This is a genomic window from Kitasatospora sp. NPDC036934 (assembly GCF_055608425.1).
Genome location: NZ_JBVJQR010000029.1, coordinates 1 through 57,671, shown reverse-complemented (window position 1 = coordinate 57,671; position 57,671 = coordinate 1). Strand labels below are relative to the sequence as shown.

The following is a 57,671-nucleotide window of genomic DNA, read 5'->3' as shown; positions in this document are numbered from 1 at the left end:
GATGGTCACCGTCCCCGCCCAACTGCCCAACGTGCTGGACCGGGCGATGCGCATCGCGGCCACGCGGCGCACCGTCACCGCGGTGATCATCCCGGCCGACGTGCAGGAACTCGACTACGAGCCCCCGGCCCACACGTTCAAGCAGGTCCCCTCCAGCCTCGGCCTCCCCCACTACGCGCCCGTCCCCGCCGAGGACGATCTCGCGAGGGCGGCGGAGGTCCTCAACGCGGGCGAGAAGGTGGCCGTGCTGATCGGCCAGGGCGCCCGGCACGCCCGCGCCGAGGTCGAGCAGATCGCCGACCTGCTAGGCGCCGGGGTGGCGAAGGCGCTGCTCGGCAAGGACGCTCTGCCCGACACCCTGCCGTACGTCACCGGCTCGATCGGGCTCCTCGGCACCCGCGCGTCGTACGAGATGATGCGCGACTGCGACACCCTGCTGGTGGTGGGCTCCAGCTTCCCGTACACCCAGTTCCTGCCCGAGTTCGGCCAGGCGCGGGCGGTGCAGGTCGACCTGGACCCGTCCATGGTGGGCTTGCGCTACCCGTTCGAGGTCAACCTCGTCGGGGACGCCGTCGAGACGCTGCGGCGGCTGATCCCGCTGCTGGAGCCGAAGTCGGACGGCACCTGGCGCAAGACCGTCGAGGACAACAGTGCCCGCTGGTGGGAGGTGATGCAGCGCCGCGCCGAGGTGTCCGCGGATCCGATCAACCCGGAGTACGTCGTCCACGCCCTGGACTCGCTGCTGCCCGAGAACGCGATCGTGGCCGCGGACTCCGGCTCGGCGGCCAACTGGTACGCCCGCCACCTGCGGTTCCGCGACGGGATGCGCGGCTCGCTGTCGGGGACGCTGGCCACCATGGGGCCCGGGGTGCCGTACGTGATCGGCGCGAAGTTCGCCCACCCGGACCGGCCCGCGATCGCGATCGTCGGCGACGGCGCGATGCAGATGAACGGCCTGGCCGAGCTGATCACCGCCGCGAAGTACTACCGGGAGTGGTCCGATCCGCGCCTGGTGGTGGCGGTGCTGAACAACCACGACCTGAACCAGGTGACCTGGGAGATGCGGGCGATGCAGGGCGCCCCGCAGTTCGAGCCGTCCCAGAGCCTGCCGGATGTGCGCTACGCCGACGTCGCCCAGCTGTTCGGGCTGCACGGACGCCGGGTGGAGCGCCCGGAGGACGTGGGGCCGGCCTGGAGCCAGGCGCTCGCGGCGGACCGACCGTTCGTCATCGACTTCCGTACCGACCCCGCGGTGCCGCCGATCCCGCCGCACGCCACCTGGGACCAGATCAAGGCCGCCGCCCTGTCCGTCCTCAAGGGCGACAGCGACCGGGGCTCCGTCCTCCGGCAAGGGGTGAAGGCCAAGGTCCAGGAGTTCCTGCCCGGCAGCGGCGGGAACTGACCGATGACCGGCCATCAGGACGTCGATCTGGCCGCGCTGGAGCGGGCGCTCCGGACCGAGGTGGACGGCGAGGTCCGCTTCGACGCGGGCAGCCGCGGCGCGTACGCGACCGACGGCTCGAACTACCGGCAGGTCCCGCTCGGCGTGGTCGTCCCGCGCACCGTCGAGGCCGGCGCGGCGGCGGTCGCCGTGTGCTCCCGGTTCGGCGCGCCGCTGCTGTCCCGGGGCGGTGGCACCAGCCTCGGGGGGCAGTGCACGAACGAGGCCGTGGTCATCGACTGGACCAAGTACTGCAACCGCCTGCTCTCGGTCGACACCGAGGCGCGGACCTGCGTGGTCGAGCCGGGCATCGTCCTGGATCAGCTCAACCGGCAACTCGCCCCGCACAAGCTGAAGTTCGGGCCCAAACCGTCCACGCACACGCACTGCGCGCTGGGCGGGATGATCGGCAACAACAGCTGCGGGGCGTCCGCGCAGGCCTACGGCAAGACCGCCGACAACGTCCGCCGCCTGGAAGTCCTCACCTACGAGGGCATCCGGTTCTGGGCCGGACCGACCGGCGAGGAGGAGTTCGGGCGGATCGTGGCCGACGGCGGCCCCACCGCAAGGCTCTACCAGGGGCTGCGGCACATCGTGGCCCGCCACCTGGCCGAGATCCGCACGGGCTATCCGAAGATCCCGCGCCGGGTCTCGGGCTACAACCTGGACTCCCTGCTGCCGGAGAACGGCTTCGACGTCGCCCGGGCCCTGGTCGGCAGCGAGGGCACCCTGGTCACGGTCCTGCGAGCCGAGCTGGAGCTGGTCCAGGTGCCGGCCGCCGAGGCGCTGCTGGTCCTCGGGTTCGACGACATCTACACCGCCGCCGACGCCGTGCCCCGGCTCCTGGAGCACAGCCGGCCCTCCCAGTTGGAGGCCATCGACGGGCGGATGGCCCAGCTGATGCGCGAGGAGCACGCCTACCTCGACTCCCTGGAACGGCTGCCCGAGGGCGACAGTTGGCTGCTGCTCCAGTTCACCGGTGACACGAAGGAGGCGGCGGACGCGCAGGGGTACGCGCTGTTGCGGGCGATCGGCCGCGACGAGGACGACCCGCGGGTGGCGCTCTCGGACGACCCCGCGCGCGAGCAGGAGATGCTGAAGGCCCGCGAGGCGGGCCTGGGCGTGACCGCCCGCCCGCCGGACGGCTCCGAGACCTGGGAGGGCTGGGAGGACTCCGCGGTCGCCCCGGAGAAGCTCGGCTCCTACCTGCGCGACCTTGAGCGCCTGTTCGGCCGGTACGGCTACCAACAGGCCTCCCTGTACGGGCACTTCGGGCAGGGCTGTGTGCACACCCGGATCCCGTTCGAACTGCGCGACGGCAAGGGCGTCGCGGCGTTCCGGTCATTCCTCTTCGACGCCGCCGACCTGGTCGCCTCCTACGGCGGCTCGCTGTCCGGCGAGCACGGCGACGGGCAGGCCCGCGGCGAACTGCTGCCCCGCATGTTCACCCCCGCACTCGTCGAGGCGATGGGCGAGGTGAAGGCGCTGTTCGACCCCGGCGACCGGATGAACCCCGGCAAGGTCGTCCACCCCCACCGCGTCGACGACAACCTGCGCCTGGGGGCCGACTGGCGGCCCCAGCCGCAGCAGACGCACTTCGCGTATCCCGACGACGACCACGACTTCGGCCAGGCGGTGCTGCGCTGCGTCGGCATCGGCAACTGCCGCACCCACCAAGGCGGCGTGATGTGCCCCTCGTACCGGGCCACGCAGGAGGAGGAGCACTCCACCCGCGGCCGGGCCCGGCTGCTGTTCGAGATGCTGAGCGGCCACGACGACTCCCCGGTCACCGGCGGGTGGCGTTCCACCGAGGTCCGCGACGCGCTCGACCTGTGCCTGGCCTGCAAGGGCTGCAAGTCCGACTGCCCGGTCGGCGTCGACATGGCCACCTACAAGGCCGAGTTCCTCGCCCACCACTACCAGGGCCGGCTCCGGCCGGCCGCCCACTACGCGATGGGCTGGCTCCCGCTCTGGGCCGGACTCGCCCAGGCCGCACCCCGACTGGCGAACTCCGCCCTGCACGCCCCGGTCATCGGCCGGATCGGGAAGACGCTGGCCGGGATCGACCCGCGCCGCGCCGCACCGCTCTTCGCGCCGGAGTCGTTCCAGGAGGGCCGGCGCCGCGCCGGTCGGCCGCAACCCGACCCGGGTGATCCGCGCACCGTACTGCTGTGGCCGGACACCTTCACCAACCGCTTCCACCCCCACATCGCCCGAGCGGCCGTCCAGGTGCTGGAGGACGCCGGCTTCCGCGTCGCCGTCCCCGAGGAGCCGGTGTGCTGCGGTCTGACCTGGATCTCCACCGGGCAGCTCGCCACCGCCCGCCGCGTCCTGCACCGCACCACGCGGGTCCTGCGTCCGTGGCTGGAAGCCGGAACCCCGATCATCGGCCTCGAACCCTCGTGCACCGCGGTCTTCCGGGACGACGCCCCGAACCTGCTCGCCGGCGACCTGGACATCGCCCGGCTCGCGGCCCGGACGCGCACCTTCGCCGAACAACTCGTCCACCACGCCCCGGACGGATGGCAGCCACCTCGGCTCGACCGGGCGGCGACCGTGCAGACCCACTGCCACCAGCACGCCGCCCTCGGCACCGGGGCGGACCGCCAACTGATGGACCGCGCGGGCCTGGACGCGAAGATCCTCGACGAGGGCTGCTGCGGCCTGGCCGGCAACTTCGGCTTCGAACAGGGCCACTACGACCTGTCACAGGCCATCGCCGAGCAGGGCGTCCTGCCCGCCGTTCGCGACACCCCGTCGAGTTCCCTCGTGCTGGCCGACGGATTCAGCTGCCGCACCCAGATCGACCAGGCCGACACCGGCCGCACCGCCGTGCACCTGGCCGAAGCCCTCGCCCTGGCCCTGGCCGGGCCGCTGCCCGCCTCCCACCCGGAGTCGGCGGTCGCCCGCCCGCGACCGCGCCCGGCGGCGGCCAGGCTGCTCACCACCGGCCTGGCCGGTGCGGCGGCGGGGCTGGCGGCAGGAGCGGTCCTCGCCGCACGGCACCGCCACCGGTCCCGTAGGAGCCACCCTTCCCGCAGGAGGTAGACATGTGGACATCGCTGCACGAGCGGCTGCACCGCGAGGCCCGCGCCTACGCCGGCGACGAAGACCGCCCGCTGGCCGGCTACTCGGGCTTGATGGCCCTCTACGCCGCCACGGCGGGCGCCGTCACGGCCGTGGCCGCGGCCACGGCCGACCGCCGCGCGCTGCCCGACCCGACCCCGTGGGACGTCGCCCTGAGCGCGCTGGCCACTCACCAACTGGCCCGCCTGCTCGCCAAGGATCCCGTCACCAGCCCGCTGCGCGCCCCGTTCACCCGCTTCGAAGGCACCTCCGGCCCGGCCGAACTCGAGGAGGAGGTGCGCGGCACCGGAGGCCGCAAGGCCATCGGCGAACTGGTCACCTGCCCGTTCTGCATAGGCCTGTGGGCGGCCACCGGCCTCACCGCCGGAGCCGTCTTCGCCCCGCGGGCCACCCGGCTCGCCGCCGCCACCCTGGCGGCACTCGCCGGAGCCGACTTCCTGCAGTTCGCCCGCGCGGCCGCCCAGCACGCGGCTGAGCAGACGTCATGACCTCCGCCGACCACTCCACCATCGCCGACCTGCGGGTACGGGTCCTCGACATCCCCACCGACGGCCCGGAGGCGGACGGGACCCTCGCCTGGGACCACACCACCATGATCCTGGTCCAGGCCCGCAGCGGGGACACGAGCGGCCTGGGCTGGACCTACGGCGACCCGGCCACCGCCGACGTGATCACCGGCCGGCTCTCCGGCATCGTGACCGGCCGACCGGCACTCGACGTACCCGCCGCCAACGAGGCGATGAGCCGCGCGGTGCGCAACGCCGGCCGCCCCGGCCTGGTCTCCGGCGCCGTCTCCGCGATCGACATCGCCCTGTGGGACCTCAAGGCCCGCCTCCTCGGCCTGCCGCTGGCCGACCTCCTCGGCCGGGCCCGCACCGAGGTGCCCGTCTACGGCAGCGGCGGCTTCACCACCTACACCGACCACCGGCTGGCCGAGCAGCTCGACGGCTGGGCAGCACAGGGCATCCGCCGCTTCAAGATCAAGATCGGTGAGGGGTGGGGCACCAACGAACGCCGCGACCTGCGACGCACCGGCCGAGCCCGCACCCTGGTGGGCGACGACGCCGAGCTCTACGTCGACGCCAACGGGGCCTACACCCGCAAACAGGCGGCCCGGATCGGCCGGGCCCTGACCGACCTGGGCGTGTCCTGGTTCGAGGAGCCCGTCTCCTCCGACGACCTCACCGGCCTCGCCCACCTGCGGGACGCCGTCACCGCCGACGTCGCCGCCGGTGAGTACGGCTACGACCTGCCCTACTTCGCCCGCATGATCCCGGCCGTCGACTGCCTCCAGGCCGACGCCACCCGCTGCGGCGGCCTCACCGTCTGGCTGCGAGCCGCCGCCCTCGCCGAGGCCCACGGCCTCCAACTGTCCGGCCACTGCGCCCCGCACGCCCACGCCCACGCCGCTGCCGCCGTGCCGAACCTGCGCCACCTGGAGTGGTTCCACGACCACGTCCGCATCGAGAACCTCGTCTTCGACGGCGCCCTCGACCCGGCCGGCGGACACCTGCACCCGGGCCGCGACGGCGAGCCCGGGCTCGGCCTGACGGTCCGGGCCGACGTGGCGGAGCAGTACCGTGCACGCACCTGACGCCGACGGTCGGGCCGAGTCGGCGCCCCCAGCCGCCACCACCGGCGCTCCGGCCCCGCACGCCCTGCGGGACTACGCGCTGCTCGCCGACGGCGAGCGCGGCGCCCTGGTGGGACCGCGCGGCGACATCGTGTGGATGTGCGCACCCGCCTGGGACAGCGACGCCGTGTTCACCGCCCTGATCGGCGGCCGCGGCTGGTACAGCGTCACCCCCACCGGCTCGTTCGTCTGGGGCGGCTACTACGAACCGGGCACCCTGATCTGGCGCTCCCGCTGGGTCACCACCAGCGGGATCACGGAGTGCCGCGAGGCCCTCGCCCACCCCGGCGACCCGCACCGCGCCGTGGTACTGCGCCGGCTCCTGGCCGTCGACGGGGACGCCCGACTGGACGTGGAACTGAACCTGGCGGCCGGCTTCGGCACCGACCCGCTGCGGGAGCTGCACCGCGACGAGCGAGGCCGGTGGACGGGCCGCGCCGGCAGCCTCCACGTGCGATGGAGCGGGGCACCCGACGCCCACCCGGACGGCACGGTGCTGCGCAGCGCGCTGGCCCTGCCGGCCGGAGCCCACCATGACCTCGTACTGGAGGTCTCCGACCGCCCGCTGCCCCGCAGCGAGCCGGCCGACCACCTGTGGCGGGCGACGCAGGAGAGCTGGTCCGCCTGCGTGCCGGGCCTCGCGCACACCCTGGGCAGCCGCGACGCCCGGCACGCGTACGCCGTGATGGCCGGCCTGACCACCTCGACCGGGGGCGCGGTGGCCGCGGCCACCACCAGCCTGCCGGAGCGGGCCGAGCAGGGCCGCAACTACGACTACCGGTACGTGTGGATCCGTGACCAGGCCTACATCGGCCAGGCCGACGCCGCAGCCGGCGGCCACCGGCTGCTGGACGACTCGGTGCGGTTCATCACCGCCCGCCTCCTCGAACACGGCTCCGACCTCGCCCCGGCCTACACCGCCACCGGGCACCCCGTGCCCGACCGGCGCACCCTGGACCTGCCCGGCTACCCGGGCGGCTTCGACGTCGTCGGCAACCGGGCCAACCGCCAGTTCCAGCTCGACGCGTTCGGCGAAAGCCTGCTGGTGCTCGCCGCAGCCGCCCGCCACGACCGCCTCGACGCGGGCGGCTGGCAGGCGGCACTGACCGCCGCCCAGGCCATCGCCGCCCGCCACCGGGAGCCGGACGCCGGCATCTGGGAACTCCACGACGACCGCTGGGCCCACAGCCGCCTCACCTGCGCAGCGGGCCTGCGGGCGATCGCCCAGGCCGCTCCGCGCGCCTCCACCGCACGGGCGGGGTCATGGGAAGCACTGGCGGACCGGATCATCGCCGAGACGTCCGCAGAGTGCCTCCACCCCTCCGGCCGCTGGCAACGCTCCGCGACCGACAGCGGCGTGGACTCGGCCCTGCTGATGCCCGCCCTGCGCGGCGCCCTGCCCGCCGAGGACCCCCGCACCATCGCCACCCTGCACGCGGTACGCGCCGACCTCGCCCAGGACCACTACGTCTACCGGTTCCGCCACGACCAGCGACCCCTCGAAGACGCCGAAGGCGCCTTCCTGCTGTGCGGCTTCGCCATGGCCCTGGCCGAGCACCAACAGCACGACGACATCGAGGCGGTGCGCTGGTTCGAGCGCAACCGCGCCGCCTGCGGACCACCGGGCCTTTACGCGGAGGAGTTCGACGTCGCCCAGCGCCAGCTGCGCGGAAACCTTCCCCAGACCTTCGTCCACGCGATGATGCTCGAAACCGCCGCCCGACTCGCCTCCGGTGATCCGACGACCTGACGCCGCGGCCCCGTCGGTGTCATGCGCCGGGGCGGCGTGCGGCCATGAGGTCGGAGCTGGGGGCCCGCACGAGGTGCAGGCCCTGGGCGTGGAGTTCTTCGGCGAGTTGCTCGGGTGGGGCGGGCCACATGTCGAACGTCTCCCGGGCCTCGCGCAGCAGTTCCGCCTCCCGTTCGACGCGGTAGGTGAAGACCATGCGCAGGATGCCGCGGAAGGGCCGGCGGGTGACCTCTGCGCTGTACAGGTCCGGGCCCACCCGCACCGGCCCCAGCCGGCCCACCGCCTCGCACCCGGCAGGCAGGTGGGCGGGCGGAGGATCGAACAGGAGCAGGCCGCCCGGCAGGAGGGCTGCCGAGATCGCCCGCCAGGTGGAGCGCCTCGTGGCGGGGTCCAGGCATCCGATCACGTTGGAGGCGACAGCCAGGTCCGCCACGGCGGCCAGCCCCGCCGCCGCGACGGCTTCGGGGTGCACGGTGACGCGAGCGCGCTGGTCCGCGCCCAGGTGGGCCAGGCGCGACAGCAGGGCGGCGCGCATGGCGGGGGCCGGCTCCACGGCGTGGACGGGCACGCTCGATCTCCGCAGCAGGACGTCGGTGACGATTCCCGTGCCCGCGCCGACGTCCAGGATCGCGTGCCGGGCGCGGGCGGCGGCCTCGGTGAAGCGGCGCTCGGCCAGACGGCGGTCGGTCTCGGCCTGAAGGAGGTCGAAGAACTCCGCGGTGACCGCGTAGCCGCCGGTGCCGCACACGCCCGGGCTACCGGCCTCGACCCGTGAAGCGGCTCGGTTCCGCGAGTGCGCTGCCATCGAGGCCGGCCAGGAGGTCGGCGACGTCCCGGTGGACTTCGAGTGCACCCGCCGAGCGCAGGGCCCGCTCGCCGAAGCCCCCCGAGAGCACCGCCACGCACACCACCTCCGCCTGGCCCGCGGCCTGCACGTCCCAGGGGGTGTCGCCGACGAACAGCGCCTGCCCCGGTTCGGCTCCGGACTTGGCGAGGGCGGCGCGGACCAGGTCGGGGGCGGGCTTGCTGGCCTCCACGTCGTCGGCGCTGGTGGCGTGGTCGATCGCGTCGTCCGCGTCCAGTGCGCGGCGCATCACCTCCAGGTCCCGCCGGGAGGCGGAGGAGGCGAGGGTGATCGTCCAGCCACGCCCCTTCAGCGCCCGCAGCAGCTCTGCCGCGCCGTCGAAGGCCCGCAACGAGGGCCAGAAGCGGGCGAACAGCGCCTGGTGCGCCGCGCTGATCGCCTCGTCCTCGCCGCGGTCGCGGTCCTCGCCCAGCAGATGGTCCAGGAGCTGACCGCCGCCCATCCCGATCGCCCCGTGGATACGGGCCATCGCCGGGGTGTGACCGAACTGCGCGAGCGCCTCGCTCCACGCGATGGTGTGCCGGTAACTGGTGTCGAGCAACGTGCCGTCGACATCGAACAGCGCTGCGGCCGACATCGAACACCTCCTTGGCTTCCGCCCCGGACCGGCCGGCCCGTCCTTCGACGCTACGTCCCACCGATCGGCACCGCACGGCACCCGCCCCGTTTACCGCGCCGCGTTGGGGAAACCCGCAGCAGCATGGAAGCTGTGGAACCCGCACGCCGAACCGTCGTGATCACCGGGGCCAGCGCGGGCATCGGACGTGCCTGCGCGGTGGCGTTCGCCGCCCGCGGGGACCGGCTCGCGCTGATCGCCCGCGGCCGGGCAGGCCTGGACGGCGCGGTGCGCGAAGCCGAGGAGGCAGGTGCCGACAGGGTCATCGCCATCGAGGCGGACGTCGCCGACGCCCGCGCGGTGGAGGCCGCCGCCGAACGGGCCGAGGCCGAACTCGGGCCGATCGACGTGTGGGTCAACGATGCGTTCGCCTCCGTCTTCGCGCCCTTCACCGAGATCGACACCGAGGAGTTCCGGCGCGTCACCGAGGTCACCTACCTCGGATACGTGTATGCCACCCGCGCCGCGCTGGCGCGAATGCTGCCGCGCGACCGCGGGTCGATCGTGCAGGTCGGATCGGCCATCGCCTACCGGGGCATCCCCCTGCAGAGCGCCTACAGCGGAGCCAAGCACGCCATCCAGGGCTTCAACGAGGCCCTGCGGTGCGAACTCCTCGCCTCCGGCACCCGGGTGCGCACCACGATGGTGCAGATGCCGGCCGTGAACACCCCGCAGTTCGACTGGGTCCGCTCCCGGCTGCCCAACCGGGCCCAGCCGGTGCCGCCGATCTACCAGAGCGAGGTCGCCGCCCGCGCCGTCCTGTTCGCGGCCGATCACCCCGGGCGGCGCGAGTACTGGGTCGGCGGCAGCACGGTGGCCACCCTGGTGGCGAACGCGATCGTGCCCGGGCTGCTGGACCGCTACCTGGCCAGAACGGGGTTCGGCTCCCAGCAGGAAGACCGCAGCCGGCGGGCCGCGGACCCGGACAACCTGTTCGAACCGGTCGACACGAAGCGCGATTTCGGCGCGCACGGCCGGTTCGACGACCGGGCCCGCGGGCGCAGTCGGCAGCAGCAGGCGGCGCACGCCCTCGGCGGCCTCGCCGACGCGGTGCGGCACGCAGCCACACGGGTGCAAGCGGGTTTGCCCGCCGCCGGCAAAGGGTTCCTCTCACGGATGCGGGGAGCACGCGCCCCGCAGCGATCGGACAGGAGTTTCTGACCATGCCCCGCGGATCGAGCCCCAAACGGGAGCGGCAGTACGAGCACATCAAGGACAGCGCGTTGGAGCGCGGCGAGAGCGAGAGGCGCGCCGAGGAGATCGCCGCCCGCACGGTGAACAAGGAACGCGCGCGACACGGGGAGTCGAAGACCGCGAGTCGCAGCTCGTTGAAGGACATGTCCTCCTCCCGCCGGGGCGGGCTGCGCTCGCACAGCGGTGCGCAGGGCCCCACGAAGGAGCAGCTGTACAACGAGGCCAAGCAACGCAACATCCACGGCCGCTCGAAGATGAACAAGAAGCAGCTCGAACACGCCCTGGGCCGTTAGGAGTTGGTGACCGTGGATACCGTTCCCGTGCCGCCCGACCCCGACATCACCCCCACTCCCCCGCCCCGGCCCCCGCAGCCGCCGGGCCCGCCCCAACCCGTGGAGCCGCCCGGTCCGCCGGAGCCGGTCAGGCCTCCGGTGCCACCGGATCCGCCGCAGCCCGGGCAGCCCCGCCCGCCGGAGCCTCCCGACTGACCCGAGGCCGCGGGGCACGGCCGGTCCGTGGACCCGCCGGGTGCCGCCAAGCGGACGGCCATGGCCAACGCCCGAGGACGACAGGAGGTCCGGTGCTCGCCCGGCTGACGGAGATCGTGGTGTGGGGTGCTGTGCTGACCGGACTGACGGTTGTCCTCATCAGCTCGGTGTCACCCGTCGAGATGGCGGTGGCAGGCGCCGCCGCCCTGGGCGGGGGACTCGCCGCACAGCAGATGCGCCGGGCCGCCGGCGTCCGCATCGCGGGCGGCCGGGGCGCGGGGCGGGCACTCCTCGTCCTGCCACGCGCCGTCCTGCGGGGGCTCGCCGTACTGGTGGCGGACCTGGTCACCACGCCGACCGCCGGAGTGCGGCGCGTGAGGCTGCGCCCCGGTGCGGCGGCCGCCTGGGCCGGCGCGCTGATCGCCGCGTCGCCGGACACCTGCGTGATCGACGTCCCGAACGACGACGAGGTCGTCGTGCACGCCCTGCGCCCCGGTGCCGGACCGGTCGAGGAGGCCGTGGCCCGCCCGGAAGCGGCGCCGTGAACGCCTGGAGCGCGGCCGCGCTGGTCCTGCTGGGAGGCCCGGCACCGGTGTGCCTGTGGGTGGCGGCGCGCGGCACCGCGATTCGCCGGCTGCTCGGGGCGTCGCTGCTGTCGACGTCGGTCGGCGCGGTGTTCCTGCTGCTGCCGATGGCGTACGACCGTTCCTCCTACCAGGACCTCGCGCTGATGCTGGCCGTCCTGGCCCCCGCCGGCACCCTGGTTTTCACCCGCTTCGTCGCGGGCCACCGGCACCACACCCGCTCGCACGATTCCACGCCCGAGACCTGACAAGACCGCGCGCCGCTCGCCACGGGCGCGGGAGGGAGTCCGGATTGACGCCGCGCCATGTGATCGTGCTGGTCCTGCTGTGGGCCGGTGTGGGGTGCGTGCTGCTGTCGGCGGCTGCGGTGCTGCGGCTGCGCGGCACGCTGATGCGCCTGCACGCCCTGGCCCCCGCGTCCTGCGCCGGATTGCCGCTGATCGCCGCGGCCGTCGCCCTCGACCAGGGGATCGGCCGGGGAGCCGCCAAGACGCTGTTCATCGGCCTGGTCTTCGCCGTCGGAGGGACGGTCACCACGATGGCCATCGGACGCGCCGCCCGCCAGGCCGGGGCCGACGACGGGAGCGGGGTGTGAACCAGTGGCTCATCGGCGTCGCCGTCGCCTTCGTCGTCATCGCCGCCACGGTCGCGGTCCTCACGCGTGACCCGGCCCGCCAGGCCGTCGTCCTGTCCGTGCTGGGCCTGGGCCTGGCGGTACTGTTCACGGTCCTCCAGGCCCCCGACGTGGCCCTGTCCCAGCTGGCCGTGGGCACCGCGCTGACCCCGCTGCTGATCCTGCTGACCGTCCGCAAGGCCACCCGCCGTTCCACCCGCACCGACGACCCCGGCGCCACCGGCGACGACGGGGAGCAGAAGTGACGGCCCGCACCCGGTTGCTGGTGTTCCTGGCGGCCGCTGCCGTGATCGCCGCGTTCTTCACCGCCGCGTGCACCCAGCTCCCACCGTTCGGAACGGACAGCCACCCCTACGGGCAGCGGGCGGTGGCGGCGGCCCTCGACCGGCGCACCGCCAACGTCGTCTCCTCCGTCAACTTCGACGTCCGTGCCTTCGACACCCTCGGCGAGGAGTCCATCCTCTTCGGTACCGTCCTGGGTGCCACCCTGCTGCTGCGCCGGGCCCGCGACGAACGCCACCGCCGCGCCGAAGCCGAACGGGTCATGCCCACCACCCGCCTGTTCGGCAGCCTGCTGCTGCCCGTCGCCCTGGTCGTGGGCGTGTACGTCGTCGCGCACGGCCAGCTCAGCCCCGGCGGCGGCTTCCAGGGCGGCGTCGTCCTCGCCACCGCCCTGCATCTGGCCTACGTCGCCGCCGACTACCGCGCCTTGAAGAGGCTTCGCCCGCTGGCCGTCCTGGACGTCGCGGACTCGCTCGCCGCCGCGTCCTACAGCCTGGTCGGCCTGGCCGGGCTGATCGCCGGCGGCGCGTTCCTCAAGAACGTGCTGCCGCTGGGCACCTTCAACACCATCACCTCCGGCGGCACCGTTCCGGTCCTGAACGCGGCCGTGGGCATCGAGGTCGCCTGCGGCCTGATCGCCCTGCTCGCGCACTTCCTCGACCAAGCCGTCGAACTCACCGACCCCGACCAGCACGAGATCGGAGACAGCTGATGGGGACGTGGGTCTTCCTGGCCGCCGGATGGGTCCTGCTCATCGCGCTGTACGGCCTGGTCACCAGCCGCAACCTCATCCACGCCATCGGCTGCCTGGCCGTCGCCCAGTCCTCCACCTACCTCCTGCTCCTCGCCGTCGGCTACCGCACGGGCGCCACCGCCCCCGTCTACTCGGACCTCACCCCCGGCACCCGCCCGGTCGTCGACCCCGTCGTCCAGGCCCTGGCCCTGACCGACGTCGTCGTCGGTGCCACCGTCACCGCACTGCTCCTCGCCCTGACCATCCAGCTGCGCAAACGCCACCACACCGTCGACCCCCAGGCCCTCACCGGTCTCAAGGGCTGATCGCATGACCGAAGCCGCCCTGCTGCCCCTCGCCGTGGCCGTCCCGCTGCTCGGCGCGGTCCTGCTCGCCATCACCGGCCGCACCCTGCCCCGGACCGGCTGCGACATCCTCGCCACCACCTGCGCCGGCGCCGAGGTCGTCTGCCTCGCCCTGCTGTGGACCCGCGCCGACGGGCAGGTGGCGACCGCGGATCTGGGCGGCTGGCCCGCCCGTGTGGGCATCGTGCTCGCCGCCGACCCCATCGGCGCGGGACTCGCGCTCCTCGTCGCGGTCCTGGTGCTCGCCGTCGTGGTCTACTCCTGGCGGTACTTCGAGGAACCCACCGGCCGACACGCCGGCGCCTTCCCCGCCCTGATCCTGCTGTTCGAAGCCGGCATGGTCGGTTTCGCGCTCACCGGCGACCTCTTCAACGCCTTCGTCTTCTTCGAACTCATGGGCGCCGCCGCCTACGCCCTGACCGGCTACCAGATCGAAGACCCCCGTCCCCTGCACGGCGCCCTCACCTTCGGCATCGTCACCTCCTTCGCCGCCTACTGCTCCCTCCTCGGCATCGGCCTCCTCTACGCCCGCACCGGCGAACTCAACCTCGCCCGCCTCGGCCGGCAGCTGGCCAGCCACCACGCCGACGCGCTCACCGTCATCGCGTTCGTCCTGATCTGCGCCGCCCTCCTGGTCAAGGCCGCCGCCGTGCCCTTCCACTTCTGGTTGCCCGACGCCCACGCGGTGGCGCCCACGCCGGTGTGCATGCTGATGTCCGGCGCCATGGTCGAACTCGGCGTCTACGGCATCGCCCGGATCTACTGGACGGTCTTCGCCGGCCCCGGCGGCATCCCCCAACCGGTCTTCCGCACCACCTTCGCGACCCTCGGCGTGCTCACCGCCCTGGTCGGCGCATTGATGTGCTGGCAGCAGCGCCATCTCAAACGCCTGCTCGCGTTCTCCACCATCAGCCACGTCGGACTCTTCCTCATCGGCGTCGCCCTGCTCACCCCCGACGGCGCCACCGGCACGGCGGTGTACGTCGGCGCGCACGGCCTGGTGAAGGCCGCGCTGTTCGCGCTCACCGGGGTCCTGCTGGACCGCTACGGCTCCGTCGACGAACACGGCCTGCACGGCAGAGCACGGGAGCTGCGCGCCGTGGGTGTGCTGTTCATCGTGGGCGCCCTGGCGCTGGCCGGGCTGCCCCTGTTCGGCACCGGCCTCGGCAAGGCCCTGACCGAGGACGCCGCCGGGCACTGGCAGCCCTGGCTGCCCGCCGTGTTCGTCATCGCCTCCGCCGTCACCGGCGCCGCCGCCCTCCGGGCGGGCCTGCGGATCTTCTTCGGCACCGGCCCAGCTCCGCGCACCCGGCCGGACCAGGACGAGACCACCGGCGAGGGCGAGGAGCCCGAGATCCGCACGCCGCAGCGCACCCTGCCACCCATGATGGTCGTCGTCCCGGCCGTCCTGATCGGCCTCGCCGCGCTCGTCGGCGCGCTGCCTGCCGTCGCCGCCTCGCTCGCCCGCGGCGCGGCCCTCTTCACCGACCCCGCCCGCTACGCCGCGACCGTCCTCGCCCAGCCCAGCGCGGCCCCCGGCGCACCGCCGGCGGCCGACTGGACCACGACCGGTGTGCTGCTCGGCCTGCTGTCCGCCGGCATCGCCGCCGCCCTGGCCACCGGCGCGGTCCGCCGGAGCACTCCCCTACTGGCGGCCCGGCATCCCGCGGCCCGGGCCGTGCGGGCGCTGCGCCGCCTGCACTCCGGGCACCTGGGCGACTACCTCGCCTGGCTCGCCCTCGGCGTCGGGGTGCTGTGCGCCGCGATCGCCGCCCAGATCTGAACCCTCCGTGCCGTCCGTCCCAGCGCGATCGCCGCCGCCCGGGGCCGACTCACCGGACACGACACGGCGGGGCACCGGGATTCACCGTGAACGGTGGTGACAGCACGGCCCCTGCCTCCTGAAGGCCCACTGACACGGCCCCGTGGCCACCCGCGGGCGCCTGCTGCGCCAGTGGGCTCCCTGCGGCGACGTCGACCGCCCGCTCGTTCGCGGTTCGCCGGGCACGCGGCGGCCCCGGCCGCGCGGACCGGGGCCGCCGACGGCGCGCGGCCGCGACGGGGCCGTCAGCCAGGAGTGATCCGGCCGCGCCAGCCGCCCGCCTCCCGCCCCTCGTGCTCGATGAAGTCCTTGAAGCGGTGCAGGTCCCCCTTGACCCTGCGGTCGACCATGCCCAGCACGTCGCCGGTCTTCTCGGCGACCCCCTCGGGCTCGAAGTCGATGGCCAGGTTGACCCGGGTGTGCCGGTCGTCCAGCCGCTGGAAGGTGACGACGCCCTTCTGGCTGACGTCGCCGTCCGTCGTCCTCCAGGCGATCCGTTCGTCGGGCAACTGATCGACGATCTCGGTGTCGAACTCGCGGGAGACGCCGCCGATGCTGGTCCGCCAGTGGTTGTGCCGGTCGTCCAGCTGGGTCACCGCCTCGACACCCTCCATGAAGCGCGGGAACTCCTCGAACAGGGTCCACTGGTTGTACGCGGTGTGCAGCGGCACCTCGACGTCGACCGTCTCCTTCACCATGCTCATGTGGGGCCTCCTTGCGGGCTTGGCGGTCGGGGCTCTCCCGGCCGCCCACGCGCCTGCCCGCTCGGCGGCGCCTCAACCGCTCTCACGAAACCGCGTTCGGCCACGGAGCCGCCGCGCCGCGATCGACGCAGCCGGGCCTGACGGTTCTAAGGTCCGCGGCGGGCTTCGACCACGGCGCGACCCGCCAGTGCGCCGGCGTAGACGGTGTAGCCCACGCCGATCAGCCAGGACTGGACGATCAGCACCGTGCCGACCGTCCCGTAGGAGACGGCGTTGGACACCAGGAGGGGCGCGAAGACCAGCCGGGAGAAGAGGCGGAGTCCGGCGAGAGCCACCATGGTCGCGACTGCTCCCGGCAGCAGGTCCCTGGTTGGGACGCGTCCGGCGAGCAGTAGACGCTGGAGCCACCAGAACAGCAGGATGCCGCCGATGGTCGTCGCGGCGATGCGGACGGTGGGCTGCAGGGTCGAGTGGCGCCACGGCGTGCCGCTCAAAGCGGCGAGCACGATGTACCCGACCAGTGCGGCCAGGCCGAGGGCCTGGCGCCAGACCGTGTGCCACGGACCGCGGTCCAGCTCCCAGATGCGTTCGTAGACTCCCTGGATCGCGGCCATGAGGGAGACCCCGAAGACGGCCAGCGCGGCCAGGCCGAAGCCCGTGGTGGTGCTGAGCACCTGGCCCCGGGAGACGAAGAGCCGGTGGACGGCTACGGCGCCCTGGCCGCTCAGGCCGAGGCCGTCGGTGATCCACTCGGCGATCCCGGTGCCGCGCGAGGGGAAGGCCGCGGCGATGACGATGAGCAGCGGGACGAGGGTCACGAAGAACAGCGCGGCGAACGCCATCGACCGCTGGAGCAGTTCGATCGTGCGGCCCTGCTCCCATGCTCTGCGAGCAGCCTCTCGCAGGACCCGCCACGAGGCACGAGTGGGCGGCGTGGGCCGGCTGCGGCGAGGCACGTCAGGCGCTCGGGGCGGCGGACGACGGCGGGCGGTTCAGGGGCACTGGATCCTCGCTGTTCTCGGCGCCCGTTGGCACATCCCGTCAGGATGCCATCCGGCGGTGTGCATCGGCGATCCGCCGTTCCGGCCTGTGCCCCGGGGGTGGCGGAAACCCGCTTCAGGTCTGGTCCTCCAACCGGATCGCCTCTTCCAGCGATTCGACCGCCTTGTCGGTGTGTCCACTGCGCTGTTCGAGCGGAGCGGCGGCGATCGAGTCGAGTTTGCGCTGGATGGCGTGCTCGGCGCGCCGTTCCGAATTCTTGAGCAGGGCAAGGAGCAGCAGCGTCACGGCGGTCATCAGATCGCCGATCAGCAGCTCCCAGCCGAGGGCGAGGCCGGCAGCGTGGACGGCGACGAAGGCGGCCACCAGCAGCAGGCACACGAGGAAGAACACGGGCGAGCTGGTGAAGTTCGAGGCGCGTTCGGCCACCCGCCCGAAGCGGTTGTGGCCGCCGCCTCCGCGCTCAGCGGGATGCCGGAATGACATGGGTCCTGCCTCCCTGTCATGGGGCCCGGGTGTCGGATCGCGGCGGGTTCGGCTCGTCGTGCTCCTCCGGGTCCCCGCCCTTGGCACGGACGTCCGCCGGGGTGGGAGCCACGATGTCGCGCGTGCGCGCGGACCGCTCCCGCTCGTGCTCTCCGTCCCGGGCGGTGTCCTGGTCGGAGGAGGTGTGCTTGTCGGGCGCGTTCACGATGGTGTCCTCTCGCCTGGTGTCCGCTCCGGCTGGAGGGGACACCAGGCGGCTGCCCTGCTTCCCCGGTTCCACACCAGGCGCCCCGGGGTTCACCGCTCGTCGGCGCGTCACCGGGAGGAGGAGTCACGCGCCCGGGAGCGGCGGCCACGGCGTTCCCCGCCCTGCGCTCTGCTGCCGGCCGGACCGGTTCACCCCGTTCCCCGTCGCGGGCGCGGAGCGGCCCTGCGGACCCGGCCCGCAGGTGGTTCAGGAGACGGCCGGGCTGCGGCGCTCAAGAAGGATGACGTCGCGCCACCGGTCCTGGTGGCGGCCAAGGCGTTCGCGCGTGCCGACAACCCGGAAACCTGCCTTGGTGTGCAGGGCGAGGCTGGCGGTGCTCTCCGGGAAGACGCCGGACCGCACGGTCCAGATCCCCGCGGCGTCGGTGGAGTCCAGCAGCGCCCGCAGCAGGGTCAGGCCGAGCGCGGCCGGCAGGCTGGTGCCCTCGGCCGTGTCGGACGGACGCGGGTCACCGCCCGGTGGTCACGGCTTGGCGGTCACGGCTTGGCGATCACCGCCCGGTGGTCACGGCTTGGCGGTCACCGCCTCCGCCGTGGGCGCCTTCCCCTCCTCCGGTTCGGCCGCCGGCACCACCGGCTCCGGCAGGCCGCGGAACAGCGCCCAGCTGAGCAGCGGCATCGCCACCAGCGGCACCAGCGCCGTCCGCAGCGAGGTCGCGTCCGCCAGCTCCCCGATCAGCGGGCTGGCCAGGCCGCCGACGCTCACCGTCAGCCCGAGGGTGATCCCACTCGCCGTGCCGATCCGCGACGGCAGGTAGTCCTGCCCGAGCGTGACCTGCAGCGAGAACGGCACGTACAGGCCCGCCGAGGTCAGCGCCACGCACCCGTACAGCCCCGGGCCGGGCACCACCAGCACCCCGGCCACCGCCACCGTCGCGACCAGGTACGACCAGCGCGCCACCGCGACCCGCCCCCACCGCTCGGCCAGCGCCCCGCCCAGCAGCGAGCCCACCGCGCCGCCCGCGTACAGCACCACCAGCGCCGCCGTACCCGCGGCCGGGCCACCGCCGAGGCGCTGGGCGGCGTACAGCGACAGGAAGGTGCTCAGCCCGGTGAAGACGATCGAGCGGCACACCACGGCCAGCGACAGCTTGACGAAGGAGGCCCGGTCGTCCCGCCCCGGCCGGCTCGCCGTGCCCACCCCGGCGGCCCGCCGCCGGGCCAGCTCGCGCAGCACCGGCAGGCACAGCGCCGCCCCCGCCAGGGCCGGCAGCACCAGCAGCGGGGTCTGCCGCAGCCCTCCGAGGCCGACCACGGCGGCGACCACCAGCGGGGCCGCCGCGAAGCCCAGATTGCCGCCCAACGTGAACCAGGCCATCCCCAGGTGCCCGTCACCGCCCGAGCCGGCCACCGCTCGGGCCACCCGGGCCGACTCCGGGTGGTACGCCGCCACCCCGACGCCCGACAGCGCGACCCAGGCGAGCGTCAGCCCGTACGAGCCGCCCGGCCCGCTGAGCGCGATGCCCGCGCCGCCCAGCAGCGTGCTCACCGGCAGCAGCCAGGGCCTTGGCCGCCGGTCGGTCAGCGCCCCGAACAGCGGCTGCGCCACCGAGGACAGCAGCGAGGCGGCCAGCACCACGCCCGAGACGGCGGCGTAGCCGTAGCCGCGCTCGGCGACCAGGAAGGGCACCAGGGCCGCCACCGCGCCCTGGTAGACGTCCACGCAGGAGTGCCCGACGGACAGCAGGGCGATCGCGGTGTTCCGCGACAGTCGTTTCGTCGTTCCGGAGGTACGACCCGTTTGCGTGCTCACCCGGACATGCTCGAACCGGCGCCCCCTGTCAGACTTCCGATAATCTGCCAGGTAATGTCGAGAATCCGCCACGATCCCGTCGCCCCCACCCGGGCCCGACTCCTCGCCCACGGCACCGGGATCGACGCCCACCGCCACGACGACCACCAGATCGCCTACGCCGCCCGGGGCGTGGTCGCCATCACCACCGACGCCGGCTCCTGGGTCGCCCCCGGCAACCGCGCGCTCTGGATCCCGGCCGGCACCGTGCACGCCCACCAGGCGCACGGCGAACTCGAACTCCGCCTCGTCGGCCTGCCCGCCACCGAGAACCCGCTCGGCCTCGACCGGCCCACCGTGCTCGCCGTCGGCCCGCTGCTGCGCGAACTGATCGTGGCCCACACCCGCGCCCCGGACCGGGACGGCCCGGAGGGCTCCCGGCTGCGCGCCGTCCTGCTGGACCAACTGCGCGCCTCGCCCCAGCAGCCGCTGCACGTACCCACGCCCACCACCCCGCTGCTCCAGGCCCTGTGCGCCCTGCTGTACGCCGACCCCGCCGACCGCCGGACCCTCGCCGAACTCGGCCGGGCCGTCGGCCCCAGCGACCGGACCCTCTCCCGGCTCTTCCGCGCCGACCTCGGCATGACCTTCCCCCGGTGGCGCACCCAGCTGCGGCTGCACCGCGCCCTGGTGCTGCTCGCCGAGGGGCAGCCGGTCACCGCCGTCGCCCACCGCTGCGGCTGGTCCTCCGCCAGCGCCTTCATCGACGTCTTCCGCCGCACCTTCGGCCACACCCCTGGTCACGCCCCCGGTCACCTCCCCGAGCGCCGCCCGGCGCGCTGACGGCCCCGGCTGTCGGCGCCGGGTGGCAGGCTGGGGGCATGTGCGGCCGCTTCGTCTCCACCACCACGCCCCAGGACCTCGTCTCACTGCTCGGAGAGCTCCGGTGGGACCCTGCCGAGACCTTCGCCCCGAGCTGGAACGTCGCCCCGACCGACCCGGTCCCGGCCGTCCTGGAGCGCGTGGACCGGGAGACCGGCGAGCTGCTGCGCCGACTCCGCCCACTGCGCTGGGGCCTCGTCCCCTCCTGGTCCAAGGACCCGTCCGGCGGCGCCCGGATGATCAACGCCCGCTCGGAGACCGTCGACACCAAGCCCGCCTTCCGCAAGGCCTTCACCGCCCGGCGCTGCGTCATCCCCGCCGACGGCTACTACGAGTGGCGCGAAGTCCCCGCCGAGGGCGACCGCAAGAAGTACAAGCAGCCCTACTTCCTCAGCACCGGCGGCGTGATGCTGATGGCCGGCCTGTACGAGTTCTGGCGCGACCGCAACCGCGCCGACGACGACCCGCTCGCCTGGCTCGCCACCGCCACCGTCATCACCACCGACGCCACCGACTCGGCCGGCCGCGTCCACGACCGGATGCCGCTCACGATCGCCCCCGACGACCTGCCCGCCTGGCTCTCCCCCACCCACACCGACCCGGCCGAACTCCACCACCTGCTGCGCCGCCCCGCCGACGGCGCCCTGCGGGTCCGCGCCGTCCCACCGACCGTCAACAGCGTGCGCAACAACGGGCCCGAGCTGCTCGCCACCGCCCCGGACCCGCTGGGGCTCGCCGACTGACGCTCTGTGAGGATTCCGCTGACAGTGCGTCCGACCGGCACTACGGTAGGCGGGCAGAGCAGGTCACGGGGGCGGGGGCGGCGCAGTGTTGATGTCCATGACGGCATACGTCCGCCCCGAGAGCGGCATGCCCGACCCGGAGCCCTACGAGCAGCGCCGCCGCCCCGGCTCGCCCTCGGCCGCCGGCGGCGACCCGCACGCCGCCGTCCTCCCGCCCGAGGCCGCCCGCGCCGCGCAGACCGTCGACGCCACCACCCCGGCGCCCAACCTGCCGCCCCGCGCCGCCGGCCGACTCATCGGCCGGGAAGCCGAGTTGCGCGCCGTCGCCGAGGCCCTGGCACACGAGGACGGCGGCGGACTCGTCACCCAGGCCACCACCCTGCACGGCCTCGGCGGCGTCGGAAAGACCAGCCTCGCCCTGCACCACGCCTACGCCCGGGCCGACCACTACCGGCTGATCTGGTGGCTCACCGCCGAGTCCGCCGAGCAACTCGCCGAGGCCTTCGCCGGGCTCGCCGTCCACCTCCACCCCACCTGGGCCCTCACCGCCCCGCCCGGCCAGCAGGTCGAGTGGGCCATCGCCTGGCTGCGCGCCCACGACCGCTGGCTGCTGGTCTACGACAACGCCGAGGACCCCGCCCACCTCACCCCGTACGTCGGCCGACTCCTTGGCTGCGGGCACCAGTTGGTCACCAGTCGGCGCGCCGGCGGCTGGCACCCGGGCATCCGCCCGGTGCGCATCGACGTCCTCGACGCCCCCGAGGCCGCCCGGCTGCTCTGCGGGGCGGCCTACGGCGGCTCGACGGTCGAGCCGGCCGAACAGGACCAGGCCCGAGCCCTCGCCGACGAACTCGGCCACCTGCCGATCGCCCTCGCCCAGGCCGGCGCCTACGTCCAGCAGACCGGCACCGGCTTCGCCGCCTACCGCGAACTGCTGCGCGCCACCGGCCCGGTGGGGCCCGGCGCCGAGTCCACCGTCGCCCGGCTCTGGCGGACCACCCTGCGCACCGTCCAGCACACCGCGCCCTTCGCCGTCGAACTGCTGCGCACCCTCGCCTGGTACGCCCCCGAGGCCCTGCCGCGCGAACTGCTCACCCCCTTCGGGTCCCGCCGGCCGGAGGAGGTGGACCGGGCGCTGCGGCTGCTCGCCGACTACCACCTGATCACCCTCGGCGACACCGTCACCGTGCACCGGCTGCTCCAGGCGGTGCTGCGCAGTTCCGACTTCCGCGGACGCGCCGAACAGCACCTGGCCGGGGCGGCGGCCCGGCTCTGGCCGGACGCCCGGCCCGAGCTGCGGCGGGCGCTGCTGCCGCACGTCCGGGAGCTGGCCGACAGCGGACCGTCCCAGGAACCGACCACCGAATCCATCGCGCTGTACGGACTGGCCGCGGGCGAACTCACCGACCGGGCCCAGCGGGTGTACGCCGTCCGGCTGGTAAGGGCGATGGCGGACGGGCAGCGCCGGCTCCTCGGCGCGGACCATCCGGACACCCTCACCACCCTCGGACAGCTCGGCCGGCTGCAGGCCAAGACCGGCGACCCGGCACGGGCCGTGGAGCTGTGCCAGGACGTGGTCGCCCGGCGGACCAGGATCCAGGGCGCCGACCACCCGGCCACCCTCGCCGACCGCCACACCCTCGCCCAGAGCTACCGCCGGGCAGGCCAACACGCCCGGTCCGTCGAGGGGTTCCGAGGTGTCGTCGCCGACCGGGCGCGAGTACTGGGGCCGGACCACCCCGACACGATGCACAGCCGGGCGAGCCTGGCCTACGCCCTGCAAGTGGCGGGGCAGCACCGGGAGTCGGTGGCCGAGTACGAGCGACTGGTGGCCGACGCCGAGCGGGTGCTCGGCCCCGACCACCCGCAGGTGGTGACCCGCCGCAGCGGTCTCGCGTTCGCCCAACTCGCGGCCGGACAGCACCGATTGGCGATCGGCCGGTACGAGCAGGTGGTGGCCGACCGAGCCCGCATCCTGGGCGCCGACCACCCCGACACCCTGAACGCCCGCAGCTGGCTCGCCGCCGCCCACTCCGACGCGGGCGACCACCTCGCCGCCATCGCCGCCTTCGAGGCCCTCGTCACGGACCGCACCCGGGTCCAGGGCCCGGACCACCCGCAGACCCTCTACACCCGCAAGCGACTGGCCTCCCTCCACCGCAAGTCCGGCCGAGCCGCCCTCGCCGTCACCGAGTTCGGCGAACTCGTCCCCGACTACACCCGGGTGCTCGGCCCCGACCACCCGCACACCCTCGACGCCCGCAGCGGCCTGGCCCGCGCCCACCGGGAGGCGGGCACGCCCGTCGTCGCCGTCGAGCAGCACCGGGCGCTGGTCCGGGACCGCACCCGCATCCAGGGCACGGGCCACCCCGACACCCTGGAGGAGCGCAGCTTCCTCGGGTTCGCGCTGCGCGTCGCGGGACTGCCCGCCCTCGAAGTCGAGGAGCTGGAGCGCCTGGTGGCCGACCGGGTCCGGATCCAGGGCCCCGACCACCCCGACACCCTGGAAGAGCGCTCCGGCCTCGCCCGCGCCCTGCACGCCGCCGGCCGCCCGCGCGAGGCGCTCGCCGTACGGGAGCAGCTGGCTGCCGACCGGCTGCGCATCCACGGCACCGAGCACTTCGAGACCTTCGACTCCCGGCTGCGGCTGGTCCGCTCCGTCGACGAGGCAGGAGAGCACCGGCGCGCGGCGGAGCTGTGCGACCGGCTGGTGGCCGACCGGCGGCGGGTCCTGGGACCGGACCATCCGGACGTCCTCACCACCCGGTGGTGGCAGGCCTCGATCCACTCCAACGCCTGCGACTACCGCGAGGCCCTGACGCTCTTCGAGGCGCTGCTCGCCGACCGCACCCGCATCCAGGGCCCCGACCACCCGGCGGTGCTCAACACCCGGTGGTGGCTGGCGACGACCCACCGCAACCTCGGGCGGCACCGCGAAGCCCTGGCGCGCTACGAGGCGCTGCTCGCGGACCGTACGCGGATCCAGGGGCCCGACCACCCGGACGTCCTCAACACCCGCTTCTGGATCGCCAACAGCCACGAGCTCCTGGGGGACCACCGCCGTGCCCTGGAGCTGCACGAGCCCCTGGTGGCCGACCACGTCCGAATCTACGGACCGGATCATCCCGCCACTCTCCTCGCCCGTTTCAGTCACTTCGCGCTCTGCCTGCACACCGTTGACCACCGCCGGTCGATCGAGCTGGGCGAGGCTCTGGTAGCCGACCGGATCCGACTGCAGGGTGCCGACCATCCCGGAGCGCTTACCGCCCGCCACTGGCTGGCGACCGCACATATGAACGCGGGCAACCACCGGCAGGCGGTCCTGCTGTTCGAAGGCGTCATCGCGGACCGGACCCGCGTCCAGGGCGCTGACCACCCCGAGACGCTCATGACCCGCTACTCCCATGCAACCGCCTGCGAGGCTGCCAGCGACCAGCAGCGGGCATTGTCCCTGCTCGAAGCGCTCGTCGACGACCACGTCCGGGTCTTGGGAGCCGACCACCCCGAGACCCTCAACCTCCGCATCCGGCACGCGGTCCGTTGCCAGTACAACGGTGACCATCGCCGGGCGGCCGCACTGTTCGAAGAGCTCGTCACCGACCACACCCGGGTGCTCGGCCCCGACCACCCGAGCACGCTGCGGAGCCGTCGCGAGCGTGCCTCCGCGTGGCGGGGATCCGGCGAGCACGCCCGCGCCCTCGCCGAATTCGCGGCCTTGGCAGCCGCTCACACCCGGGCCGACGGCCCGGACCATCCTCGAACCCTCGACATCCGCCAAGAACAGGCCCGTTCGCTCTCGCTGGCCGGCGCCCCCCATCGCGCCTCGGAGTCGTTCGCCGCCCTGATCGCCGACCATATTCGGATCCACGGCCCGGACCACCGGTACACCCTCGAAGCGCGCTGGTGGCACGCCCTGTCCCACAACGACACCAGGGACTACCACCGGGCAGGCGAACTGTTCGCCGGCCTGGCCGCCGACCGCAGGCGCATCTTCGGAGCCGACCACCAGGAGACGCTGAACATCCGCTGGTGGGAGGCGGCCTCGAGGCACTCGGAGGGCGACCTCGATGGCGCCCGACGGCTCTGCGAGAGCCTGGTCGCCGACCGGCTGCGGATCTCCGGTCCGGACCACGCGGAAACCCTCGATGCCCGTCTCCTGCTCGCCTGGGTCCATCGTTCCTCCGGTGACCACCTGCTCAGCATCCGGTTCAACCAGGCGCTGTTGAACGACCGGATCCGAATCCATGGTCCCGATCACCCGACTGTGCTGGCAGCCAGGGGCTTCCTGGCCACCGCGTTGGGGACCGCCGGGCTGCTCCACCGAGCCGTCGCCGACCGGGAGCTGCTGATCGCGGAGCACCACCGAGTCCACGGACCGGAGCACTCCGGCCGCTTGCTCATGCGCTCGCTGCTGGCCCAAGAGGTTCGCAGCATCGGCGAGCTGGACCGTGCCGTCGGCCTGTTCACCGAGCTGATCGCCGACCGGACCAGGATCCAGGGCCCGGACCACGCGGACACCCTCAACGACCGGGCAGAACTCGCCCGTACCCACCGCTACGCCGGGCGCCACCGTCAGGAGATCGCCGAAGTACGGGTACTTGTCGCCGACCACCAGCGTGTCCACGGCCCCGGGCACCCTGCCACGCTGGCCGCCCGGGACCACCTGGCCCACGCCCTGCGCCACGGTTGGCAGCACGACCGCGCCGACGCGCTCTACCGGGCCGTCCTGGCCGACCGCCGCCGGGTCCTGGGCGCCGACCACCCGGACACCCTCGACGTCCGTGACAGCATCGCCCGGAACCTCTTCACGGCCGGCCGCCACACCGAGTCCGCCGCCCGCTACCGCGACGCGCTCGCCGCCGCCCTCACTGTGCACAGCCCCTCGCACTCCGCCGTGCGGGACCTTCGCTGCGACCTCGCCAAGGCCCTGGTCCTCGACGGCCGACCCGACACCGCAATCGCCGAACTCTCCCCGCTGGCGGAGGACTGGACCAGGCTCACCGGCCCCGGCCTGCCCGAGCTGGTCCAGGCCGGCTGCGTCCTCGCCTTCGCCCACCACCGGAACGGACAGCCCGGGGCCGCCCTCCACCTGGCCGGCGATCTGGTCGCCGTCGCCACCGCGGCCCTCGGCGGCCCGGACGACGCGACGATCACCGCCCGGCTGACCCAGGCGCTCATGCTCGCCGACGGCGCCCGCCCGCTGCGGGCCGTCGTCCGGCTGGAGGAGCTCGCCGAGGCCTGCGCCGCCAGCCGGGGCCCGCGCAGCGCCCTGACCCTGGAGGTCCGCCAGGTCCTCGCCCACGCCCGACTGCGGGCCGGAGACGCCGAGGGGGCTCTCCGGGTCCACGAGCGGATCATCGCCGACCGGATCCCGGTGGGCGACGCCTCACCGGTCGCTGTTCTCCTCGCCGGCCACCGAGACGCCGACGACGTCGCCGTCAGCGTCGGCGCCGCACGCCCCGGGCCGCTGCCGCTGTTCCCCTCCCTGGCCGTAGGCCTGGCGCAGACCCTCGCCGCAGACGGGCGCCGCGACACCGCCCGTGAGCTGCTGGTGGCAGTTCGCGCCGGGCGTGAGGCCCTGATGGACCCCGGCCAGCCGCTGGCGGCCGAGGCCCGTGCTGCGCTGGCCCGGCTCGACCACGTGGAGCCGACGCCGACCCCCACTCGCGCCGAGCTCAGTCGGCCCGCGCCCGCTGCCCTGCTCCCCCGCCGCTCGCGCGGCTCCATGCACCGCGTCGCCGAGTCGCCGAGTCGCCGCCCAGCCTGGCGCCCCCGGCTCTCCCTCACCGAGGACCCCGCCGTGGGCGCCACCACCCACCTGGAGCTGCGCCTGGAGTCCGCCGACGGCGCCGCCGACCCGGCCGCCCTGCCGGAGCTGCGCCTGGTCGCCGCCGTCTCCCCGGACGCGCGGCTCGACCCGCCGGTGGCCGACCACAGCCCGGCCGGCGGGCCCGCCCGGTTCGCGCTCACCCCGGCCGCACCCGGCCCCCACACCGTCCGGATCACCGTCTTCGACCGGGGCCACGGCGCCGTCCTCCAGGACCTCGCCGCCGTCGTGGACGTCCCAGCCGATCCGCGAGTTCAGGAGCAGGAGTAGATCGACGTGCCCCGGGACCTCCAAGTCGTCGTCCGGCAGAATCCCTCCGCCGACTACACCCGGCTGCCCCGACCAGCGGGCCCCGCCAACGGGATGCCTCCCAAAGGCCCGGCACCCCTCGATCTGGTGGTCTCGCTCCGCCGCCACGGCGACGAACTGCACATCAGCGCCTTCCGCCCGGGCGAGCGTGCCCCCAGCACCCGTATGCACCGGGCGCAACTCGCCGTCCCCGCGACCGTTCTCCTCGCCAATGCCGCCCGGCTGCGAGGCATCTGGCGGGACCGGCTGATCGGCTACGACCCCGACCCGCTGAACCCCTACCCGTTCGCGACCGCCGTCGACTTCTCCCCGTACGCCGCCGTCGCCGAGCGCAAGGTGGCCGAACTCGCCGAGGAGGGACGGTACTTCCTGGAGACGATGTTCGACGGGGCCGACCGCGGCCTGGTGCGCTTCCGGGAGTACCTGAGCCGCACCCTCATCGAGCACGGCTCGCTGCGGATCAGCTTCGACTCCGACCTCCACCTCCCCTGGCCGATGCTCGCCGTGGACGGCGACCAGCCGGACCCGTGGGCGGACTTCCTCGGCCACCGGCACCAGCTCGAGCAGACCGGCGCCGCCTACCCGCCGATCCAGCCGCCCAACTCGGCCCGCGCCAAGCCCGTCACCAGCCTCAACACCGACGACCAGCTGACCGGCATCGGCCGGGCGCCCGAGGTCCGCAAGCTGCTGGAGGACCGCTCCCAGCTGACCGTGCGGACCGAGTCCGACCTCCTTCTGGAGGCGCTGTCCACGGCCGTGCTGGACGAGGACGTCATGTACTTCTGGTGCCACGGCCAGTTCGTCGCCAACGACTCCCCGTACGAGCAGCTCGCCGTCCGGCTCTCCGACGACCGGCACATCGACGCCGAGCTGGTCCGCCGGCACCGCCGCCGCCACCTGGACCGGCCGGACGCCGTCTTCCGGCCGTTCGTGCTGCTGAACGCCTGCCACACCGGGCAGTCGGCGGCCGGCGAACTCGACCACCTGGGGCGGGCGTTGGTCGACCTCGGCGCGGACGGCGTACTCGGTCCGCAGTTGCAGATCCCGCAGGAGTTCGCCGCCGAGTACGCCTTCGCCTTCCTCGACCACTATCTGACCGGCGAGTTCACGGCCGGCGAGATCACCCAGCAGCTGGTGCGCTGGTTCGCCCGCGAGTACCGCAATCCGCTGGCACTGGCCTACTCCCTGCACTGCGGCATCGACAGCATCCTGGAGCTCAACCCGTGACCACCACCACCGCACCGACCACCGGACCGACCGCCGTACGACCCGCTGTACGATCCGCCGCGGTGGACCTGGACGAGACCGGTCGGCTGCTCGTGCCCGGGACGGCGACGCCCGTCCCCGACTCCCGGGTCGCCGAGCACCTGGCCCGGCACCTGCGGATACCCGAGTGGGCGACCGACCTGTTCGTCTACGTCCACGGCTGGCAGACCGGCCCCGACGCCGCCCACCGGACGGCCGCCGCCCTGATCGACCGGGCCGCCGCCCTGCACCGCGCCGCCCCGGCCGCCTACCCCGGGCTCGCCGCCGGGTTCCGGCCCTGGTGCGTGGTCGTGCGCTGGCCCTCCTCCAGCCTGCCATCCCTGTCCGGCTACCGGCGTATCCGGGACCGGGCGCACGCGATGAGCGCACGCGGCCAGGCCGGGCGCATCCTCGGCCACCTGCTCGGCTACCTGGACTCCGGCCGGGGCCGCACGGACGCCCCGCGCGTCCTGGCCAACCGCCACGGCCAGTACCTCCACCTGCTCGGGCACTCCTTCGGCGGCCGGTTCCTCTGCGAGGCCGTCCAGTACGCGGCGGACCGCCCGGCCGGTCCGCCGGTGCTGGGCTGGTCGTCCCGGCCCCGCGACCCGATCCGCCCGTTCACCGTCGACAGCGCCCTGGTCTTCCAGATGGCCGCGCCGCGCGACGCCTTCACCCGGCTGTTTCCCCGACTGTTCCTCGGCCCGGGCCGGGCCGGTGCCCCGCTGCGCGGTCCGCTGGTGCTCACCCACTCCCGCTGGGACCGCGCCACCGGCTTCTGGCACCTGCGCGCCGAGGGCCTCCCGGGCATCGGCCACTCCGGCACCGGCTCCGCCCCGGTGGCCCAGTTCAGCACCCGGCTCCGCCCGGCCGCCTCGCCGTACCCGCACGCCGAACTCGACCACCCGATCGTCAACATCGACGCCGGCCACGTCTACCGGGGCGGCCTCGCCACCCGGCTGAACCCCTCCGGCGCCCACTCCGACTTCCAGCACCCGGAGTCCGCGCACCTGCTCCTCAGCCTGGCCGCCCACTCCCGCTGACCCGGGCGCCACGGCCTCGCCGGGCGCCACGGCCTCGGGTCCGCTACGGCCTCGGGTCCGCGAGGCTGCTACGGGGTCTACGCCCGGGTGAACCCGTGGCTGCGCTCCACCTTGGCCACGTGAAGCGTGTAGCTCTGGTACCACTCCGCCCGCCCGCGCCGCTGCGCCGCCCGGTGCTCCGCGTCGCGCTGCCACGCGCCGAGCGCCTCCGCGTCGCGGAAGTAGCCGACGGTGATGGCGAGACCCCCGGGTGACTGCGCGTGGTCCATGCCCAGGTAGCCGGGAACGTCCTTCACCAGGTCCTCCATCCGCGCGTTGGTCTCCCGGTAGCCGGTCTGGTCGGGCGTCCGCACGGCGCTGAACACGGCCACGTAGTAGGGAGGTTCGAAGGCCTGGATGGGCGTGACGGCTGCTTCCTGGTGATCGCTCATGGCGCCACCGTAGGGTGCGGCGCGCCCGGCGATCCAGCTGTCCCGCCCGATCGGGGACGCTTCAGGGACGCCCCGTCCCGGTGACGCGCGAAGGGCACCGGCCGGAGTGCCGCAACACCCCGGCCCTGGCCGTTCAGACCGCCGGTGTCAGCGCTGGCGGACGGCCGTGAAGCCGCACACCGGCGTGCAGAGCGTGACGATGCCGCTGTAGCGGTAGTTGGTCCGCCCCCGCGAGATGGTGTGCACCGTCAACTTCTCCCGCAGGGTGGGCTGGTGGCATCGCGGACAGACGGCCTGGACCGGCTTGCCCCAGGGCCGCTGCGGGTTGAGCTTGGTGATCGACACGCCCATCAGCAGCACGGCCAGGCCGGTGCCGCCGAAGCCGACCGCCTGCCACACGCCCTTGCCGGACTCCCGGCGGTCGATCATCTCGTCGTAGCCGAAGGTGCCGCCGCCACCGTGGTTGGACCAGATCCGGCACTCGTCGGACCGGGTCATGGTCTTGCCGTCGCAGTCCGGGGGGCTGGTCGGGTCGGACTTGCCGACGACCAGTGCCAGGAAGAGGCCGAGGCCTGCCAGGAGGACCAGGAACACCAGCGCCGTCGCCCGGCTGCGGCCGGTCTGCAGGCGCGTGCGCTCTTTCACCGCCGTATCTATCACGGCGTGCGCCATGTTGCTGCCGTCGACCGCCACCACGTGTCTCCTGTTGTTCGCATTCGGTACCTCGACGTCCCCCGGCTGACCGGGGTCGACACGAACCCACCATCATCAGGGCGTTCCCGCGCTGGACTTGGTGAGATCTTGACCTCACCGTGACGTGTCCGACGCTCAACTCCGTTGCGTGAGCGACGCGAGGTAGCCGGCCGCCTTCTCGGGGTCGAGGAGCCACTCCTCGACGTCGGCCGGATCGTCGAAGGAGTTGGCGAACCGGTCGGCCACGGCCGCCAGTCGACCGGCCGCATCGAACAGCTCCACCGCGTGCGGGGGCGCCGGCCGGAGCATCGCGTTCGTCCAGGTGGTGACGGGCCGGGCGACGTCGCTCCAGAAGCGGTCGAAGGCGGCCTGCTGGAAGTCCCGGTCGAAGGGCTTGTCACCGTGCGCGAGGATCGCCTCCAGGTAGCGGGCGGCGCACTTGGCGGCGCTGTTGGCACCCTGCCCGGTGACCGGGTCATTGGTGACGACGACGTCGGCGACGCCCAGCACGGAGCCGCCGCCCGGCAGTTCACCGACCGGACGGCGCACCACCGGGGTGAAGCGCCCGGCCAGGACGCCCCCGGCATCGGTGAGTTCGACGCCGGCCCGGGTGCGGTCGTACTCCCAAGGGGTGAACGTCCTCATCAACTCCAGCATCACCCGCAGGTGTTCGGTCGGGTCGCGGAGCCCGTCGAAGGCGTCGGCCGGTCCGCCCGGGAGGGCCTCCCAGAGCAGGATGTCGCACGGCCCGTCGGCGGTCAGCGCCGGCATGGTGAAGAACTCGCCGACGCCGGGCACCAGGTTGCAGCGCACCGCCGGGAACTCGTGCTCGGGGCGCGGCCCGAGCCCGTACACATAGCTCGCGGCCAGCGCCCGCTGCGGCCGCTGGTACGGGGAGCGCTCCTCGTCGCGCTCGAACAGCGAGGCCAGCCTGCCCTTGCCGGAGGCTACCAGCACCAAGTCGTAGGAGCCGGCGTGGTGTTCCAGGTCGGCGGCGCTCACCTGCCGCAGCTCCACCCGGCCGCCGCGCCCGGCGAAGGTCTCCAGCCAGGTGGACATCTTCAGCCGCTGGTCGACGGACTGGGCGTAGGCGTTCAGCCGCCCGACCCAGTCGATCACCCTGGTCCCGTCCGGGGTGCCGACCGAGACTCCCAAACCCTCGATCCGCGGCGCCCGTTCGGCCCACAGGTCCAGGCCGAGGGCGCGTTCGGTGCGCAGCGCCGAGTCGAACATGCACTGACTGGACAGCACCCGCCCGCCCAGCACCTCCTGGGCGTCACGGTCCGTCAGCAGCGTGACGTCGTAGCCGTGGGACTGCAGCCCGAGGGCCAGCTGGAGGCCGGCCTGCCCGGCACCGACGATCAGAATCCTGCGCATCGCCCCTGCTCTCCTGGTGGTCCGCTCGACCCGGGCCGCCCGCTCCGGGCCGGTTGCCAGTGGCCTGGATATCAGTCCGGAGCGCGCGCGTCCACGGCGCGGACGGGGGCTCGCGCGCGCCGGGGCGGAGCCGTGCTGCGCCCGGGCGGGTTCCGGGGCCGATCCCGGCGCGGATGCCGGGCGGATCCCGGCGCGGAAGCCGGGCGGATCCCGGCGCGATCGGATGTCGATTTGAAAAGTTCTTCAAGTTCATACAGGCTTGCGTGCCGCCGACCCCCGTGCCGCCCGGACAGAACAGGACAGTCAGAGACCATGAGCGACACCCTCCCGCCGTGCCCCTCGTGCTCCAGCGAGTACACCTACGAGATGAACGCCCTGATGGTCTGCCCGGAGTGCGGCCACGAGTGGGTGCCCGCCGAGGGCGGTGCCGGTGCCGAGGGCGCGGGCGCGGGCGCGGGTGAGCGGGTCATCCGGGACTCGGTCGGCAATGTGCTGAGCGACGGCGACACCGTCACCGTGGTCAAGGCCCTCAAGGTCAAGGGCAGCGTCTCGGGCATCAAGGCAGGCACCAAGGTCCGCAACATCCGCCTGGTCGACGGCGTGGACGGCCACGACATCGACTGCCGGATCGAGGGCTTCGGCGCGATGCAGCTCAAGTCCAGCGTGGTGAAGAAGGCCTGAGGCCCGCATGGCGCAGCGGTCCGGATGAGCACAGCGCTCGTCCGGACCGTCGCCGTCACGGCCTGCCGGCCGGCCCGGCGGGACCGTACCCGACCGGCAGCGCGTGGCCAACCCACGCCGGACCCCGCAAGCTGATGTGGTCAGCGTGCGCGGGCGCGCCCCGCGCCGGTCCCCCGTGACGAAGGATCCCCATGGCTGCCACCACCCCCACCCCCGCCGACGGCGTCGTGCGCGCCGTTCAGGTCGCCGCTCCCGGAGGGGAGCCGAAGCTGGTCGAGGTCCCGCTGCGCGAGCCCGGACCCGGCACGGTCCGCATCGCCGTCGAGGCGTGCGGCGTCTGCCACTCCGACCTGCTGATCGCCGGCGGCATGCTGCCCGGCACCTCTTTCCCGGTCACCCCCGGTCACGAGATCGCGGGCCGGATCGACGCCCTCGGCGAGGGCGTCCAGGACTGGAAGGTCGGCGACCGGGTCGCGGTGGGCTGGTTCGGCGGCAGCTGCGGGCGCTGCGAGGCCTGCCGCCACGGCGACGCCGTCCTCTGCCCCCAGCTGAAGGTGCCCGGCGCCGCCTACCCCGGCGGCTACGCCGACTCCGTGATCGTGCCCGCCGACGCGCTCGCGGCCGTTCCCGACGAGCTGACGGCCGCCGAGGCCGCGCCGCTGGCCTGCGCCGGGATCACGGTGTTCAACGGCCTGCGCCGCTCCTCGGCCCGCCCGGGCGACACCGTGGCGATCCTCGGCCTCGGCGGGCTCGGCCATCTGGGGGTCCAGTTCGCCCGTGCGATGGGCTTCCGCACCGTCGCGATCGCCCGTGGTGCGGAGAAGGAGCCGCTGGCGTACCAGCTGGGTGCGGACCACTACATCGACAGCACCGCCGGCGACGTCGCGGAGGCCCTGCAGGCGCTCGGCGGCGCCAAGGTCGTCCTGGCCACCGTCACCAACTCCGACGCGATGTCCGCCACCGTGGACGGCCTGGGCCGCCGCGGCGAACTCGTCGTCGTCGGCGCCTCCGTCGATCAACTCGCCATCAACCCGCTCCAGTTGATCGCCCGCGACCGTACCATCCACGGACACTCCTCCGGCTCCGCGCTCGACACCGAGGACACCCTGCGGTTCGCCGCCCGGACCGGCGTGCGCGCCTGGATCGAGGAGGTACCGCTGGAGGAGAGCGCGGCGGCCGTCGCGAAGATGAGCAGCGGACGGGCCCGCTTCCGGATGGTCGTCACCACCGGCCGCTGAGCCGTTCCGTTCCCGGCCCCCTTCCCTTCCCGGTCCCTTCCCGGTCCCTTCCCGGTCCCTTCCCGGTCCCTTCCGTTTTGCCCGCTCCGTCCGCCCCGCCTCCTTCGAGCGCAGGTCAAGCATTGGCAAAGACCCCGCCGTCCGGCGGCCGATCGGCAACGCTTAGGCTGATCGCGCCCGAACGATCAGCCGGGCGGCCGCACTCACCGGCCCGGGGCGGGCGCGAGGACAACCGGAATACCCAGGGGGACGCAGCGCCATGCGCGAAGAGCACGAAGGCCGTGCCACGGAGCAGTACGACGAGTACGACCACCTCGTGCACGCCGACCACCAGGAGGACCCGGCCCGCCCGCGGTCCCACCGCGTGTGGCTGGTGGCCGTCGGCGGGGTGTTCACCGCGCTGATGGTCGTGGCCGGGTACGGCGCCTACACCATGATGAACGCGGTGTCCGGCGGCCCTTCCGCCGTCGGGAGCAGCGCCGACCCGACGGCCGCGAAGGAGTCGCGGACGCCGCCGACCACCGAACAGGCCGACGCGGTCGCCAAGGACTTCCTGGCAGCCTGGGGCCGTGGGGACCTCACCGTCGCCGCCGGCCTCACCGACCGTCCGGAGGCCGCCCGGATGGCGCTGACCTCGTTCCACGACGGCGTGTCGGCCCGCTCCCTCACCCTGACCGGCACCGGCCCCGCAGCCACCGGGACGGCGGGCGAGCCCACCGTCGGCTACCGGGTGCGGGCGGAGTTCGACGGCACCACCGAGGCCTGGGAGTACGAGAGCGCGCTGGGCGTCGTACGGGCCTCGGACGGCCGCGTACTGGTGCGCTGGGCACCGACCGTGGTCCACCCCAAGCTCGCCGCGGGCCGCACCGTCACCGTGAAAGCCATGCCCAACCCGGTGTCGAAGCCCACCGACCGCAAGGGGCGGCCGCTGGACGCCTACCCCTCGTTGCGCTCCGTGCTGCCGCAGATCGCCCCGCCCGACGGTGCCGAGGTCGTCACCGGGCGGGCCGTGGTGCTCACCGGCGGGGGCCAGGACGCGGAGGAGCTGTTCGTGCTCACCCCGCCGAGCGCACCGCAGGTCAAGCTCACCATCGACGCCGACCTCCAGCAGGTCGCCGAGGAGGCGGTGAAGCAGCAGTCCGCGAACGGCAAGCCCGCCTCGCTGGTGGCAGTCCAGCCGAGCACCGGCAACATCCTCGCGATGGCATACGCCCCGCAGCGCGACTTCAACCGCGCGGTCGGCGGCGGGCAGCCGCCCGGTTCGACCATGAAGGTGATCACCGCGGCGGCGCTGCTGGAGTCCGGGATGACCCCGGACACCGCCGCGCCCTGCAAGGAGACCACCAACTCCCCCAGGAGCTGGCACAACGACGAGCCCGGCAACCACCTCGACTACACGCTCAGCGACGACTTCATCCACTCCTGCAACACCGGCTTCATCGACAAGGGCCTGGAGAAGCTCCAGCCCGGCACCCTGGGCACGGTCGCCCGCGACCAGTTCGGTCTGGGCCTGCAGTGGCGGATCGGCATCCCCAGCCGGGACGCCACCATCCCGCTCCCGGGGAACAAGGACGAGGCGGCGGCCGCGTACATCGGCCAGGGCCAGATCCAGGTGAACTCGCTGCTGATGGCCTCGGTCGCCGCCACCGTGCAGAGCGGAACGTTTCGCCAGCCCGTCCTGCGCACGGACGTCAAGCGCGTGACGGCCGCCGGAAAACTGCCCGCCGAGGTCGCCCAGGGCCTGCGCTCGATGATGGCCCGGACCGCCAGCCAGGGCACCGCCCGCACCCCGATGTCCGGACTGAGCGGCCAGATCGGCGCCAAGACCGGCACCGTCGAGGCCGGCTCAGACCAGGCCACCAACAGCTGGTTCATCGCCTACCGCAACGACCTCGCCGTCGCGGCCGAGGTCGAGGGCGGCGGCCACGGCAACAGCGCGGCGGGCGTGGCGGCCGCCCAGGTGCTGAAGGCGGGCGGCCGGGACTGACCGCGCCCACCGCGGTTCGACCCGCTCAGGGGTGTTCCCCCACCACAGCCCGGTCCCCCCCACCGCCGTCACCTGGCCGAGGGTGGCGTGGGGGGGGTACGCCGTGACGGCGGTGTGGCCGTCGGGCATCATGGCGCAATGCCCGAACTGATCAACCCGACCGTACAGCTGCGGAGTTCGTTCCTGGCGGCGGTGGCCGAGTTCCGCGCCGAGCCCGGCGGTGCCGTCCCGTGGTTCGTCTCCGACGTCGAGCCGGCCGCCCTGGCCGATCCCGACGCGTTCGCCGGCTACGTCGCGCGCGTCCTCGCCGAGCGTACGGAGGCGGGAATGCGGACGGACGCGGGCGTGCCGATGACGACGCTGTGGTGGGCCGACCAGGGCGAGTTGCTGGGCCGGCTGGCGATCCGGCACCGGCTGACGCCGAACCTGGAGCGGGTCGGCGGGCACATCGGTTACGACGTGCGGCCCGGCGCCCGGCAGCGGGGGCATGCGACGGCGATGCTCGCCGCCGCGCTGCCGGTGGCCGCCGCGCTGGGCATCACCGGGGCACTGCTGACCTGCGACGAGTCGAACACCGCGTCCCGGCGGGTGATCGAGGCCAACGGCGGCCGTCTCGTCGCGGCGGACGGCGGCAAGCTCCGCTACCTCGTACCGACCAATGCCTGACGCCCCGAGGCCCCGATCACTTCCGCAGCCCCGTTCCCCCGCCCCACCCACCATGATCGACTCTGGAAGCCTCTCACATCCGCAGCACCCCGACCCGATGGCCGCGGGCGCGGCCCGGCTCCCAGGGATCGGCATGGCGTCGTCCTGGCCTGAAGGACCGCCCCCCACCAGCGAATTACCCACCGGGCTCCACCGGGCTGACTGAGCTCACCGGGCCCGCCGACCTCGCCTTGCGCCATCGGCGGGCCCCGGGGGCCGGGCCCCGGGGGCCGGGGTGGGTCAGTTGAACCGGTCCGGGTCCGGGCCGGTCCGCAGACCGCGGTCGCCTGCGGCGATGGCGGCCAGGTCCTGCGCGGTGAGCTCGAAGTCGAGGACGCCGAGGTTCTCACGGATCCGGGCCGGGGTGACGGACTTGGGGATGACGATGTTGCCCAGCTGGAGATGCCAGCGCAGGACCACCTGGGCGGGCGACTTGCCGGTGCGCCCGGCGATGGCGGTGACGGCCGGGTCGCCGAGGACGGCGCCCTGGGCTAGCGGGCTCCAGGCCTCGGTGGCGATTCCGTGGGCGGTGTGGAAGGCGCGCAGTTCGCCCTGCTGGAGGCCGGGGTGGAGTTCGATCTGGTTGACGGCGGGGACGAGGTCGGTGGTGTCGAGCAGCCGCTTCAGGTGCGCGGGCTGGAAGTTGGAGACGCCGGCGGCGCGGATCCGGCCCTCGGCCGCGATCCGCTCGATGGCGCGCCAGGTGTCGGGGTAGAGGTCGCGGGCGGGGGTGGGCCAGTGGATCAGGTAGAGGTCGACCTGGTCGAGCCCGAGTTTGGCGAGGCTGGTGTCGAAGGCGCGCAGGGTGGCGTCGTAACCCTGGTCGGCGTTCCACACCTTGGTCGTGACGAAGAGGTCCTGCCGGGCCAGGCCGGAGGCGGCCAGGGCACGGCCGACGCCGGTCTCGTTGCCGTAGACGGCGGCGGTGTCGATGCTGCGGTACCCGGCTTCGAGGGCGGAGGTGACGGCGGCGGCGGTCTCGTCGTCGGGGATCTGGAAGACCCCGAAGCCGAGTTGGGGGATCTCGACGCCGTTGTTCAGCCGGACGGTCGGGACGTTGCGGGTGCTCATGGTGGTTCCGGTTCTCAGGAGGTGCGTTGGACGGGGGCGGAGTGGAGCGGCGGTCGACGGCCGCTCAGTGGTGGACGGGGATCCGCGGCGCGGGGGCCACGTCCACGGCCGGGCGGTGGCCGCGGCGCTCCAGGGCGGCGGACCAGACGGCCAGGACCAGCGCCGCCGCCGCGAGCAGGGCGCCGACCCAGTTGGGGGCGGTGTAGCCGAGGCCGGCGGAGATGACCAGGCCGCCGAGCCAGGCCGCGAGGGCGTTGCCGAGGTTGAACGCGCCGATGTTGACGGCCGAGGCGAGGGTCGGGGCGCCGTGGGCCTGGTCGAGGACGCGCTTCTGCAGCGGGGGGACGGTGGCGAAGCCGAGGGCGCCGACCAGCAGGACCGTCACGGCGGCGGCGATCTTGTCGTGCGCGGTGAGGGTGAACAGGGCCAGCACCACCGCCAGGCCGCCCAGCGTCCCGTACAGCAGGGGCATCAGCTTGCGGTCGGCGAACTTCCCGCCGAGCAGGTTGCCGAGGAACATCCCGGCGCCGAACAGGACCAGCAGCCAGGTGACGGCGCCGTCGGAGTAGCCGGCGACGTGGGTCATCATCGGGGCGATGTAGGTGATCGCGGCGAAGACCCCGCCGAAGCCGAGGACGGTCATCGCCATCGCCAGCAGCACCTGGGGGTTGCGGAACGCCGTCAACTCGCCGCGCAGGTGGGTGCCTTCGGGGCGGGGCATGGCCGGGACGAGCTTGGCGATGCCGAGCAGGCCGAGCAGGCCCAGTGCCGCGACGCCGACGAACGTGGTGCGCCAGCCGACGGCCTGGCCGATGTAGGTGCCCAGCGGGACGCCGACGATGTTGGCGACGGTCAGCCCGGTGAACATGGTGGCGATGGCGCCGGCCTTCTTGTCCGGGGCGACGAGTTCGGCGGCCACCACCGAGCCGATGCCGAAGAACGCTCCGTGGGCCAGTGAGGTCACGATCCGCCCGACGAGCATCAGCGGGAGGCTCGGCGCGACGGCGGACAGCAGGTTGCCGACCACGAACAGGCCCATCAGCAGCATGAGCATCGTCTTGCGGCTGATCCTGGTGCCCAGCACGGTCATCAGCGGGGCGCCGATGACCACGCCGAGCGCGTAGCCGGTGACCAGCAGGCCGGCGGTGGGGACGGACACACCGTAGTCACCCGCGATCTGGGGCAGCAGACCCATGATCACGAACTCGGTGGTCCCGATCCCGAAGGCCCCGATGGCCAGGGCGAGGAGTGCGAGAGGCATGGCGCGACCCTTCATAGGATGACTTCAGCGGCTTACAGGCCTCCACAATAGTTGCAGTCGCCTCATACTTGCAAACGCAATGTTTGCAGTCGCCAGAGACCCGCGCCCGCGCAATTGCCCGCGCCACTGCCACTGCCCCTGCTGCCACCACCATCGCCGTTCAAGATCGTCGATGTTCACCCCGGCAGCACGGGACCCGCCACGGACAGCAAAAAGCGAGGAGTCCAGGGACTCCTCGCCACTGCCAAGGTACCGCGCGCGGGGGGCCTTGCGGCAAGGCCCCCCTCAGGGCGCACAATCGTCGCCCGAGGCCGGAACCTGGCGATTTGCGCCGTTCACACCGTACGCGCGCCGGTGTCCGATGTAGCGGCCTCGTCCGACACTCTCGTTCGACACCCACCGGGGGATGTTCCGATGATCGATGTGATCGTGGTCGGCGGCGGGCCGACCGGCCTGATGCTGGCGATCGAACTGCGGCTCCAGGGCGTGGAGGTGGTGGTCCTGGAGCGGCTGACCGAGCCGACCCGGGAGTCCCGCGGCCAGGGCCTGCACGTGCGCAGCGTGGAGATGATGGACCAGCGGGGACTGCTGGAGCGGTTCCTCGAAGTGGGCGGCCGGTTCCGGATCGGCGGCTTCTTCGGCCACATCCACAAGCCGTGGCCGGAGACCATGGACACCGCCCACGACTACGGCCTGAGCATCGAGCAGCCGGTCACCGAGCGGCTGCTCCAGGAGTACGCGCTGGAACTCGGCGCCGAGATCCGGCGCGGCCGGGAGGTGACCGGGCTCGACCAGGACGAGGACGGGGTGAGCGTCGAGCTGGCCGACGGCAGCCGGCTGCGCTCGCGCTACCTGGTGGGCTGCGACGGCGGCCGGAGCACGGTGCGCCGGCAGCTCGGCATCGACTTCCCCGGCGAGCCCTCCCGGGTCGACACCCTGCTCGGCGAACTGTCGCTGGCCGCGGAACCGGAGGTGATCGAGGCCGTGGTCACCGAGGTCCGCCGGGGCGAGCTGCGCTTCGGGGCCGTCCCCCGCGGCGAGGGGGTCTACCGCATGGTCGTGCCCGCCGCGGACGTCCGCGAGGAGCGCGGCGACGCGCCCACCCTGGAGGAGTTCCGGCAGCAGCTGCGCGCCACGGCCGGCACCGACTTCGGCGCCCACTCGCCCAGCTGGCTGTCCCGCTTCGGCGACGCCACCCGGCAGGCCGAGCGCTACCGGGCCGGCCGGGCGTTCCTGGCCGGCGATGCGGCGCACATCCATCCGCCCACCGGCGGCCAGGGCCTCAACATCGGCATCCAGGACGCCTACAACCTCGGCTGGAAGCTCGCCGCCGCCGTTCAAGGCCGGTCCCCCGAAGGCCTGTTGGACAGCTACCACGCCGAACGCCACCCGATCGGCGCGCAGGTGCTGGCCAACACCCGGGCCCAGATGACGTTGCTGGGCTCCGAGCCCGGCGCCGTCGCACTGCGGGAGCTGCTCTCCACCCTGATGGACTTCGAGGAGGTGAACCGGTACGTCACGGAGATGGTCTTCGGGGTCGGGGTCCGCTACGACCTGGGCGAGGGCCCCGAGCTGCTCGGCCGGCGGTTGCGGGACGTCCGACTGAAGCAGGGGCGCCTGTACGAACTGATGCGCGGTGGCAGGGCGTTGCTGCTCGACTCCACCGGCGGCCTCTCGGTGGCGGGCTGGGCCGACCGCGTCGACCATGTCGCCGACCCCGTCGAGGAGTTGGACGCGCCGGCGGTGCTGCTGCGGCCCGACGGCTACGCCGCCTGGGTCGGCGAGGACCAGGCGAGCCTGGACGACGCGCTCACCCGGTGGTTCGGCCCCGCCACGGCCTGAGCCGCTCAACTCCCCTGCGGCGGGCCCGAGTCGATCCGCAGCAGGGTGTGCTGCACCGTACCGTCCGGCTGGTACACGGTGCGGTACAGGTATGGATGGTCCGAGCCGGGGAGCAGCACGACGCCCTCCTCGACCAGCGGCCGCTGGTCGGCGATGGCCCGGAGCCTGCGGTCGGCGTCGTCGGGGAACTCCGGTTCCCGGGGGCGTCGGTGGCGTCCGGTCACGGCCTGTCCACCCGTCCTTCCGGTGGGTCTGGGCGCCGACGTGCCCCGCCCGCCCGGGTGTCCGGGCGGGCGGGGCGTTCGGCGGCTGGTGCCGGGGGTCGCCGGGCTCTACGCCGAGGCGACCTGGATCATCGCGAACGGGGCGCCCTGCGGGTCGGCGACCACCGCCATCCGGCCGGCCATCATGTCGAAGGGCGGGGCGAGGACGGTGCCGCCGCTGCGGACCACGACGTCGACGGAGGAGTCCGCGTCGTCGACCGCGAAGTAGGTGAGCCAGTGCGCGGGGGTGCCGGGCGGGTCGTTGCTGAGCAGCGTGGCCCCGCCGACCGGGCGGCCGCCGATCTTCAGCTCCCAGTACTCGATGTCGCCCTCCACCCGCTCGACCTCGATGCCGAAGGCCTCCCCGTAGAAGGCGGTGGCGCCCTTGATGTCGCTGGTGTGCAGCTCGTTCCAGGTCAGCGCGGCGGGCTCGTTGACCACCTGGGCCCCGGAGAAGTCCACTGCCTGCCAGACGCCGAAGACCGCGCCCTGCGGGTCCGCGGCGATCAGCATCCGACCGAGGCTGCCGACGTCCATCACCGGGACGAGCAGGGTGCCGCCCGCCGCGACGACGGCGTCCTGGGTGGCCTGGGCGTCGGTGCTGGCCAGGTAGCTGGTCCACACGGTGGGCGGCTCCGGCATGCCCTCCGGGGCCATCGCCGGGCCGATGCCGGCCGCGGCCTTTCCGTCGAGCTGGCAGACGGCGTAGCCGCCGAACTCGGCCGGGCCGGGCTGTCCCTGCCAGCCGAACAGGTCGCGGTAGAAGTCCAGCGCGGCCTGCTGGTCCTTCGCCATCAGATCGACCCAGCACGGGGTGCCGGTCACGTACGGGGTGGTGACTTCGGGCATGGTCGCTCTTTCGCTCGTGCGGTCCCCCGCCAGTCACCCTCCCGTCCCGCCCAGGGATCCGCCACCCGACACGCCGACCGCCAGGCCTCACCCGTCCGGCTCAACGGAGCCGTCGGGCAGCCCCACAGGGGCCTCCGACCACGGGGTTTGACCGCGGCCGCTCATTGTTGTGACGCTAGGTCAATCAGCGTGCACCGTTTGGCTCCCGAGGGGGGACCGTGGACGAACTGCTCCGTATCCAGGTGACCGACGCCGACCGGGGCGCCACCGCCTCCCTGCTGGCCTGGCTCCGGGCGGAGGACGGGCTTCGCGGCCGCGTCGAACTGACGGCCGAGCCGCCTCTGCCCGGTTCGCTGGGCACCCTCACCGACGTGCTCACCGTCGCCGTCGGGGCGGGCGGGGCCCTGTCCGGCCTGACCAGCGCGCTGATCGCGTGGATCCGGCGGCGGGCCGGAGAGACGGTGGTCCGGGTGACCCGCGCGGACGGCAGCTCGATCGAACTGCGGGCGACCGCCGTGCACGGCCTCGATCCGGACGGCGTCGCGGCGCTCGTCCGCGAGGTGGGCGAGTCGCTCGCCGACCGCCCCGGTCCCGCCGCCGTCCTGCCGTCGGACGGCGATGAGTGACCCCGGGTCGATGACTGACGCCCGGTTGCCGAGTGACACCGGGTTGACGGCTGCCCCCGGGCCGATGACCGACCCCGGCTCACCGCTGCGGCTCCCCGGTGCCCGGGCGCTGATCATCGGCACCGGCCGACACGTCGCCGGTTCCGTACTGCCCGAGGTCCCGGCCGCCGCCGCGACGGTCCGCGCGCTCGCACGCGAGCTGGTCGACCGCTGCGGCCTCGCCCCCGACCGGGTCCGCACCGTGATCGACCCGGAGGACCCGGTCGCACTCGGGGAGGAGCTGACCACCGCCGCCGAGTCGGCGGACTCCGTCCTGCTGGTGTACTACGTCGGCCACGGCCTGGTCGGCGAGGACAACGAGCTGTACCTGGCGACCCGCGTCACCGACCACCTCACCCGCGGCCTCGCCTACAAGGGCCTGCGCTACGCCACCCTGCGCGAGACCCTGGCCCGCTCCCGGGCCCGCTCGGTGGTCCTGGTGCTGGACTGCTGCTTCTCCGGCCGGGCCGTGCCGGTCGGCGGCGCCGGCCGCACCTTCGAGTCCGCCTGTCCGGGCGGCGGCTTCGTCCTGGCCTCGGCCGCCCCGGAGGAGCTCGCCCTGGCCCCGCCCGGCGCGCCGTACACCGCCTTCAGCGGGGAGCTGCTGCGCCTGCTCCGCGAGGGTGACCCGGTCGGGCCGCCGCAGCTGACCCTGGACGACGCGCACCGGGCGCTGTCCCGAACGCTGCGGGAGCGCGGCTTCCCGCAGCCGCGCCGCCAGGCCGAGGGGCGGGTCGGCGAGCTGGTGCTGGCCCCCAACCCTGCCTACCAGCCGCCGGACGTGCCGGGTGCGGGCCCCGGGGCGGGCCCCTGCCCGTACCGGGGCCTGGACCCGTACGGCGCGGAGGACGCCCAGTACTTCTTCGGCCGCGAGGAGCTGACCGCCGCGCTGGTCGCCCGGGTGACCACGCGGCTCACCGAGGGCGGGCCGCTCGTGGTCGTCGGCCCCTCCGGCGCCGGCAAGTCCTCGCTGCTGCGAGCCGGACTGCTGCCCGCCCTGGACCACGCGCTGCCCGAGGCGCTGCGGCCCGCGCGCTGGCCGCGCCTGGTGGTCACTCCGGGCGAGAGTCCGGTCGCCCGGCTTGCCCGTGCGCTGGCCGAGCTGGACGGCGGCGTTCCCGACGACATCCGGGACGACCTCGCGGCGGAGCCCGGGTCGATCGTCGACCGCCTGCCCGCCGACGGTTCGCGCCTGGTCCTGGTGGTGGACCAGTTCGAGGAGCTGTTCACCTCCTGCAGCGACGAGCGGGAGCGGGAGGTCTTCGTCGCGGCCCTCGCCGCCGCCTGCGCCCGGGGACCGGCGGACGCCGACCCTCGCGCGGTGGTGCTGCTGGGGCTGCGCGCCGACTTCTACGGGCACTGCGCGGCCCACCCGGCGCTGGCCGAGGCGCTGCAGAAGGGTCAGCTGCTGGTCGGCCCGATGCGGACCGGGGAGCTGCGGGACGCCGTCGAGAAACCGGCCGTGCTGGCCGGGCTGCGCCTGGAGCCGGGGTTGGTCGACCTGCTGCTGCGCGACCTGCGCACCGGCGGCAGGGACGGCACCGGCGGCAGCGACGGCACCAGCGGCAGGGACGGCACCAGCGGCACCGACGCCACCGGCGGCAGCGACGGAGGCAGCAGACCGCGCAGCGCCGGGGCCGCCCTGCCACTGCTGTCGTACGCGCTGCTGGCGACCTGGCAGAAGCGCTCGGGCCGACTGCTCACCATGGCCGGCTACCAGGCCTCGGGCGGCATCTGGGGCGCCGTCGCGCAGACCGCCCAGGCCACCTACGACGGCCTCGACGCCGAGGCGCAGCGGGCCGCCCGGCAGCTCCTGCTGCGGATGGTGCACGTGGTCGACGGCGCGGAGGACACCCGCCGCAGCGTCCCCCGGGAGGAACTGGGCCTCGACCGGGACCCGGCCGCCCGGACGGCGCTGGACGCGCTGGTCGCCGCCCGGCTGGTCGTCATCGACGACCACCACGCCGAACTGGCCCACGAGGCGGTGCTGCGCGCCTGGCAGCAGCTGCGCGACTGGATCGAGCACGACCGGGCCGGTCTACTGGTCCGCCAGCGGCTGCACGACGCGGCGGAGGCCTGGGAGCGGGACGAGCGCGACGAGGGGGCGCTGTACCGGGGCGTCCGGCTGGCCGCCGCGCTCCAGTGGATCGAGGAGTCCGCCGAACGGCACGGGACCACTGCGGTGGCACGGGAGTTCGTGGCCGCCGGCCAGGCCCGGCAGGCCGCCGAACGGCGCGCCGACCGGCGGCGCACCACCCGGCTGCGGGCCCTGTCCGGCACCCTGGCGGTGCTGCTGGTGGTGGCGGTCGCCGGGGTCGGCGCGGCGGTCCGGCAGAACCGGATCGCCGACGAGCAGCGCGACACCCTCGCCTCCAAGGTCGGCGCCCAGGCGGCCGCCAAGGTCCGGTCCGTCGATCCGACCCTGGCGCTGAAGATCGCCCTGGCGGCGCGGCAGCTCGCGGACACCCCGGAGGCGCGCAGCAGCCTGCTGGACTCGGGGTTGGCGCCGTACTACACGCCGGTCGACGAACAGGCCGGGCCCGTCAAGCGGCTCGCCCACAGTGCCGAACGGCACTTGCTGGCCGGCGCGACCGCCGATCACGGCGTCCGGATCTGGGACGTCTCGGACCCACGCCGGGTGACGCTCCGGTCCGAGATCCGGCCGGGCGGCGACGGTACCGGTCTGGCGCTCAGCCGGGACGGCCGGCTGCTCGCGGCCCAGGACTCGCCCGACTCGGTACGGCTCTGGAACCTCACCGACCCCGCCCACCCGGAGGGCCTCGCCACCCTGCCCGGCGCCTCCGGCACCCTGGTCCTCAGCCCGGACGGGCACACGCTGGCCGCTCTCGACCGGGCCGGGTCCACGCTCTGGGACGTCACCGACCCCCGGCACCCGGTCCGCACCGCCGCCTTGCCCACCAATACCGCCACCCCGCAGTCCGGCGCGATCAGTTCGGACGGCCGCCTGCTCGCCCTGGTGCACGAGGAGTCCGAGAATTCCACCTCGGTCCAGCTCTGGAACGTCACGGACCTGTCCGAACCGTCGCTCAGCGCCACGATCGCCGACAGTCACGCACTCGCCGTGGCCTTCCGCCCGGGCGAGTCCCAGCTTGCGATCGGGACCAACGGCAGTGGCGTGGGGCTGTGGGACACCGGTGATCCGGCCAAGCCCGCACCGGTCACCGCACCCGGCTCCGACAGCCCAGTCGCGGTGAGGATCGCCGAGTCCCAGACCGTGGCGGCCCTCGGCTTCTCACCGAACGGCCGGACCCTGGCGCTCGGGGCCTCGGTCGACAACGGCCCCCGGCGCAGCCACCTGGAGGCCGTGGACATCGGCGATCCGCGTCACCCGGTCCGAACCTCCAGCTACCCCACCCCCGGGGCCGTGTACGCCGTCGTGGTCAGCGACGGCGCTTCCTCCCTGCTCAGCACGGGCGCCGAAGCGCAGCTCCGGAGCTGGCACCCGGCACCGGCCGCGATCCTCTCCGGCACCGGCTACGACGGGAACTTCACCCGGGACGGCCGTACCCTCGCCTGGGCCCTGGAACCGCGCTCCGACCCGCGCGACCCGGCCTCCCAGGAGTACCGGCTCTGGCGCACCGGCGGGCCCTACGACCCGCACCCCGCAGGGACGTTCACCGTCCTGAACGGCGGAGTCGTCCGCCCGGTCAACGGTCGCACCCTGCTCGCGTTCAGCGACGTCGGTGCCCCGCAGCTCTGGGACGTCACAGACCCGGACCACCCCCGGCGCGGCGGCACCCTCGACGAACTCGCCGATTACGTCGAGCACACCGGCGCCCTCGTCACCTTCACCGGCGACCTGGCCATCGGCGACGGGCTGGTGGTGACCAACGGGCGGGACGGCCGGATCCACGTCTGGGACGTCGGCGATCCGAGCGCCCCCAAGGAGCTCTCCACCGTCGACTCCCCGCAACCGCCCGGGGAACTGCACCTCGTCAACCGCAAGTTGGTGTCGCTGGACCGGCTGAGCACCCACCGGATGAGCATCTGGAGCCTCGCCGACCCCCGGCACCCGGCCACCCTCCCGCCGGTCGGCCTCGGCACCAACGCCGTACTGGAGGCGAACGCCGATGACCTGCTCGTACTCGGCCTGGCCAAGGTCCCGGACACCAACCCGAAGACCGTCCAGCTGTGGGACCTCCACGACCCCGCCCACCCCGACCACGGCACGCTCCCCGAGGACATCGTCAACGACATCGCGCTCAGCCACGACGGGCGCACCCTCGCGCTGTCCACCGACCGGACCGTCAACCTGTGGGACATCAGCGACATCCACCACCCGGTGCCGACCGGTTCCGTCGCCGCCGAGCGACAGTACGGCCTCCAGTTCAGCCGCGACGACCGGCGGCTCGTCGGCAAGACCAGGACTCCGGACACCTCCGACCCCGACGCCGGGCAGATCCACCTCTGGCAGGTGGCGGATCCCCACGCGCCGAGCGAGCTCGGCGTGCTGACCGCCCCACACAGCGTCTACACGATCGGCTTCAGCCCCGACGGGAGCAGCCTGATCGCCGGCCTGGCCGGCGGGAGCGCCGACCCGAGCAGGGTCCTGCTCATCGACCCCGACATCGACCGCCTCACCCGGCGCCTCTGCGACGCGGTCGGCGCCCCCATCACCCCCGACCAGTGGCGCCAGTACTTCCCCGGCACCCCGTACGACCCGCCCTGCCGCTGACCACCCGCCGACCGGCCACCGGCCCCACTCCGCGCATCCGAACACCCCCCGGGCTCGTTGGTCCTGACGCGGCGCGGGCCGGTGTGCGCTCCGGCCCGCCCGGGCGAACGGGATCCGAGCGAGGAGTGCGACATGGGGCGAATCACCCGGCGGGGCTTCGTGACGGGCGCCGCGGGAGCGCTCAGCGGGCTGGTCCCGCCCGGCCCGGCGTTCGGGGCCGGCCCGGGCGGGCCACGGCGGCAGGCCGTCCCGTCCGGGGCCGAACACCGCGACGGGGAACGAGACGGGGCACGGGACTTCCGCGGTGTGTGGCTGGCGACCGTGGCCAACCGGGACTGGCCCTCCCGGCCCGGGCTCTCCGCCGGCGCCCAGCGCGCCGAACTCCTCGCCCGTCTCGACCAGGCGGTGGAACGGCGGCTCACCGCGGTGCTGTTCCAGGTCCGCCCGACCGCGGACGCGCTGTGGCCCTCCCCGTACGAGCCCTGGTCGGCCTGGCTCACCGGGGTGCAGGGTCAGGACCCCGGCTGGGACCCCTTGGGCACCGCCGTCAGCGAGGCGCACCGGCGGGGTCTGGAACTGCACGCCTGGTTCAACCCGTACCGGGTCGCCACCCACGCGGATCCGTCCCGGCTGGTCCCGACCCACCCCGCCCGCGTCCACCCCGACTGGGTGGTGACCTACGGCGGGAAGCTCCACTACGACCCGGGCCTGCCCGAGGTCCGCCGCTTCGTCCAGGACGCCATGCTCGACGCCGTACACCGCTACGACCTCGACGGCGTCCACTTCGACGACTACTTCTACCCGTACCCGGTGGCCACCGAGCGCTTCGACGACGACGCGGCGTACGCCCGGTACGGGACCGGATTCCCGGACCGCGACGCGTGGCGGCGCGACAACATCGACCTCCTGGTGCGGGAGACGGCCGAGCGGATCAAGGAGATCGACGGCCGGGTGCGGTTCGGGATCAGCCCGTTCGGGGTGTGGCGCAACCAGGCTGCCGACGGACGCGGCTCGGCGACCACGGCGGGCGTGCAGGCCTACGACGACCTGCACGCCGACACCCGCAGGTGGGTGCGCGAGGGCTGGCTCGACTACCTCTGCCCGCAGCTGTACTGGCACATCGGCTTCGCCGCCGCCGACTACGCCGTCCTGGTGCCCTGGTGGGACGAGGTGGCCCGGGGCACCGGCGTCGACCTGTACCTCGGCGAGGCGGTGTACAAGGCCGGCGATCCGGCCCAGCCCGCCGCCTGGCAGGACCCGGCCGAACTGTCCCGCCACCTGACACTGGCCCGGCGCTCGCCCTCCGTCCGCGGCCACTGCTTCTTCGCGGCGAGGGACGTCGCCGAGGACCGCATCGGTGCGATGGCACGGGTCGTCGCCGACCACTACCGGCCGGAAGCCCGCTGAGCCTGTCCGGCTCCCGCATTCCGGCGCAGGGCGCCGAGTTCGCAGGGTCCACGGTGCGCAGCAGGACCGATGAGAGGACGTGGGTGCGATGGAACCGACCATCCTGGCGGTCCCCGACTGCCCGAACGCGCCGCTGCCTTGGAAGCGGCTCGACGAACACGCCCTGAACCGGGTGCCGGCCCCGGCCCGTTTCATCAACGGCCCGGCCGGGTGCCGCCCCGGCGTTGATCCTGTGTTGATCGGGATGTGGGAGCGTACGGGCACCACCGGGGGCCGGTGGACAACTTGCAGAGAGGCGCATTCGGATGGCCGAGCACCGCAGCAGCACCCGCATCGCGACCCGACTCGCCTCGGTGGCGGTGGCCGTGGGGCTGGTCCTCCTGCCGCAGGTCGGCGCGTCGGCGCAGGCCGCGCAGCCGCAGGCGGGTACGCACCAGGCCGCCGGGAGCGCGACCGGATCGGGTGGCAAGCCGCGGATCGACGAGTGGAACGGCACCGGTGCCTGGTGCGTCAGCTGCGTGAAGCCCAAGCAGCGGTAGCCGTGGGGCTCACTCCTCGGCGGGCAGGGTGACCAGCTCGCCGAGGAGGGTGGCGACATCGGCGGCGTCCGGGAGGCCGAGGCCTTCGAGGATGGCGTGCGCCTCGTGCAGGCGCTCCCGGGAGGCGGCCGGGCGTCCGAGTTCGGCGAGGGAGCGGCCGAGGACGACCAGTGCGTACCCCTCGTCCCGGCGGGCACCGATCTCCACGGTGATCGCCAGGGCCGCCTCCGCCTCCTCGGCCGCCTGCTCCGGTCGGCTCAGCGCCAGCAGGGATTCGGCGAGGCGCACGCCCGCCAGTGCCTCCCGATCGCGGCGGCCCGCGGCGGCGGCCACCGCCCGGCACTCCCGGCAGCGGTCGGCGGCCTCCTGGTAGCGGCCGAGGCCGTGCAGGGCGAGGCCGAGGACGTAGAGGGTGTACGCGGTGCCGACGGTGTCGCCGAGCGCCCGGACCTCGGGCAGGACCAGCTCGCAGGTGTCGGCGGCCTCCTCGGCCCGGCCGTGCCGGACCTTGGCGAGCGCGGCGTTGACGGTGCTGGTCACCGCGCCCGAGCGGTGGCCCAGTGCGCGGGCGAGTTCGACCGACTCCTCGAAGCGGCGGATCGCCTCCTCGTTGCGGCGCAGCGTCTGGGCGATCAGGCCGAGGTCGTTGAGCACCTGGCGCAGGATGACGGTGTCCCCGGCCGCGCGGCTGGCCCGCTCGGCGAGTTCCGCCTCGGCGCGGGCCTCGTCCAGCCGGGTGGCGGCGAGGGCGAGTCCGCAGCGCAGGAACCGGGCCCGGCCTTCGGCGAAGCGGTCGCCGCCGGTGGTGGCGGCGCCGACCAGGGCGGTCACCGCCGCTTCCAGTCGGTCGCCGAGCTCGCCGGAGCCGAAGGGACTGAGGGCGATCAACAGGTCGATCACCGGACGGAGTTCGGTGTCCGGGCCGGCCTCGTCGGCGATCCGCCCGGCCAGCGCGATGGCGCCGGGGCTCTCCGCCCGGACCCACTCCCGGGCGGCCGCGAGGTCCCGCAGCACCGGGCCGGTGTCCTGCCGCCCCTCGGCGGCGGGGCCGCCGAGCGCGCCGGCCACCGGGTCGCCGGGCACCGCGAGCTGGAACGCCGTACGGGCGCCGGCCAGCAGGTGGCCGAGCAGCCGGGCGCGGGCCGCCCGCTCCTCCTCGGGGCCGTCGGAGCCATCGGAACCTCCGGGGCCGTCAAGGCTACCCACGCCCGCGGTTCGGGAGCTGCGGGAGCTGCGGGAGCTGCGGGAGGTGGAACGGGCGAAGCCGCGGAGCAGGTCGTGGAAGCGGTACCGCCCGGCGCTGAGCGAGTCCAGCATCGCGGCGTCGACCAGGGATTCCAGCAGCTCCTCGGCCTGCTCCGCCGGGCGGTCGAGCAGTGCCGCGGCGGTGTCCAGGCCGAGGTCGGGGCCCTCGCCCCAGGCGGCCAGCCGGAAGGCCCGGGCCTGGTCGGGGGTCAGCTGCCGGTAGCCGAGTTCGAAGGCCGCGCCGACGGCCAGGTCCCCCGTCCGCAGCTCGTCGATCCGGCGCTGTTCGTCGGCGAGCCGCTCGGCGAGGCTGGCGATGGTCCAGCGCGGGCGCGCGGCCAGCCGGGCGGCGGTGATGCGGACGGCGAGCGGCAGGTAGCCGCAGGCGGCGGCGAGGTCCAGGGCGGCCTGCGGCTCGGCGTCCAGGCGGGGCCGGCCGATCACCCGGCCGAGCAGCTCGACGGCTTCCTCGGGGGTGAAGACCTCCAGGTCCAGGTGGACGACGGCGGGCAGGCTGCTGGGGCGGGTGCGGCTGGTGACCAGCGCGGCGCAATCGGGCGAGCCGGGCAGCAGGGGGCGGATCTGCGCGGTGTCCCGGGCGTTGTCCAGGACGACCAGCAGGCGCCGACCGTCGGTGAGCGAGCGGAACAGCGCCGTGCGGTCGGCGGTGCTGTCGGGGACGGCCTCGGGCCGGGTACCGAGCGCGGCCAGGAAGGCGGCGAGTACGTCGGCGGGACTGGCCGGGAGGGCGTCGGCTCCGCGAAGGTCGGCGTACAGCTCGCCGTCGGGGAAGGCGCTGCGGGCGCCGTGGGCGGCGCGCACGGCCAGCGCCGTCTTGCCGACGCCGCCCATACCGACCACCGACACCACCGGCAGGGCGTCCCGGGCGGGGGCGGTGAGGGCGGCCCGGATGGTCTCCACCTGGACCGATCGGCCGATGAAGTCTCCTGGTGCGGGCGGGAGTTGGGCCGGTCGCGGCGCACCGGAGACAGCGGCCGCGGGTGGCGCGGGCGGACCGGGGGCCTCGTCGGCCGCCACCACGGCCACCTGCGGCTCCACGGAGGCCTCCACGGAGGCCTCCACGGACTCCTCCCCGCTCAGGATCCGCCGGTGCAGTTCGGTGAGCTCCGGCCCCGGCTCGACACCCAGTTGCTCCACCAACACGTCGCGCACCCGCCGGAACGCCGCCAGCGCGTCGGCCAGCCGGCCGCTGCGGCTCAGCGCCCGCATCAGCAGGCCGTGCGGTCGCTCGCGCAGCGGGTGCTCGGTGGTCAGCGCGGTCAGCTCGGGGACGCAGCGCGCCGCCCGGCCGAGCATCAGGTCCAGGGCGAGGCGTTCCTCCAGCAGGGTGAGCCGTAGCTCCCCGAGCCGGTCGCGCTGACGCTGGGCGTACGGGCCGGGGATCCCGGCGAGTGGCTCGCCCTGCCACAACTCCAGTGCCTCGTTGAGCAGTTCACGCGCCCGTGCGGGCCGACCGGCCGCCACCTCGGCCTCGGCGTAGGCCGCCAGCCGTTCGGCCCGCTGGGCGTCCACCGCCCCGGGGGGCAGCACCAGCCGATAGCCGTCGCCGAGCGAGACCAGGACGGCCGGCGTGCCGTGGCCCGGTTCCAGCAGTTTGCGCAGCCGCCAGGCGTAGGTGCGCACGGTGGTGGTCGCGGCCTGTGGCGGTTCGTCGCCCCAGAGCGCCTCGATCAAGTCTGCCGCACCGGCGGCCCCGCCCGGGCGCAGCAACAGGACCGCGAGCATCGCCTGCTGCTGCGGGCTGCCGAGCCGCAGCGCCTCGCCGTCGCGCCGCCCGCGCATCGGCCCCAGCAGCGAGAAGCCGAGCCCCGCGAGTCCCTCGACCACGCCGTGTCCCCCCGTTCGGCCGCGGGTCACGCGGCCGTTGATCTTCATTCGTTCGGTGCACAGAGTAGGCGCTGAAAAAGCCCGGTGCCGAGCCCCGGGCGGTGGCCACGGGCACACGGCACGGCCGCGTTGATCGGTCGTCGATCGAAGCCGGGCGCGCGTTGACCTTCGGTCGATCGGGTGTTGATCGGTCGCGCCTAGTGTTCCTGGCGTCAGGAGGCCATTGAGCCTGCGGAACAACGGCCGGCGGCCCGGCTGCTTCTTCTGACGACAACACACTGGATCCCGTTGAAACGATGGTTGGCCATGAACGACATCCTCGAGCTCGATGTCCTGGAGATCAGCGCCCCGGCCCAGGAGGAGACCGAGGCGCAGCACGCGGCCGCCAGCGGCTCCTGGCCGTTCTCCTGCAACTCGACCCGCAACTCGCGCTGCTGCGAGTGACCCCGAGTACCCGGTGCGGCGGCCCATTCCCCCCGGCCGCCGCACCGGCCCCCACCGCTTCCCCTCCGCCCCCGTAGGAGCCCGCCGTGCCGGACACGCCGATCTTCGCCTGCAGCGAGGTCGCCCTGCTGCGGGCCGCCGTCCGACCGGCCCGCTCCCTGCCCGAACACCCCTCCCCGCAGGACACCGACCCCGCCGCACAGGACAGCGACCCCGCCCCGCAGGACACCGACCTCGACCAGCTGCGCGCCGCACTCCGCGACGGGCTCCTGCGCGAGGCCGTCGCCGTTTCCAGCCCCTCGCTCAGTCGGGTGCTCGACCTGGTCGAGGCGGGGATGCCGATCCGTCCCAAGCAACAGCGCAAGGCGGCCCGGGCGCTCACCCGCTACCGGTTGCGGATGTCCGACCGGGCCACCCCGTTCGGCCTGATGGCCGGGGTCGCCACCGCCCGCTTCGCCGACCGGCCCGCCGTGCGCTGGGGCGGGCGGCCGCGCAAGTCCGCCCGGCCCGACCAGCAGTGGCTGACCGGGCTGGTCACTGCGCTGGAGCACGAGTTGCCGGTGCTGCGCGGGCTGCGGGTGACCGCCAACGACCTGTGCCGGGTGCGCGACGACCGGCTGGTGCTGCCCTACCTCCCGGTGCCGGGCGCCGAGCAGCGCACGGCCGGGCGGGAGCTGTCGATCCGCCACACCGCGGCGATCCGCACCGTGCTGGCGCACGCCGCCGAGCCGCTGCCCTGGACGGAGCTGCACCGCGCCGTGCTGGCCGCCCACCCGCAGGTCGAGGCCGCGGCGGTGGACTGGCTGCTCGGCGAACTGGTCCGCACCCAGATCCTGCTGACCGACCTGCTGCCGCCGGCCGCCGAGCCGGATCCGGTCGGGCACCTGCTGGCCCGGCTGCCCGACCTCCCGGCCAAGGCCGAACTGCGCGCAGTGCAGGCCGACTTGGCCGCGTACCAGGGCACCGCCCCCGGTGCTGGACTGACCCGCTGGCGGGCCCTGACCGAGCGGATGCACCGGCTGCACCCGGCCGAGCGGCTGGTGCAGGTCGACCTCGGTCTCGACGTCGAGGTGCGGCTGCCGTCCGCCGTCCGCCGGGAGGTCGAGCGGGCCGCGGAGGCCCTGTGGGCGGTCTCGGCGGGGCGGCCGGGCCCGGCGCACCTGCGGCAGTACCACGAGGACTTCCTGGAGCGGTACGGCCTGGGCCGCGCCGTGCCGCTGCTCGAACTGCTCGACCCCGAACGCGGCCTGGGCGCGCCCGCCGGCTACCGGCTGCCGCGCAGCACCCGGGCACTGCGGCCCGGCGAGCCCGCCGACCCGCGCGACCAACTGCTGCTGGCCCTCGCCCAGCGCGCCGCGGCCGACGGTGAGCGCGAACTGGTGCTCGACGCCGCGCTGCTGGCCCGGCTCAGCGGCAGCACCGGCACCGCGCCGCCCTCCCTGGACCTGCTGGCCGAGCTGCGGGCAGCCTCTCAGGAGGCGCTCGCGGCAGGCGAGTTCACCCTGGTGGTGAGCGGCATCGGCGCCACCGCCGGGGCGATGGCGGGCCGCTTCGCCGCGGTCCTGGGCGAGGCCGGCCGACCGCTGACCGAGACGGTGCGCACCCTGCCCACCGACAACCCTGAGGCCGTCCGCGCCCAGCTGGCCTTCCGCACCCCGCGCGCCCACACCGGCAACGTGGCCCGGGTACCGCAGCTGGTGCCGTACGCCATCACGCTCGCCCAGTTCGCCGACCGGACGGACCCGGCCGTCCTCGGCATCGACGACCTCGCGGTGGTCGCCGACCACGACCGGCTCGCGGTCGTCTCCCGCCGACTCGGCCGGGAGGTGGTGCCGACGCTGCCGCACATGCTGGCCACCGACGTCCACGCGCCCAACGCCGCCCGGCTGCTGGACGAGCTCTCCCGCAGCGGCGCCGGCAGCTGGCCGCGCTGGCGCTGGGGCGCCGCCGACACGCTGCCCTTCCTGCCCCGGGTGCGGTACGGGCGCACCGTACTCAGCCCGGCCCGCTGGCTCCCCGAGGAGCCCGCGCTGCGCGACGCCGCCGTGCCGTACCGGCAGTGGTGCGCGCGGCTGGCGGAGTGGCGGCGGCGCTGGCGGGTGCCGCGCGTGGTGCGGAGCGTCAGCGAGGACCAGCGGATCACCCTCGACCTGGCGGACGACCGCCACCGGGAACTGCTGCACCACGCCTGGACCACCTCCGCCGACGGCCACCTCCAGGAGGTGCCGCCGGAGCCGACCGGCTGGCTCGGCGAGGACGGCCGCAGCAACGAGCTGGCGTTCCCGCTGATCCGCCGCTCCCCCGGGACGGCCCGCACCCCGGCCGTGGCCCCGCCCCGACGCCGCACGGTGCACGGCCCCGGCTCCTCACCCTGGCTGTACGCCAAGCTGTACTGCTCCACCGCCCGGCAGGACGAACTGCTCGACCGGCAGCTGCCCCAACTGCTGGCGGAGCTACCGGCGGCGGTCGACCGCTGGTTCTTCATCCGCTACCTCGACCCCCGGCCGCACCTGCGGCTGCGCTTCCACGGCGACCCGACCGCGCTCTGCGCCGAACTGCTGCCCGCCCTCGGCGCCTGGGCCGACCGACTGGCCACCGCCGGCCTCGCCGAGCGACTCGTCCTGGACGGCTACGAACCCGAACTGGAACGCTACGGCGGCCCGGCGGCGATGGCGGCCGCCGAGCGGGTCTTCGCGGCGGACAGCCGCTCCTGCCTGGTCCAGCTGCGACTGCTGCGCGAACGCCGCCTGGATATCGATCCGTTGACCCTGGTGGCGGCCAACTACGTCGACGTGGCCCACCACTTCGGCGACCTCGGACTGCTGACCCGGCTCCACCGAGCCACCGAACGGCACCAACTGCTGTCGGCCGTACGGGAACAGGCGCGCGCCCTGATCGACCCCAGCGGCCTCTGGACCACACTCGGCCGACTGCCCGGCGGCAGCGAGCTGCTCGCTTCCTGGGACGAACGGGCGGCCGCCGTGGCCGCCTACCGCACCCGCCTCGACGAACGCTGGAGCAGCACCGACACCGCACTCGGCGCGCTGCTGCACATGCACCACAACCGGCTGATCGGGGTGGACCGCACCGGCGAGGAACGCTCGCTCGCGCTGGCCCGGCGCACCGTCCGGGCGTACCACGGGCGGCTGGCCGCGCTCGGCGAGGCCGGACCGGCACCCGGCCCGGCCGAAGCGGTACTCGGCGCGGCCGAGGCGATCGGATGAGCCCGTCCACCGACCGGGCCGCCACTGCCGCCACCGCCACCGCCACCGCCACCGCCACCGCCGAGCGAACCGCCGAGCGAACCGCCGACCCCGCAGGAGCGGCCGCATGAGCCCGCCCACCCACCACGCCGACACCATCACCCCGCTGCGCGAACGCGCCGCCACCGCCGTCGCTGCCACTGCCTCCCGGCTCGCCGACCCCGACCGGGTGGCCGCCGCGCTCGCCGCCACCGGCCGCCGGTGGGAGCCGAACGGCCTGGCCGGCGGCGCCCCCGGCATCGCCCTGCTCTACGCCGAACTCGCCCGCTACGACGACACGTTCCGCAACACGGCGCACACCTGGCTCGCCCTCGCCGCCCGCTCGGCCCGGACCGCCGCACCCGGTACCGGGCTGTACGACGCGGTGCCCGCGCTCTGCTTCGCCCTGCGGCGAGCGGCCTCCGGCCCGCAGGACTACCGGGCGGCCCGAGCCCACCTGCGCGGCGAGACCGCCGTCCTGGCCGGCCGGCTGGCCCGGCGCGAGCGGCAGCGGATCGCCGACGGCACGGACCACCCCGCGCTGGAGTCCTACGACCTGATCTCCGGCCTGGCCGGGCTCGGCGCCGTCCTGCTCGACCAGGACCGCCCGGCCACGGAGGAGGCCCTGCGCGGCCTGGTGGCGCTCACCGAACCGCGGGCCGGACTGCCCGGCTGGTGGGTCGCCCAGGACGTCCACCGCCACCGCGCCGTCACCCCCGGACTGGGCCACGCCAACGTCGGGCTCGCACACGGCGCCCCGGGCCCGTTGGCGCTGCTCGTCCTGGCCTGGCGGCAGGGGGTGCGGGTGCCGGGGCAGGCCGAGGCGATCACCCGGCTGGCCGAGTGGCTGCTCGGCGAGGTCCGGACGGACCGGGCCGGGCCCTGGTGGCCGTCCACCGTGGAGCTGACGCCCGGAACAGCGCGGGAACCCGGCCGCCCGTCCTGGTGCTACGGCACCCCCGGCATCGCCCGCGCCCTCCAGCTCGCCGGCCTCGCACTCGACGTCCCCTCCTGGTGCCGCACCGCCGAGGAGGCGCTGCTGGCCGCCCTGGACCGCAGCGGCGAGGCCCTCACCGACGCCGGGCTCTGCCACGGCTGGGCCGGACTGCTGCAGTGCAGCTGGCGGATCGCCCAGGACGGCACCGACCGCCGAACAGCCGAGCGACTCCCCGCCATCGCCGCCCGAATGCTCCAACTCACGGACTCGGAAGGCCCGTTCGGCTTCGTCGGGCCCCCGACCAGGAACGGCTGGACGGACGACCCGGCCGGCTTCCTCACCGGCGCCGCCGGAGCCGCCCTCGCCCTGCACACCTTCGCCACCGACCGCGCCCCCGCCACCTGCTGGGACCGGGCCCTACTGCTCGCCTGACAGTGAGGATGTGACGTGATGATGTTGCCGGTGGGTCTGACCCTCCGCCTGACTGACGTCTCGACTGTCCTGTTTGGGATTTGTCGG

At 74.3% G+C, this 57,671-nt stretch carries 46 protein-coding genes and 1 pseudogene (1 of these 47 running past the window's edge); 31 read left to right on the top strand and 16 right to left on the bottom strand.

Annotated elements, in window-relative coordinates; translation table 11 throughout:
• The 5 genes in view from ACZ7BZ_RS31855 to ACZ7BZ_RS31835 are tightly spaced (at most 3 nt apart) and all read left to right on the top strand, a layout consistent with a single transcriptional unit that may run on beyond the window.
• On the top strand, nucleotides 1-1,402 hold the 3' portion of the coding sequence (locus ACZ7BZ_RS31855) for a thiamine pyrophosphate-requiring protein (protein WP_470361363.1). Its footprint begins 386 nt before the window's first position; 1,402 of the gene's 1,788 nt are visible here — the last part of the coding sequence; the start codon falls outside the window, past its left edge; it ends in the stop codon at nucleotides 1,400-1,402.
• A 3-nt stretch (nucleotides 1,403-1,405) separates the two neighbouring features.
• Nucleotides 1,406-4,489, top strand: coding sequence for an FAD-binding and (Fe-S)-binding domain-containing protein (locus tag ACZ7BZ_RS31850; RefSeq protein ID WP_470361362.1), 3,084 nt, complete (start codon nucleotides 1,406-1,408; stop codon nucleotides 4,487-4,489).
• 2 nt (nucleotides 4,490-4,491) lie between these two features.
• Nucleotides 4,492-5,016, top strand: coding sequence for a DUF1360 domain-containing protein (locus ACZ7BZ_RS31845; RefSeq protein ID WP_470361361.1), 525 nt, complete (start codon nucleotides 4,492-4,494; stop codon nucleotides 5,014-5,016).
• The gene (locus ACZ7BZ_RS31840) at nucleotides 5,013-6,122 is read left to right on the top strand and encodes an enolase C-terminal domain-like protein (protein WP_470361360.1); all 1,110 of its coding nucleotides are present in this window, start codon (nucleotides 5,013-5,015) and stop codon (nucleotides 6,120-6,122) included. The genes ACZ7BZ_RS31845 and ACZ7BZ_RS31840 overlap by 4 nt, the downstream gene beginning before the upstream one ends.
• On the top strand, nucleotides 6,109-7,911 hold the full coding sequence (locus ACZ7BZ_RS31835) for a glycoside hydrolase family 15 protein (protein WP_470361359.1): 1,803 nt from the start codon (nucleotides 6,109-6,111) through the stop codon (nucleotides 7,909-7,911). The genes ACZ7BZ_RS31840 and ACZ7BZ_RS31835 overlap by 14 nt, the downstream gene beginning before the upstream one ends.
• 19 nt (nucleotides 7,912-7,930) lie before the next feature.
• Here ACZ7BZ_RS31835 and ACZ7BZ_RS31830 read toward each other — a convergent pair whose 3' ends face one another.
• A complete protein-coding gene (locus tag ACZ7BZ_RS31830; protein WP_470361358.1) occupies nucleotides 7,931-8,659 on the bottom strand; it encodes a class I SAM-dependent methyltransferase in 729 nt (242 codons plus the stop codon).
• Nucleotides 8,660-8,666: 7 nt separating this feature from the next.
• Nucleotides 8,667-9,353, bottom strand: coding sequence for an HAD family hydrolase (locus ACZ7BZ_RS31825; RefSeq protein WP_470361357.1), 687 nt, complete (start codon nucleotides 9,351-9,353; stop codon nucleotides 8,667-8,669).
• Between the two features lie 123 nt (nucleotides 9,354-9,476).
• Between ACZ7BZ_RS31825 and ACZ7BZ_RS31820 the strand changes: the two genes are divergently transcribed.
• From ACZ7BZ_RS31820 to ACZ7BZ_RS31780, 9 genes are all read left to right on the top strand, one after another.
• Complete coding sequence (locus tag ACZ7BZ_RS31820; protein ID WP_470361356.1) at nucleotides 9,477-10,553, top strand: SDR family oxidoreductase; 1,077 nt, start codon at nucleotides 9,477-9,479, stop codon at nucleotides 10,551-10,553.
• 2 nt (nucleotides 10,554-10,555) lie between these two features.
• Nucleotides 10,556-10,879 (top strand): plasmid stabilization protein, encoded by a 324-nt coding sequence (locus ACZ7BZ_RS31815; protein WP_470361355.1) that lies wholly within the window; start codon nucleotides 10,556-10,558, stop codon nucleotides 10,877-10,879.
• Nucleotides 10,880-11,166: 287 nt separating this feature from the next.
• Complete coding sequence (locus tag ACZ7BZ_RS31810; protein ID WP_470361354.1) at nucleotides 11,167-11,619, top strand: hypothetical protein; 453 nt, start codon at nucleotides 11,167-11,169, stop codon at nucleotides 11,617-11,619.
• On the top strand, nucleotides 11,616-11,906 hold the full coding sequence (locus ACZ7BZ_RS31805) for a monovalent cation/H+ antiporter complex subunit F (RefSeq protein ID WP_465740931.1): 291 nt from the start codon (nucleotides 11,616-11,618) through the stop codon (nucleotides 11,904-11,906). Before ACZ7BZ_RS31810 ends, ACZ7BZ_RS31805 begins: the two co-directional genes overlap by 4 nt.
• Before the next feature lie 44 nt (nucleotides 11,907-11,950).
• Nucleotides 11,951-12,253, top strand: coding sequence for a cation:proton antiporter (locus tag ACZ7BZ_RS31800; RefSeq protein WP_470361353.1), 303 nt, complete (start codon nucleotides 11,951-11,953; stop codon nucleotides 12,251-12,253).
• The gene (locus ACZ7BZ_RS31795) at nucleotides 12,250-12,537 is read left to right on the top strand and encodes a Na(+)/H(+) antiporter subunit B (protein WP_470361352.1); all 288 of its coding nucleotides are present in this window, start codon (nucleotides 12,250-12,252) and stop codon (nucleotides 12,535-12,537) included. The genes ACZ7BZ_RS31800 and ACZ7BZ_RS31795 overlap by 4 nt, the downstream gene beginning before the upstream one ends.
• Nucleotides 12,534-13,286 carry an MnhB domain-containing protein gene (locus ACZ7BZ_RS31790; RefSeq protein ID WP_470361351.1) on the top strand — a complete coding sequence of 251 codons (753 nt, stop codon included), beginning with the start codon at nucleotides 12,534-12,536 and terminating at the stop codon, nucleotides 13,284-13,286. The genes ACZ7BZ_RS31795 and ACZ7BZ_RS31790 overlap by 4 nt, the downstream gene beginning before the upstream one ends.
• A complete protein-coding gene (locus tag ACZ7BZ_RS31785) occupies nucleotides 13,286-13,633 on the top strand; it encodes a sodium:proton antiporter (protein WP_380451972.1) in 348 nt (115 codons plus the stop codon). The genes ACZ7BZ_RS31790 and ACZ7BZ_RS31785 overlap by 1 nt, the downstream gene beginning before the upstream one ends.
• A gap of 4 nt (nucleotides 13,634-13,637) precedes the next feature.
• A complete protein-coding gene (locus ACZ7BZ_RS31780) occupies nucleotides 13,638-15,455 on the top strand; it encodes a complex I subunit 5 family protein (protein WP_470361350.1) in 1,818 nt (605 codons plus the stop codon).
• A gap of 284 nt (nucleotides 15,456-15,739) precedes the next feature.
• Here the strand turns inward: ACZ7BZ_RS31780 and ACZ7BZ_RS31775 are convergent, their stop codons facing one another.
• The 6 genes and pseudogenes from ACZ7BZ_RS31775 to ACZ7BZ_RS31750 form a co-directional block, all read right to left on the bottom strand.
• The gene (locus ACZ7BZ_RS31775) at nucleotides 15,740-16,198 is read right to left on the bottom strand and encodes an SRPBCC family protein (RefSeq protein WP_470361349.1); all 459 of its coding nucleotides are present in this window, start codon (nucleotides 16,196-16,198) and stop codon (nucleotides 15,740-15,742) included.
• A 146-nt stretch (nucleotides 16,199-16,344) separates the two neighbouring features.
• Nucleotides 16,345-17,154, bottom strand: coding sequence for a YhjD/YihY/BrkB family envelope integrity protein (locus ACZ7BZ_RS31770; protein WP_470361348.1), 810 nt, complete (start codon nucleotides 17,152-17,154; stop codon nucleotides 16,345-16,347).
• A gap of 160 nt (nucleotides 17,155-17,314) precedes the next feature.
• Nucleotides 17,315-17,683, bottom strand: coding sequence for a low affinity iron permease family protein (locus ACZ7BZ_RS31765; RefSeq protein ID WP_470361347.1), 369 nt, complete (start codon nucleotides 17,681-17,683; stop codon nucleotides 17,315-17,317).
• Nucleotides 17,684-17,699: 16 nt separating this feature from the next.
• Nucleotides 17,700-17,888: a hypothetical protein gene (locus tag ACZ7BZ_RS31760; protein WP_470361346.1), complete on the bottom strand. Its 189-nt coding sequence runs from the start codon at nucleotides 17,886-17,888 to the stop codon at nucleotides 17,700-17,702.
• A gap of 249 nt (nucleotides 17,889-18,137) precedes the next feature.
• Nucleotides 18,138-18,341, bottom strand: a pseudogene (locus tag ACZ7BZ_RS31755) (GNAT family N-acetyltransferase); the annotation flags it as partial.
• A 114-nt stretch (nucleotides 18,342-18,455) separates the two neighbouring features.
• A complete protein-coding gene (locus ACZ7BZ_RS31750; RefSeq protein WP_470361391.1) occupies nucleotides 18,456-19,661 on the bottom strand; it encodes an MFS transporter in 1,206 nt (401 codons plus the stop codon).
• A 96-nt stretch (nucleotides 19,662-19,757) separates the two neighbouring features.
• On the opposite strand from ACZ7BZ_RS31750, the gene ACZ7BZ_RS31745 reads away from it, so the two are divergent.
• The 5 genes from ACZ7BZ_RS31745 to ACZ7BZ_RS31725 all read left to right on the top strand — a co-directional run bounded on the left by ACZ7BZ_RS31745 (nucleotide 19,758) and on the right by ACZ7BZ_RS31725 (nucleotide 29,731).
• A complete protein-coding gene (locus tag ACZ7BZ_RS31745) occupies nucleotides 19,758-20,525 on the top strand; it encodes an AraC family transcriptional regulator (protein ID WP_470361345.1) in 768 nt (255 codons plus the stop codon).
• Between the two features lie 38 nt (nucleotides 20,526-20,563).
• A complete protein-coding gene (locus ACZ7BZ_RS31740) occupies nucleotides 20,564-21,307 on the top strand; it encodes an SOS response-associated peptidase (RefSeq protein WP_470361344.1) in 744 nt (247 codons plus the stop codon).
• Nucleotides 21,308-21,404: 97 nt separating this feature from the next.
• Entirely contained in the window at nucleotides 21,405-27,404 is a 6,000-nt protein-coding gene (locus ACZ7BZ_RS31735; protein WP_470361343.1) for a tetratricopeptide repeat protein, read from the top strand.
• 6 nt (nucleotides 27,405-27,410) lie between these two features.
• Complete coding sequence (locus ACZ7BZ_RS31730; RefSeq protein WP_470361342.1) at nucleotides 27,411-28,670, top strand: CHAT domain-containing protein; 1,260 nt, start codon at nucleotides 27,411-27,413, stop codon at nucleotides 28,668-28,670.
• Nucleotides 28,667-29,731 (top strand): hypothetical protein, encoded by a 1,065-nt coding sequence (locus ACZ7BZ_RS31725; protein ID WP_470361341.1) that lies wholly within the window; start codon nucleotides 28,667-28,669, stop codon nucleotides 29,729-29,731. The genes ACZ7BZ_RS31730 and ACZ7BZ_RS31725 overlap by 4 nt, the downstream gene beginning before the upstream one ends.
• Nucleotides 29,732-29,808: 77 nt before the next feature.
• On the opposite strand, the gene ACZ7BZ_RS31720 is transcribed toward ACZ7BZ_RS31725, so the two are convergent.
• From ACZ7BZ_RS31720 to ACZ7BZ_RS31710, 3 genes are all read right to left on the bottom strand, one after another.
• Nucleotides 29,809-30,162, bottom strand: a complete 354-nt coding sequence (locus tag ACZ7BZ_RS31720; protein ID WP_470361340.1) for an antibiotic biosynthesis monooxygenase family protein — start codon at nucleotides 30,160-30,162, stop codon at nucleotides 29,809-29,811.
• Nucleotides 30,163-30,309: 147 nt separating this feature from the next.
• Nucleotides 30,310-30,807: a hypothetical protein gene (locus ACZ7BZ_RS31715; protein ID WP_470361339.1), complete on the bottom strand. Its 498-nt coding sequence runs from the start codon at nucleotides 30,805-30,807 to the stop codon at nucleotides 30,310-30,312.
• A gap of 183 nt (nucleotides 30,808-30,990) precedes the next feature.
• Entirely contained in the window at nucleotides 30,991-32,232 is a 1,242-nt protein-coding gene (locus ACZ7BZ_RS31710) for a styrene monooxygenase/indole monooxygenase family protein (protein WP_470361338.1), read from the bottom strand.
• Nucleotides 32,233-32,544: 312 nt separating this feature from the next.
• On the opposite strand from ACZ7BZ_RS31710, the gene ACZ7BZ_RS31705 reads away from it, so the two are divergent.
• The 4 genes from ACZ7BZ_RS31705 (at nucleotide 32,545) to ACZ7BZ_RS31690 (ending at nucleotide 36,804) form a co-directional block, all read left to right on the top strand.
• Nucleotides 32,545-32,913 (top strand): zinc ribbon domain-containing protein YjdM, encoded by a 369-nt coding sequence (locus ACZ7BZ_RS31705; RefSeq protein ID WP_470361337.1) that lies wholly within the window; start codon nucleotides 32,545-32,547, stop codon nucleotides 32,911-32,913.
• 191 nt (nucleotides 32,914-33,104) lie between these two features.
• On the top strand, nucleotides 33,105-34,151 hold the full coding sequence (locus ACZ7BZ_RS31700) for an alcohol dehydrogenase catalytic domain-containing protein (protein WP_470361336.1): 1,047 nt from the start codon (nucleotides 33,105-33,107) through the stop codon (nucleotides 34,149-34,151).
• Between the two features lie 259 nt (nucleotides 34,152-34,410).
• Nucleotides 34,411-36,138, top strand: coding sequence for a penicillin-binding transpeptidase domain-containing protein (locus ACZ7BZ_RS31695; RefSeq protein WP_470361335.1), 1,728 nt, complete (start codon nucleotides 34,411-34,413; stop codon nucleotides 36,136-36,138).
• Nucleotides 36,139-36,276: 138 nt separating this feature from the next.
• Complete coding sequence (locus tag ACZ7BZ_RS31690; protein WP_470361334.1) at nucleotides 36,277-36,804, top strand: GNAT family N-acetyltransferase; 528 nt, start codon at nucleotides 36,277-36,279, stop codon at nucleotides 36,802-36,804.
• Nucleotides 36,805-37,083: 279 nt separating this feature from the next.
• On the opposite strand, the gene ACZ7BZ_RS31685 is transcribed toward ACZ7BZ_RS31690, so the two are convergent.
• Both ACZ7BZ_RS31685 and ACZ7BZ_RS31680 read right to left on the bottom strand, forming a co-directional pair.
• Entirely contained in the window at nucleotides 37,084-37,914 is an 831-nt protein-coding gene (locus tag ACZ7BZ_RS31685; RefSeq protein WP_470361333.1) for an aldo/keto reductase, read from the bottom strand.
• 64 nt (nucleotides 37,915-37,978) lie between these two features.
• Nucleotides 37,979-39,175, bottom strand: a complete 1,197-nt coding sequence (locus tag ACZ7BZ_RS31680) for an MFS transporter (RefSeq protein ID WP_470361332.1) — start codon at nucleotides 39,173-39,175, stop codon at nucleotides 37,979-37,981.
• A gap of 414 nt (nucleotides 39,176-39,589) precedes the next feature.
• Here ACZ7BZ_RS31680 and rox point away from each other — a divergent pair, with 414 nt between their 5' ends.
• Nucleotides 39,590-41,017: a rifampin monooxygenase gene (gene rox / locus ACZ7BZ_RS31675; RefSeq protein WP_470361331.1), complete on the top strand. Its 1,428-nt coding sequence runs from the start codon at nucleotides 39,590-39,592 to the stop codon at nucleotides 41,015-41,017.
• A 5-nt stretch (nucleotides 41,018-41,022) separates the two neighbouring features.
• Here the strand turns inward: rox and ACZ7BZ_RS31670 are convergent, their stop codons facing one another.
• Nucleotides 41,023-41,241, bottom strand: coding sequence for a hypothetical protein (locus tag ACZ7BZ_RS31670; RefSeq protein ID WP_470361330.1), 219 nt, complete (start codon nucleotides 41,239-41,241; stop codon nucleotides 41,023-41,025).
• 108 nt (nucleotides 41,242-41,349) lie between these two features.
• Nucleotides 41,350-42,129 carry a VOC family protein gene (locus tag ACZ7BZ_RS31665; protein WP_470361329.1) on the bottom strand — a complete coding sequence of 260 codons (780 nt, stop codon included), beginning with the start codon at nucleotides 42,127-42,129 and terminating at the stop codon, nucleotides 41,350-41,352.
• A 218-nt stretch (nucleotides 42,130-42,347) separates the two neighbouring features.
• On the opposite strand from ACZ7BZ_RS31665, the gene ACZ7BZ_RS31660 reads away from it, so the two are divergent.
• From ACZ7BZ_RS31660 to ACZ7BZ_RS31645, 4 genes are all read left to right on the top strand, one after another.
• Nucleotides 42,348-42,755, top strand: coding sequence for an effector-associated constant component EACC1 (locus ACZ7BZ_RS31660; protein ID WP_470361328.1), 408 nt, complete (start codon nucleotides 42,348-42,350; stop codon nucleotides 42,753-42,755).
• 64 nt (nucleotides 42,756-42,819) lie between these two features.
• Complete coding sequence (locus ACZ7BZ_RS31655) at nucleotides 42,820-47,490, top strand: caspase, EACC1-associated type (protein WP_470361327.1); 4,671 nt, start codon at nucleotides 42,820-42,822, stop codon at nucleotides 47,488-47,490.
• Between the two features lie 132 nt (nucleotides 47,491-47,622).
• Nucleotides 47,623-48,897 carry a glycoside hydrolase family 10-like protein gene (locus ACZ7BZ_RS31650; RefSeq protein ID WP_470361326.1) on the top strand — a complete coding sequence of 425 codons (1,275 nt, stop codon included), beginning with the start codon at nucleotides 47,623-47,625 and terminating at the stop codon, nucleotides 48,895-48,897.
• 305 nt (nucleotides 48,898-49,202) lie between these two features.
• Nucleotides 49,203-49,436, top strand: a complete 234-nt coding sequence (locus tag ACZ7BZ_RS31645; protein ID WP_470361325.1) for a hypothetical protein — start codon at nucleotides 49,203-49,205, stop codon at nucleotides 49,434-49,436.
• 9 nt (nucleotides 49,437-49,445) lie between these two features.
• On the opposite strand, the gene ACZ7BZ_RS31640 is transcribed toward ACZ7BZ_RS31645, so the two are convergent.
• The gene (locus ACZ7BZ_RS31640; RefSeq protein ID WP_470361324.1) at nucleotides 49,446-52,529 is read right to left on the bottom strand and encodes an AfsR/SARP family transcriptional regulator; all 3,084 of its coding nucleotides are present in this window, start codon (nucleotides 52,527-52,529) and stop codon (nucleotides 49,446-49,448) included.
• A 306-nt stretch (nucleotides 52,530-52,835) separates the two neighbouring features.
• On the opposite strand from ACZ7BZ_RS31640, the gene ACZ7BZ_RS31635 reads away from it, so the two are divergent.
• The 3 genes from ACZ7BZ_RS31635 (at nucleotide 52,836) to ACZ7BZ_RS31625 (ending at nucleotide 57,584) form a co-directional block, all read left to right on the top strand.
• Complete coding sequence (locus ACZ7BZ_RS31635) at nucleotides 52,836-52,973, top strand: hypothetical protein (RefSeq protein WP_470361323.1); 138 nt, start codon at nucleotides 52,836-52,838, stop codon at nucleotides 52,971-52,973.
• Nucleotides 52,974-53,059: 86 nt separating this feature from the next.
• Complete coding sequence (locus ACZ7BZ_RS31630) at nucleotides 53,060-56,197, top strand: lantibiotic dehydratase (RefSeq protein ID WP_470361322.1); 3,138 nt, start codon at nucleotides 53,060-53,062, stop codon at nucleotides 56,195-56,197.
• 106 nt (nucleotides 56,198-56,303) lie between these two features.
• Nucleotides 56,304-57,584, top strand: coding sequence for a lanthionine synthetase C family protein (locus ACZ7BZ_RS31625; protein WP_470361321.1), 1,281 nt, complete (start codon nucleotides 56,304-56,306; stop codon nucleotides 57,582-57,584).
• Nucleotides 57,585-57,671: the final 87 nt, after the last annotated feature.

What these genes read in the sequence shown, in the direction of transcription:
- ACZ7BZ_RS31850 (WP_470361362.1), top strand. Translation starts at nt 1,406, where the DNA reads ATGACCGGCCATCAGGACGTCGATCTGGCCGCGCTGGAGCGGGCGCTC.
- ACZ7BZ_RS31845 (WP_470361361.1), top strand. Translation starts at nt 4,492, where the DNA reads ATGTGGACATCGCTGCACGAGCGGCTGCACCGCGAGGCCCGCGCCTAC.
- ACZ7BZ_RS31840 (WP_470361360.1), top strand. Translation starts at nt 5,013, where the DNA reads ATGACCTCCGCCGACCACTCCACCATCGCCGACCTGCGGGTACGGGTC.
- ACZ7BZ_RS31825 (WP_470361357.1), bottom strand. Translation starts at nt 9,353, where the DNA reads ATGTCGGCCGCAGCGCTGTTCGATGTCGACGGCACGTTGCTCGACACC.
- ACZ7BZ_RS31820 (WP_470361356.1), top strand. Translation starts at nt 9,477, where the DNA reads ATGGAAGCTGTGGAACCCGCACGCCGAACCGTCGTGATCACCGGGGCC.
- ACZ7BZ_RS31815 (WP_470361355.1), top strand. Translation starts at nt 10,556, where the DNA reads ATGCCCCGCGGATCGAGCCCCAAACGGGAGCGGCAGTACGAGCACATC.
- ACZ7BZ_RS31785 (WP_380451972.1), top strand. Translation starts at nt 13,286, where the DNA reads ATGGGGACGTGGGTCTTCCTGGCCGCCGGATGGGTCCTGCTCATCGCG.
- ACZ7BZ_RS31780 (WP_470361350.1), top strand. Translation starts at nt 13,638, where the DNA reads ATGACCGAAGCCGCCCTGCTGCCCCTCGCCGTGGCCGTCCCGCTGCTC.
- ACZ7BZ_RS31775 (WP_470361349.1), bottom strand. Translation starts at nt 16,198, where the DNA reads ATGAGCATGGTGAAGGAGACGGTCGACGTCGAGGTGCCGCTGCACACC.
- ACZ7BZ_RS31765 (WP_470361347.1), bottom strand. Translation starts at nt 17,683, where the DNA reads ATGTCATTCCGGCATCCCGCTGAGCGCGGAGGCGGCGGCCACAACCGC.
- ACZ7BZ_RS31745 (WP_470361345.1), top strand. Translation starts at nt 19,758, where the DNA reads ATGTCGAGAATCCGCCACGATCCCGTCGCCCCCACCCGGGCCCGACTC.
- ACZ7BZ_RS31740 (WP_470361344.1), top strand. Translation starts at nt 20,564, where the DNA reads ATGTGCGGCCGCTTCGTCTCCACCACCACGCCCCAGGACCTCGTCTCA.
- ACZ7BZ_RS31735 (WP_470361343.1), top strand. Translation starts at nt 21,405, where the DNA reads ATGACGGCATACGTCCGCCCCGAGAGCGGCATGCCCGACCCGGAGCCC.
- ACZ7BZ_RS31720 (WP_470361340.1), bottom strand. Translation starts at nt 30,162, where the DNA reads ATGAGCGATCACCAGGAAGCAGCCGTCACGCCCATCCAGGCCTTCGAA.
- ACZ7BZ_RS31710 (WP_470361338.1), bottom strand. Translation starts at nt 32,232, where the DNA reads ATGCGCAGGATTCTGATCGTCGGTGCCGGGCAGGCCGGCCTCCAGCTG.
- ACZ7BZ_RS31705 (WP_470361337.1), top strand. Translation starts at nt 32,545, where the DNA reads ATGAGCGACACCCTCCCGCCGTGCCCCTCGTGCTCCAGCGAGTACACC.
- ACZ7BZ_RS31700 (WP_470361336.1), top strand. Translation starts at nt 33,105, where the DNA reads ATGGCTGCCACCACCCCCACCCCCGCCGACGGCGTCGTGCGCGCCGTT.
- ACZ7BZ_RS31695 (WP_470361335.1), top strand. Translation starts at nt 34,411, where the DNA reads ATGCGCGAAGAGCACGAAGGCCGTGCCACGGAGCAGTACGACGAGTAC.
- ACZ7BZ_RS31690 (WP_470361334.1), top strand. Translation starts at nt 36,277, where the DNA reads ATGCCCGAACTGATCAACCCGACCGTACAGCTGCGGAGTTCGTTCCTG.
- ACZ7BZ_RS31685 (WP_470361333.1), bottom strand. Translation starts at nt 37,914, where the DNA reads ATGAGCACCCGCAACGTCCCGACCGTCCGGCTGAACAACGGCGTCGAG.
- ACZ7BZ_RS31680 (WP_470361332.1), bottom strand. Translation starts at nt 39,175, where the DNA reads ATGCCTCTCGCACTCCTCGCCCTGGCCATCGGGGCCTTCGGGATCGGG.
- rox (WP_470361331.1), top strand. Translation starts at nt 39,590, where the DNA reads ATGATCGATGTGATCGTGGTCGGCGGCGGGCCGACCGGCCTGATGCTG.
- ACZ7BZ_RS31665 (WP_470361329.1), bottom strand. Translation starts at nt 42,129, where the DNA reads ATGCCCGAAGTCACCACCCCGTACGTGACCGGCACCCCGTGCTGGGTC.
- ACZ7BZ_RS31655 (WP_470361327.1), top strand. Translation starts at nt 42,820, where the DNA reads ATGACCGACCCCGGCTCACCGCTGCGGCTCCCCGGTGCCCGGGCGCTG.
- ACZ7BZ_RS31650 (WP_470361326.1), top strand. Translation starts at nt 47,623, where the DNA reads ATGGGGCGAATCACCCGGCGGGGCTTCGTGACGGGCGCCGCGGGAGCG.
- ACZ7BZ_RS31645 (WP_470361325.1), top strand. Translation starts at nt 49,203, where the DNA reads ATGGCCGAGCACCGCAGCAGCACCCGCATCGCGACCCGACTCGCCTCG.
- ACZ7BZ_RS31635 (WP_470361323.1), top strand. Translation starts at nt 52,836, where the DNA reads ATGAACGACATCCTCGAGCTCGATGTCCTGGAGATCAGCGCCCCGGCC.
- ACZ7BZ_RS31625 (WP_470361321.1), top strand. Translation starts at nt 56,304, where the DNA reads ATGAGCCCGCCCACCCACCACGCCGACACCATCACCCCGCTGCGCGAA.